This window comes from Priestia sp. ABM2_011, assembly GCF_056158845.1.
This window is the reverse complement of the sequence record NZ_JBSWUB010000001.1, coordinates 2,644,869-2,702,328: the sequence shown is the minus strand read 5'-3', so window position 1 is coordinate 2,702,328 and position 57,460 is coordinate 2,644,869. Positions and strand designations below refer to the sequence as shown.

At 38.0% G+C, this 57,460-nt stretch carries 62 protein-coding genes and 4 pseudogenes (2 of these 66 only partly in view); 7 read left to right on the top strand and 59 right to left on the bottom strand.

The genetic code is table 11. The features are described from left to right. Positions 1 to 573 carry the 5' end (the start) of a non-oxidative hydroxyarylic acid decarboxylases subunit C gene (locus tag ACXAE4_RS14615; protein WP_028413103.1) on the bottom strand. The gene continues 849 nt to the left of window position 1, outside the view, so 573 of the gene's 1,422 nt are visible here — the first part of the coding sequence; it begins with the start codon at positions 571 to 573; its stop codon lies beyond the left edge, outside the window. Positions 574 to 587: 14 nt separating this feature from the next. Then, on the bottom strand, positions 588 to 1,157 hold the full coding sequence (locus ACXAE4_RS14610; RefSeq protein WP_033579184.1) for a non-oxidative hydroxyarylic acid decarboxylases subunit B: 570 nt from the start codon (positions 1,155 to 1,157) through the stop codon (positions 588 to 590). Positions 1,158 to 1,270: 113 nt separating this feature from the next. On the opposite strand from ACXAE4_RS14610, the gene ACXAE4_RS14605 reads away from it, so the two are divergent. Further along, positions 1,271 to 2,140, top strand: coding sequence for a LysR family transcriptional regulator (locus tag ACXAE4_RS14605; protein ID WP_047750832.1), 870 nt, complete (start codon positions 1,271 to 1,273; stop codon positions 2,138 to 2,140). A 68-nt stretch (positions 2,141 to 2,208) separates the two neighbouring features. Here the strand turns inward: ACXAE4_RS14605 and ACXAE4_RS14600 are convergent, their stop codons facing one another. The 4 genes from ACXAE4_RS14600 to ACXAE4_RS14585 form a co-directional block, all read right to left on the bottom strand. Next, positions 2,209 to 3,165 (bottom strand): AEC family transporter, encoded by a 957-nt coding sequence (locus ACXAE4_RS14600; protein ID WP_028408284.1) that lies wholly within the window; start codon positions 3,163 to 3,165, stop codon positions 2,209 to 2,211. 706 nt (positions 3,166 to 3,871) lie between these two features. Further along, positions 3,872 to 4,276 carry a YkvA family protein gene (locus ACXAE4_RS14595; RefSeq protein ID WP_013057340.1) on the bottom strand — a complete coding sequence of 135 codons (405 nt, stop codon included), beginning with the start codon at positions 4,274 to 4,276 and terminating at the stop codon, positions 3,872 to 3,874. A 99-nt stretch (positions 4,277 to 4,375) separates the two neighbouring features. Next, complete coding sequence (locus ACXAE4_RS14590) at positions 4,376 to 4,657, bottom strand: hypothetical protein (protein WP_013083437.1); 282 nt, start codon at positions 4,655 to 4,657, stop codon at positions 4,376 to 4,378. 88 nt (positions 4,658 to 4,745) lie between these two features. After that, the gene (locus ACXAE4_RS14585; RefSeq protein ID WP_224980201.1) at positions 4,746 to 5,387 is read right to left on the bottom strand and encodes a DUF1796 family putative cysteine peptidase; all 642 of its coding nucleotides are present in this window, start codon (positions 5,385 to 5,387) and stop codon (positions 4,746 to 4,748) included. Positions 5,388 to 5,614: 227 nt separating this feature from the next. Here ACXAE4_RS14585 and ACXAE4_RS14580 point away from each other — a divergent pair, with 227 nt between their 5' ends. After that, positions 5,615 to 6,619: an LLM class flavin-dependent oxidoreductase gene (locus tag ACXAE4_RS14580; protein WP_289577834.1), complete on the top strand. Its 1,005-nt coding sequence runs from the start codon at positions 5,615 to 5,617 to the stop codon at positions 6,617 to 6,619. Between the two features lie 27 nt (positions 6,620 to 6,646). On the opposite strand, the gene ACXAE4_RS14575 is transcribed toward ACXAE4_RS14580, so the two are convergent. From ACXAE4_RS14575 to ACXAE4_RS14510, 14 genes are all read right to left on the bottom strand, one after another. Then, positions 6,647 to 7,966: a (Fe-S)-binding protein gene (locus tag ACXAE4_RS14575; protein WP_099331072.1), complete on the bottom strand. Its 1,320-nt coding sequence runs from the start codon at positions 7,964 to 7,966 to the stop codon at positions 6,647 to 6,649. Next, entirely contained in the window at positions 7,963 to 9,375 is a 1,413-nt protein-coding gene (gene glcD / locus ACXAE4_RS14570; RefSeq protein WP_154988634.1) for a glycolate oxidase subunit GlcD, read from the bottom strand. The genes ACXAE4_RS14575 and glcD overlap by 4 nt, the downstream gene beginning before the upstream one ends. A 131-nt stretch (positions 9,376 to 9,506) precedes the next feature. Continuing rightward, positions 9,507 to 10,619, bottom strand: coding sequence for a CdaR family transcriptional regulator (locus ACXAE4_RS14565; RefSeq protein ID WP_154988632.1), 1,113 nt, complete (start codon positions 10,617 to 10,619; stop codon positions 9,507 to 9,509). A gap of 71 nt (positions 10,620 to 10,690) precedes the next feature. Further along, on the bottom strand, positions 10,691 to 11,263 hold the full coding sequence (locus ACXAE4_RS14560) for a DJ-1/PfpI family protein (RefSeq protein WP_154988630.1): 573 nt from the start codon (positions 11,261 to 11,263) through the stop codon (positions 10,691 to 10,693). A 119-nt stretch (positions 11,264 to 11,382) separates the two neighbouring features. Further along, positions 11,383 to 11,715, bottom strand: coding sequence for an IDEAL domain-containing protein (locus ACXAE4_RS14555; RefSeq protein WP_205689613.1), 333 nt, complete (start codon positions 11,713 to 11,715; stop codon positions 11,383 to 11,385). A 220-nt stretch (positions 11,716 to 11,935) separates the two neighbouring features. Further along, a complete protein-coding gene (locus tag ACXAE4_RS14550; protein WP_013083445.1) occupies positions 11,936 to 13,369 on the bottom strand; it encodes a GntP family permease in 1,434 nt (477 codons plus the stop codon). A 34-nt stretch (positions 13,370 to 13,403) separates the two neighbouring features. Next, positions 13,404 to 14,594, bottom strand: coding sequence for an iron-containing alcohol dehydrogenase (locus ACXAE4_RS14545; RefSeq protein WP_154988628.1), 1,191 nt, complete (start codon positions 14,592 to 14,594; stop codon positions 13,404 to 13,406). 245 nt (positions 14,595 to 14,839) lie between these two features. Continuing rightward, positions 14,840 to 15,988, bottom strand: a complete 1,149-nt coding sequence (locus tag ACXAE4_RS14540; RefSeq protein WP_475236272.1) for an ABC transporter permease — start codon at positions 15,986 to 15,988, stop codon at positions 14,840 to 14,842. 1 nt (position 15,989) lies between these two features. Beyond that, a complete protein-coding gene (locus tag ACXAE4_RS14535; protein ID WP_098999406.1) occupies positions 15,990 to 17,096 on the bottom strand; it encodes an ABC transporter permease in 1,107 nt (368 codons plus the stop codon). Positions 17,097 to 17,115: 19 nt separating this feature from the next. After that, a complete protein-coding gene (locus tag ACXAE4_RS14530) occupies positions 17,116 to 18,054 on the bottom strand; it encodes an ABC transporter ATP-binding protein (RefSeq protein WP_154989594.1) in 939 nt (312 codons plus the stop codon). 101 nt (positions 18,055 to 18,155) lie between these two features. Continuing rightward, positions 18,156 to 19,277 (bottom strand): sensor histidine kinase, encoded by a 1,122-nt coding sequence (locus tag ACXAE4_RS14525; RefSeq protein ID WP_154988624.1) that lies wholly within the window; start codon positions 19,275 to 19,277, stop codon positions 18,156 to 18,158. Positions 19,278 to 19,281: 4 nt separating this feature from the next. Further along, the gene (locus ACXAE4_RS14520) at positions 19,282 to 19,920 is read right to left on the bottom strand and encodes a response regulator (protein WP_028408271.1); all 639 of its coding nucleotides are present in this window, start codon (positions 19,918 to 19,920) and stop codon (positions 19,282 to 19,284) included. A 167-nt stretch (positions 19,921 to 20,087) separates the two neighbouring features. Beyond that, positions 20,088 to 21,323, bottom strand: a complete 1,236-nt coding sequence (locus ACXAE4_RS14515; protein WP_033579195.1) for a Zn-dependent hydrolase — start codon at positions 21,321 to 21,323, stop codon at positions 20,088 to 20,090. Positions 21,324 to 21,622: 299 nt separating this feature from the next. Further along, on the bottom strand, positions 21,623 to 21,745 hold the full coding sequence (locus tag ACXAE4_RS14510; RefSeq protein ID WP_013057357.1) for a hypothetical protein: 123 nt from the start codon (positions 21,743 to 21,745) through the stop codon (positions 21,623 to 21,625). A 292-nt stretch (positions 21,746 to 22,037) separates the two neighbouring features. Between ACXAE4_RS14510 and ACXAE4_RS14505 the strand changes: the two genes are divergently transcribed. Beyond that, a complete protein-coding gene (locus tag ACXAE4_RS14505; protein WP_014459798.1) occupies positions 22,038 to 22,574 on the top strand; it encodes an IseA DL-endopeptidase inhibitor family protein in 537 nt (178 codons plus the stop codon). A gap of 154 nt (positions 22,575 to 22,728) precedes the next feature. Beyond that, positions 22,729 to 24,315: an MptA/MptB family glycosyltransferase gene (locus tag ACXAE4_RS14500; protein WP_154988622.1), complete on the top strand. Its 1,587-nt coding sequence runs from the start codon at positions 22,729 to 22,731 to the stop codon at positions 24,313 to 24,315. Between the two features lie 39 nt (positions 24,316 to 24,354). Here ACXAE4_RS14500 and ACXAE4_RS14495 read toward each other — a convergent pair whose 3' ends face one another. Further along, positions 24,355 to 24,774 carry a GNAT family N-acetyltransferase gene (locus ACXAE4_RS14495; protein ID WP_205826977.1) on the bottom strand — a complete coding sequence of 140 codons (420 nt, stop codon included), beginning with the start codon at positions 24,772 to 24,774 and terminating at the stop codon, positions 24,355 to 24,357. A gap of 125 nt (positions 24,775 to 24,899) precedes the next feature. Next, a complete protein-coding gene (locus ACXAE4_RS14490; protein ID WP_034269118.1) occupies positions 24,900 to 25,097 on the bottom strand; it encodes a hypothetical protein in 198 nt (65 codons plus the stop codon). Positions 25,098 to 25,144: 47 nt separating this feature from the next. Between ACXAE4_RS14490 and ACXAE4_RS14485 the strand changes: the two genes are divergently transcribed. After that, positions 25,145 to 26,107, top strand: a complete 963-nt coding sequence (locus ACXAE4_RS14485) for an aminoglycoside phosphotransferase family protein (RefSeq protein WP_261765720.1) — start codon at positions 25,145 to 25,147, stop codon at positions 26,105 to 26,107. Positions 26,108 to 26,124: 17 nt separating this feature from the next. On the opposite strand, the gene ACXAE4_RS14480 is transcribed toward ACXAE4_RS14485, so the two are convergent. The 4 genes from ACXAE4_RS14480 to ACXAE4_RS14465 form a co-directional block, all read right to left on the bottom strand. Next, on the bottom strand, positions 26,125 to 27,120 hold the full coding sequence (locus tag ACXAE4_RS14480) for an LLM class flavin-dependent oxidoreductase (protein WP_289577837.1): 996 nt from the start codon (positions 27,118 to 27,120) through the stop codon (positions 26,125 to 26,127). Between the two features lie 14 nt (positions 27,121 to 27,134). Further along, positions 27,135 to 27,419 carry a DUF3219 family protein gene (locus ACXAE4_RS14475; RefSeq protein ID WP_014459792.1) on the bottom strand — a complete coding sequence of 95 codons (285 nt, stop codon included), beginning with the start codon at positions 27,417 to 27,419 and terminating at the stop codon, positions 27,135 to 27,137. A 134-nt stretch (positions 27,420 to 27,553) separates the two neighbouring features. Then, the gene (uptA, locus tag ACXAE4_RS14470; RefSeq protein WP_014459791.1) at positions 27,554 to 28,147 is read right to left on the bottom strand and encodes an undecaprenyl phosphate transporter UptA; all 594 of its coding nucleotides are present in this window, start codon (positions 28,145 to 28,147) and stop codon (positions 27,554 to 27,556) included. A 109-nt stretch (positions 28,148 to 28,256) separates the two neighbouring features. Then, positions 28,257 to 28,961: an endonuclease V gene (locus tag ACXAE4_RS14465; protein WP_154988618.1), complete on the bottom strand. Its 705-nt coding sequence runs from the start codon at positions 28,959 to 28,961 to the stop codon at positions 28,257 to 28,259. Positions 28,962 to 29,229: 268 nt separating this feature from the next. Here ACXAE4_RS14465 and ACXAE4_RS14460 point away from each other — a divergent pair, with 268 nt between their 5' ends. Next, a complete protein-coding gene (locus ACXAE4_RS14460) occupies positions 29,230 to 30,105 on the top strand; it encodes a glycerophosphodiester phosphodiesterase (RefSeq protein WP_154988616.1) in 876 nt (291 codons plus the stop codon). 34 nt (positions 30,106 to 30,139) lie between these two features. Here the strand turns inward: ACXAE4_RS14460 and ACXAE4_RS14455 are convergent, their stop codons facing one another. From ACXAE4_RS14455 to ACXAE4_RS14315, 29 genes and pseudogenes are all read right to left on the bottom strand, one after another. Beyond that, positions 30,140 to 30,652, bottom strand: a complete 513-nt coding sequence (locus ACXAE4_RS14455) for a hypothetical protein (RefSeq protein ID WP_154988614.1) — start codon at positions 30,650 to 30,652, stop codon at positions 30,140 to 30,142. A gap of 27 nt (positions 30,653 to 30,679) precedes the next feature. Continuing rightward, positions 30,680 to 31,174 carry a hypothetical protein gene (locus ACXAE4_RS14450; protein ID WP_029322197.1) on the bottom strand — a complete coding sequence of 165 codons (495 nt, stop codon included), beginning with the start codon at positions 31,172 to 31,174 and terminating at the stop codon, positions 30,680 to 30,682. A gap of 53 nt (positions 31,175 to 31,227) precedes the next feature. Beyond that, positions 31,228 to 31,758 carry an ankyrin repeat domain-containing protein gene (locus ACXAE4_RS14445; protein ID WP_154988612.1) on the bottom strand — a complete coding sequence of 177 codons (531 nt, stop codon included), beginning with the start codon at positions 31,756 to 31,758 and terminating at the stop codon, positions 31,228 to 31,230. A 66-nt stretch (positions 31,759 to 31,824) separates the two neighbouring features. Beyond that, positions 31,825 to 32,337 carry an Imm6 family immunity protein gene (locus tag ACXAE4_RS14440; RefSeq protein ID WP_098113065.1) on the bottom strand — a complete coding sequence of 171 codons (513 nt, stop codon included), beginning with the start codon at positions 32,335 to 32,337 and terminating at the stop codon, positions 31,825 to 31,827. Positions 32,338 to 32,413: 76 nt separating this feature from the next. Continuing rightward, on the bottom strand, positions 32,414 to 32,872 hold the full coding sequence (locus ACXAE4_RS14435) for an antitoxin YezG family protein (RefSeq protein ID WP_154988610.1): 459 nt from the start codon (positions 32,870 to 32,872) through the stop codon (positions 32,414 to 32,416). Next, positions 32,863 to 33,375: an ankyrin repeat domain-containing protein gene (locus ACXAE4_RS14430; RefSeq protein WP_098999415.1), complete on the bottom strand. Its 513-nt coding sequence runs from the start codon at positions 33,373 to 33,375 to the stop codon at positions 32,863 to 32,865. The genes ACXAE4_RS14435 and ACXAE4_RS14430 overlap by 10 nt, the downstream gene beginning before the upstream one ends. A 106-nt stretch (positions 33,376 to 33,481) precedes the next feature. Beyond that, a pseudogene (locus tag ACXAE4_RS14425) lies at positions 33,482 to 33,970 on the bottom strand (immunity protein YezG family protein). Between the two features lie 515 nt (positions 33,971 to 34,485). Beyond that, a complete protein-coding gene (locus ACXAE4_RS14420) occupies positions 34,486 to 34,941 on the bottom strand; it encodes an immunity protein YezG family protein (RefSeq protein WP_028408256.1) in 456 nt (151 codons plus the stop codon). 399 nt (positions 34,942 to 35,340) lie between these two features. After that, entirely contained in the window at positions 35,341 to 35,805 is a 465-nt protein-coding gene (locus tag ACXAE4_RS14415) for an SMI1/KNR4 family protein (RefSeq protein WP_475236264.1), read from the bottom strand. 183 nt (positions 35,806 to 35,988) lie between these two features. Then, the gene (locus ACXAE4_RS14410; protein WP_099000628.1) at positions 35,989 to 36,657 is read right to left on the bottom strand and encodes a pentapeptide repeat-containing protein; all 669 of its coding nucleotides are present in this window, start codon (positions 36,655 to 36,657) and stop codon (positions 35,989 to 35,991) included. Positions 36,658 to 36,676: 19 nt separating this feature from the next. Next, positions 36,677 to 37,456 (bottom strand): annotated as a pseudogene (locus tag ACXAE4_RS14405) (hypothetical protein). A 368-nt stretch (positions 37,457 to 37,824) separates the two neighbouring features. After that, a complete protein-coding gene (locus ACXAE4_RS14400; RefSeq protein WP_099000626.1) occupies positions 37,825 to 38,379 on the bottom strand; it encodes a T6SS immunity protein Tdi1 domain-containing protein in 555 nt (184 codons plus the stop codon). Positions 38,380 to 38,392: 13 nt separating this feature from the next. Beyond that, positions 38,393 to 38,467: pseudogene (locus tag ACXAE4_RS14395) on the bottom strand (polymorphic toxin type 15 domain-containing protein); the annotation flags it as partial. A 604-nt stretch (positions 38,468 to 39,071) separates the two neighbouring features. Then, positions 39,072 to 39,551 carry a DUF6985 domain-containing protein gene (locus tag ACXAE4_RS14390; protein ID WP_155010097.1) on the bottom strand — a complete coding sequence of 160 codons (480 nt, stop codon included), beginning with the start codon at positions 39,549 to 39,551 and terminating at the stop codon, positions 39,072 to 39,074. A gap of 15 nt (positions 39,552 to 39,566) precedes the next feature. Beyond that, complete coding sequence (locus ACXAE4_RS14385) at positions 39,567 to 40,538, bottom strand: HNH endonuclease (protein ID WP_375164317.1); 972 nt, start codon at positions 40,536 to 40,538, stop codon at positions 39,567 to 39,569. Further along, positions 40,513 to 40,701: a hypothetical protein gene (locus tag ACXAE4_RS14380; protein ID WP_375164318.1), complete on the bottom strand. Its 189-nt coding sequence runs from the start codon at positions 40,699 to 40,701 to the stop codon at positions 40,513 to 40,515. The genes ACXAE4_RS14385 and ACXAE4_RS14380 overlap by 26 nt, the downstream gene beginning before the upstream one ends. Before the next feature lie 680 nt (positions 40,702 to 41,381). After that, positions 41,382 to 41,837, bottom strand: coding sequence for a DUF4274 domain-containing protein (locus ACXAE4_RS14375; RefSeq protein ID WP_099000624.1), 456 nt, complete (start codon positions 41,835 to 41,837; stop codon positions 41,382 to 41,384). 24 nt (positions 41,838 to 41,861) lie between these two features. Next, positions 41,862 to 42,677: an AHH domain-containing protein gene (locus tag ACXAE4_RS14370; protein ID WP_310876467.1), complete on the bottom strand. Its 816-nt coding sequence runs from the start codon at positions 42,675 to 42,677 to the stop codon at positions 41,862 to 41,864. A gap of 303 nt (positions 42,678 to 42,980) precedes the next feature. Beyond that, positions 42,981 to 43,466: an antitoxin YezG family protein gene (locus ACXAE4_RS14365; protein ID WP_141558918.1), complete on the bottom strand. Its 486-nt coding sequence runs from the start codon at positions 43,464 to 43,466 to the stop codon at positions 42,981 to 42,983. Positions 43,467 to 43,981: 515 nt separating this feature from the next. After that, a pseudogene (locus ACXAE4_RS14360) lies at positions 43,982 to 44,292 on the bottom strand (DUF600 domain-containing protein); the annotation flags it as partial. Between the two features lie 240 nt (positions 44,293 to 44,532). Then, a complete protein-coding gene (locus tag ACXAE4_RS14355; RefSeq protein WP_098999559.1) occupies positions 44,533 to 45,048 on the bottom strand; it encodes an Imm6 family immunity protein in 516 nt (171 codons plus the stop codon). Positions 45,049 to 45,059: 11 nt separating this feature from the next. After that, the gene (locus ACXAE4_RS14350; RefSeq protein WP_224980216.1) at positions 45,060 to 47,264 is read right to left on the bottom strand and encodes a ribonuclease YeeF family protein; all 2,205 of its coding nucleotides are present in this window, start codon (positions 47,262 to 47,264) and stop codon (positions 45,060 to 45,062) included. Positions 47,265 to 47,282: 18 nt separating this feature from the next. Beyond that, entirely contained in the window at positions 47,283 to 47,540 is a 258-nt protein-coding gene (locus tag ACXAE4_RS14345) for a YwqI/YxiC family protein (protein WP_013083474.1), read from the bottom strand. Further along, positions 47,537 to 47,968 (bottom strand): YwqH-like family protein, encoded by a 432-nt coding sequence (locus tag ACXAE4_RS14340; RefSeq protein WP_013057382.1) that lies wholly within the window; start codon positions 47,966 to 47,968, stop codon positions 47,537 to 47,539. The genes ACXAE4_RS14345 and ACXAE4_RS14340 overlap by 4 nt, the downstream gene beginning before the upstream one ends. A 336-nt stretch (positions 47,969 to 48,304) precedes the next feature. Beyond that, positions 48,305 to 49,699 carry an MATE family efflux transporter gene (locus ACXAE4_RS14335; RefSeq protein ID WP_475236258.1) on the bottom strand — a complete coding sequence of 465 codons (1,395 nt, stop codon included), beginning with the start codon at positions 49,697 to 49,699 and terminating at the stop codon, positions 48,305 to 48,307. 154 nt (positions 49,700 to 49,853) lie between these two features. Continuing rightward, positions 49,854 to 50,486 (bottom strand): HlyD family secretion protein, encoded by a 633-nt coding sequence (locus ACXAE4_RS14330; protein ID WP_025751627.1) that lies wholly within the window; start codon positions 50,484 to 50,486, stop codon positions 49,854 to 49,856. Positions 50,487 to 50,515: 29 nt separating this feature from the next. Further along, the gene (locus ACXAE4_RS14325) at positions 50,516 to 52,171 is read right to left on the bottom strand and encodes an MFS transporter (protein WP_028413057.1); all 1,656 of its coding nucleotides are present in this window, start codon (positions 52,169 to 52,171) and stop codon (positions 50,516 to 50,518) included. A 193-nt stretch (positions 52,172 to 52,364) separates the two neighbouring features. Continuing rightward, positions 52,365 to 52,802 carry a MarR family winged helix-turn-helix transcriptional regulator gene (locus tag ACXAE4_RS14320; RefSeq protein WP_014459764.1) on the bottom strand — a complete coding sequence of 146 codons (438 nt, stop codon included), beginning with the start codon at positions 52,800 to 52,802 and terminating at the stop codon, positions 52,365 to 52,367. A gap of 117 nt (positions 52,803 to 52,919) precedes the next feature. After that, positions 52,920 to 53,681: an exodeoxyribonuclease III gene (locus tag ACXAE4_RS14315; protein ID WP_028413056.1), complete on the bottom strand. Its 762-nt coding sequence runs from the start codon at positions 53,679 to 53,681 to the stop codon at positions 52,920 to 52,922. A gap of 169 nt (positions 53,682 to 53,850) precedes the next feature. On the opposite strand from ACXAE4_RS14315, the gene ACXAE4_RS14310 reads away from it, so the two are divergent. After that, complete coding sequence (locus ACXAE4_RS14310) at positions 53,851 to 54,009, top strand: hypothetical protein (protein WP_165635279.1); 159 nt, start codon at positions 53,851 to 53,853, stop codon at positions 54,007 to 54,009. Positions 54,010 to 54,137: 128 nt separating this feature from the next. On the opposite strand, the gene ACXAE4_RS14305 is transcribed toward ACXAE4_RS14310, so the two are convergent. The 4 genes from ACXAE4_RS14305 to ACXAE4_RS14290 form a co-directional block, all read right to left on the bottom strand. After that, positions 54,138 to 54,611: a heme-degrading domain-containing protein gene (locus ACXAE4_RS14305; protein ID WP_289577841.1), complete on the bottom strand. Its 474-nt coding sequence runs from the start codon at positions 54,609 to 54,611 to the stop codon at positions 54,138 to 54,140. Positions 54,612 to 54,624: 13 nt separating this feature from the next. Further along, entirely contained in the window at positions 54,625 to 55,659 is a 1,035-nt protein-coding gene (locus ACXAE4_RS14300) for an oxidoreductase (RefSeq protein WP_028413054.1), read from the bottom strand. Beyond that, positions 55,656 to 56,426, bottom strand: coding sequence for a DeoR/GlpR family DNA-binding transcription regulator (locus tag ACXAE4_RS14295; RefSeq protein WP_028413053.1), 771 nt, complete (start codon positions 56,424 to 56,426; stop codon positions 55,656 to 55,658). Before ACXAE4_RS14295 ends, ACXAE4_RS14300 begins: the two co-directional genes overlap by 4 nt. Before the next feature lie 274 nt (positions 56,427 to 56,700). Then, a protein-coding gene (locus ACXAE4_RS14290) for a toxic anion resistance protein (RefSeq protein ID WP_028413052.1) crosses the window boundary here: on the bottom strand, positions 56,701 to 57,460 show its 3' portion. The gene runs 332 nt beyond the window's last position; the window shows 760 of its 1,092 coding nt (coding positions 333-1,092); its start codon lies beyond the right edge, outside the window; it ends in the stop codon at positions 56,701 to 56,703.

Genomic DNA, 57,460 nt, shown 5'->3' with positions numbered 1-57,460 from the left:
GGCTTGTTTTAAGTGAATGGCAATATCATGCTGTGGCACGGGCTGAATGCCTAGACGGTCTTTCCCTTTGACCTGCATACGATATATACCTACGTTTTGTTTGCCGAAATGCGCCTTATCATGCTGATCACGAGAAATAACGCACGCTTTATCTAGATAGTAGCCTCCGTCTCCTTGATTCAAGCGAAACAATGGCAAAAGGTCGAATAAGTTAATATCATCTTTAATTTCACACTCATGAAATGGCGCTGTTTCTTCTCTTTTCACTTTAACAGGAAATTTTTCATATCTCCGAGCAAACTCAAAGAACTGTTCTTTTACAGGAGTTGATTTAGGCAGTCCCATCATTAACGCGTGATTTGACCAGGAACCCATTACGTTTAGGGCTACCTTTGCGTTGTTATATCCATAAATATTTGTAAATAATAATCCCGGCGTTTGATCTCCTAAATTACTGATGGCTTGACCTGCTGAACCTAAATCCGGATCTGGCTGCACTTCATCTGTAATCGTCAGCAGCTGCCCTTCTTTATGTAGCGTATCAAGGAAATCTCTAAAGTCTTTATAAGCCATGTTTATTTTCCTCCTTATGATAAATGTTTAATTCCATTCCATCTTTTTGCCTCAGGAAGCTCAATTCCTAATTGATCTAACGTTCGAACAGCAATATGCGTGACAATATCATCAATTGTCTCAGGTTTGTTATAAAAAGCTGGCATAGGAGGCACGAGGATAGCTCCCATTTTTGAGAGATCCAGCATGTTTTCTAAATGAATCGTATTCAAAGGCGTTTCTCGAGGAAGTAGCACCAGTGGCTTTCTTTCTTTTAACATCACATCTGCCGTTCTTGCTATTAAGTTATCTGCTAGTCCCATTCGAATAGATGCTAATGTTTTCATGCTGCAAGGACTTACAATCATTCCGTCTATACGAAATGAACCGCTCGAAATTTTTGCTGCTTGGTCTTGATATGAATAACAATAATCTGCTAGCGCTTCTACTTGCCTAACGCTATACGGTGTTTCCAGCTTAATTGTGGCATGAGCCCAAGACGACATGACTAAATGCGTTTCAACAGAAGCCTTCTTCAAAAGCTCTAAAATTCGAATACCTAGAATAGCTCCTGTGGCTCCTGTTATTCCTACAGCTATTTTCATTTCTTTTCCTCCTCTCTGCTTTGGTTACACATTTAACTTTACACTTATTTTCCATACAATTAAAATATTGATAAAGTATATAATAATACCTTTAAAGTATGGAGTTGAATATAGTGGAATTAAGACAGCTGCATTATTTTATTGTCATAGCTGAAGAATTAAATGTAACTAAAGCAGCCAAGCGTCTGCACATGGCTCAGCCTCCTTTAAGCAGACAGCTAAAGCAGCTCGAAAATGAGCTGGGCCTTTTGCTTTTTGAACGAAACAATAACAAGCGCTTATTGTTAACGGCAGAAGGAGAGCTTTTTTTAAAACGAGCGAAAGAAATTGTGCAAAGGGTCGAAAAATCAGTATTGGAAGTACAGGAATGTAAAAACGTAACAAATGAAAAGCTTGAAGTCGGATGTACAATCTACTGTGCATCAACGGTTCTCGATAAGCTAGCTCTTATTCAAAAACAGTATCCAAACAGTACTTTTAATATCTATGAAAACGAACCAGCTCATTTAAACGAGTTGTTGACGGATGGAAAGATTGATGTAGCAGTCACCACTACAGACTTACCTTATCAACAGGTAAAAACAAAAACACTTGCACCAGATGTCTTTGTTGTAGCAGTTCCCAAAGAAAGTAGTTATGCAACAGAAAAGATTTCAGTCGCTGAAATCGCTTCTCTCCCTCTTATTCTTCTTCGTTCAAATCGGGAAATAAGCATATACAATCGCATTATAAAGGAATTTAAAAAGATGGATATAACACCTAACATTTTATGCGAATGCCATGACTCAGCGATGCTTCTTAATTTAGTATGTCGTGGCCTTGGTGCTGCTATTGTTCCTTATTCGATGCTATCTTCTTTTTCACTAGAACATATTAAAATTTTAAGCATAGAAGATAATCCATTTGTAATTGAGCCTTTAGTTACGTGGCGTACCGATAGTTATCTCCCCAAAATCGCTCAAGAATTTTTAAAGCTTTTTTAAGTATAGATGCACAAAAAAGACTTTGCTAAAATAGCAAAGCCTTTTTTATTTTATATTGATATATGTGACTACATTAACCAAGAAATTAATAGCGGTAATGTAACAAGTGACATAATGGCACTAAGTACGAATGCTGAAGCTGTTTCACCAGCTAGGCTATCAAAGCGCACTGAAATCATCGCTGCTACAGCTGAACCTGGGAACGCTACTAATAACACTAATTTTACGATGTCAGCTGATGATAGACCCATTGCTGTTGCAATTCCTAACATTACAAGCGGCTGAATAGCCACTTTTAAAATCGCAATACCAAATGCCGCTGGGCTAAATTGAATTTTACGGATACCAATTGTTACCCCAACTGCGAATAGTGCCGCACCAGATGTAATTGAACCAATTTGATCTAAACTGCTTGATAGTAAATCTGGAGATTGGAACCCACATAATACTAATACTACTGCGATTAACGGAACACAAGCTAACGGTTCAGAAAGACCGTGTAAGATTGATTTAATCGTTACTTTAAATAAGCTTTCTTCAGAATCCCCTTCACTTCTTTCGCGCTGTCCAACCGTACCAATAATAGTTGCTAAAGGATCAAGCATCGCATTTACTACGATACCCGTAATAGCGATTGGAATTGCTACTACATCCGCGCCAAACAAGCTACCTAAAACGGGAATACCCATAAACGCAAACGTTGGCTGCGTAGAGTTTAAAGAGAACATAGACGCGCCTGTTAGTGAGTATTTGAATACATATTTTGCAACGAGTAAGAAAAGAACATAAAATCCAATAATACCAAGAACTAATGCTAATAAAAACGGCCATTTTTCAATAAGCGTTTGTTTTGATGTTGTTGTAATACCAACGAATAAATGTGCAGGTAACGCAAATTTTGTTACAAGCGTATTTAACCCTTTAGATGTTGTTGCATCAAACTTTTTAAAATACCCTGCTAAATAACCTAGCAAAATAACGAAAAAGATTGGGGTTAAAATAATAAAGATTTGACTAATTTCCATTTTTGAACACTCCATTGTTTAGATTAGAATCAATCATATAAATTTGCTTTCTTAGAAAGATAATTATCTTCTAAGGCTTGTCTATGGATATTGTTTACGTCAGGCCATTCATCTCCCTTTTTGCTAAACATCTCTACAAATATGAAGTAACGTATAATGGTTCATGAAAACGCATGGACTTTGTTTTTCTACAATCATTTATTTACTTCGAAGCTGTTCATTTAGTTAAATCAAATCACACAAAACTTGTCATACAATACAGTAACTCTACAACCTTAGCAAAAACTTGTCATACAATCATGTTGTTGGCTTACTTAGGCTGAAAAAAAACACCTTCAAATGAAAGATGCTTAATCTTGTGACGAAAGAAAGCTACTTCTGATTGATGAGGAAGAATCTCTAAGAGTTTGAAACTCTCAGTTAAAAAGTTCCATAATTTCACAAAGTTTTTACAAACAATCTTACTTATTTGTATATTGCTTTCTGTGACGAATTTATGAACATGTTTTAACTTAACATTTGTAGGGGAATTATTCAATTACATTGCTTAAACTTTTAGTGAAAAAAATATTTTAATCCTGGTTTTTTTACATAAAACGGATTAATATAGCTAAAAAGACCTATATATTATCGATTAAAAAGAAGATGATTCATCTATCACCTTCTTTTGCTTACTTTATTTAATAATTACATGTAGATCATAATGTTACTTTATTTTAGCATCAATAATGGAAAAATTGTGTTCTTCTGAAAACCACGTTTTAATTTTTTCTTTTGCTTTCAGTTTAACACCTTCATCAATGTACATGGCAACTTGAATCAATGCGAGCCCCAGAGCTCCTAAATCATCTGTAAATCCAACTCCTGCTGCAAAGTCCGGAATTAAATCTAAAGGAAGAATAAAATAACCTAACGCTCCTATAATGACTGCTTTTGCTTTTGGAGGAATATCAGGTTTTTGCAGCGTGTAGTATAAAAGCAGTACGGCATAAACAACGTTTGCTCCCGCTTTTTTACCAAACTTTTTAAGCTTGTCCCAAAATTTTTCTTCCGAATAATATTTGGCTGTTTCCTCTGTACGAACGGGTACAATTTCTTGTTTCTCTTCCATATCGATCACCCTCTCATCACCATATGTACTTATTATAAACGATAATCTCTACTGAATTCCATTGAGAGCTTAAACTCCATAAACCTGCACAAAGCAGGCTTATGAATTTTTTAATGAGTAATGCTTCATAACGATAGTAACTAAGTCATTCAGCGCCGTTTCACTTTTAGAATGATTTTCAAACTGCTGAATGAGATCCATATGTTCAAGCAGCACTTCGTAATTACCCGTCATCTTTCTCAGGACTTCATATGCGGAACTATTCAAATCCACTTGTATTTTCAAATCCTCCAGCTGTACTAGATACTCATTCCAACGCTGATCTTGTTCTAGCAGCAGCCATACAATTTCTTTTATCGCCTTCCGCACATTGGACTCCATCTTTTCATCTCCTTTGATACACAGATATAACAAAGTCTATGAAAAAAACGAGCTTTTTCATTCCCGTATTACACAAAAAGTGTTTCTTTTATTTTATAACAAGCCCGCTTAAGAGCTCTTCCCATACTTTATCATCGCGCAGCACGTCCATTGAAAAAATAGGTGCATGTAAAACACATGTATAAGGCAAGTCCCAGTTAGCTTCGGATAAAAGCTCTTTTTCACTGTTTGTCAGCAGCAGTACATAGAAATCGTTTTTGACCATTCTCTTTAAAACATGCTCTAATTCTTTCGCTTCTTCATACGTTCCGCCCATACGAATAAACAATATACAAGAACTGGTCTCCATTGACGTTAAAAATCGCTCTGTTCTCCGTTCATATTTTTCTTTGACTTCATTATATGAAAGCCAGTTAGTTTCTGTATTAATAGACGACGGAAAATCATGAGCAGAATCAATTTGATACACCTTATCACGCAGTCTAAGCGTGGAACCATCTCCGAAAGAACTGATATAGGTTAAGTGTTCATATACAAATAAGTCTTTACAACGATTTTTCAACAGCTGGTTAACATGAGAAAGAGAAATACTAATACACCAATCAATCACGCCGGCTTGTTTTCGCAAAGAATATTTTTTCATGTATATCCCTGGAAAACAGTTATAGCCTAAACTGTATATCATATCGTACTGCTTGCTTTTTAGTTCATTTAAAGTAACCATGTTCATCCTCCCTTCTCCTATAAAATATGACAGCTTTTTATAGAAAGAGGCGGCTTCTGCCTTATACCGTACAAGCTTTTTGCGTTTTAGGAGCTTGTGTAATAAAAGAGTAAGGAATTTTAAAAAACAACCGAAGCAAAATATTTTGGAACTCGAAAGATTATTGTTAAAATACTTGTATTCCATTGAAATAACAAGGCCTATGAAGTCTTTAAAGAAAGAAGATGAAATTGATGAGTAAAGCATTAAAAGATATTCCGATTTCCGTGTTAGATCTTTCTCCTGTAGTTGAAGGAGGAACTGTATCTGACTCACTTAGAAATACATTAGATTTAGCTCAGCACGCTGAAAAATGGGGGTATAACCGCTATTGGCTAGCTGAACATCATAATATGACAGGTATCGCAAGCTCCGCTACATCTGTTGTAATTGGTCATGTGGCTGCTGGCACGTTACGCATTCGCGTAGGCTCTGGAGGCATTATGCTTCCTAACCATTCTCCGCTTGTTATTGCTGAGCATTTTGGTACGCTTGAATCACTATTTCCAGGACGTATTGATTTAGGCTTAGGAAGAGCGCCAGGGACAGATCAGCTGACAGCGCAGGCGCTGCGACGCGACCGCAGAAGCGACGGCAGTGACTTCCCAGAACAGCTGGCCGAACTGCAAGAATACTTTAAACCTGCTTCCGAAAGTCAGATGCGTGTTAAAGCTGTTCCCGGTCAAGGTTTAAATATTCCGATTTGGCTCCTTGGCTCAAGCGGTTTTAGCGCACAGCTTTCTGCACAGCTAGGCTTGCCATTTTCATTTGCAAGTCACTTTTCGCCTAATAATACAATGACAGCTCTTAACATGTACCGTCGTTATTTTAAGCCGTCCGACGTGTTAGAGAAACCATATGCAATGTTAGGTGTAAACGTAATCGCTGCTGATACAGATAGAGAAGCTGAACGCTTGGCTACTTCTATGCAACAGCAGTTTCTAAATTTAATTCGAAACACACCGGGTAAACTAAAAGCTCCTGTGGATAATATGGATGAACTATGGACTGACTTTGAAAAAGCTTCTCTTCAACAGCAGCTGGGCTCTTCTATTGTCGGAAGTCCTGAGACGATTAAAGTCAAGCTTGAACAGTTTATTGAAGAAACAGAAGCAGATGAACTGATGATTAACGCTCAAATTTACGATCACAAAGCTCGCCTTCGTTCGTACGAAATTGTTTCTCAGCTGTTCAAATAATAAAAAGGCCGGACACGTCCGGCCTTTTTATTTGCTTTCTACTGCTTCAAGAAGTAAATCTGCAAGATGAACGGCCCTTACACTTTCTTCTACTCCTTCTCTGACTACGCCTAGCTTCATTTGAATGAGACAGCCAGGGTTTGCTGTTACAATCGTATGTGCATGGGCTTCTTTCACTTTTTCCATTTTATAATCTAAAATTTGCATAGACATCTCTTGTTCTGTTAAGTTATAAATACCGGCTGAGCCGCAGCAATGATCCGCATTTTCCATTTCATTAAACACCGTGCCGTTAATCGCTTGGATCAGTTTTCTCGGTGCGCTGGACGTTTTCATCACGTTTCTTAAATGACACGAATCTTGATACGTAATAATTTGACTTGGAAGCGATAACTTTTGTCTTTCTACAAACTGCTGCTGCAATAAAATCTCTGAGAAATCTTTGACTTTTGCAGAAAAGACCGCTGCTCTTTCTTTCCATTCCGGCTCATCTTTTAATAGATGATCGTATTCCACTAACAGCGCACCGCAGCCGCCTGCATTAAGGACAATATCATCCGCTTGAATGGATTCAAACGCCATAATATTTTGTTTTGCTAACTTTTTTGCCTGATCTTTTTCTCCGCCGTGCGCATGCAGGGCGCCACAGCACGTCTGCACTTCTGGTATAACGACCTTACACCCCGCTTTTTGTAAAAGTGCAATCGTCGCGTTGTTTGTTTCCATAAACATCGTATCCATTAAACACCCTGTAAAAAAAGCAACTGTACGCTCTCTTGTTCCTTCTGCTTCAAATAAAAAAGGACGTTTCTTCATTTCTTTTTTTGTTGGCACAGGCGGAAGCGTTTTTTCCATTTGTGCTAAATTACCGGGCAGGACGTTTAATATATTTGTTTTTTGAACAGCTTTTTGCAAGCCGCTTCTTTGATAGAAAGCAAGCAGAGAATGTACATTTTTTAACCGTTCTTTATGCGGAAAAAGCTGTTCAAACACCATATGCCTGAGCGCTTTTACCGGCCATTTATGTCGTTTTTTCTGCTGAATAATATCACGCGCTTCTTCTAATAAGTGTCCGTACTTCACACCCGAAGGACAAACAGGCTCACACGCTCGGCAGCCAAGGCAAAGGTTCAATTGTTTTTCAACGGATTCATCCGGTTCAATAAGCCCATCTACAACTCCTTTCATCAAAGCAATTCTTCCGCGCGGTGACGCTGCTTCATATTGATTGGTTTGGCCATACGTCGGACAGCTTGGCAAACAAAAACCGCATCTCATACAATTCATTAACTCGTCATAATCTAACCGTTCTTTAAACGCTTGCTGAATGTCTTTTGTTGCCGTCATGAACGAACCACCACTCTTTTTCTCGTGTCTTTAGCAAAAATTTTCCCTGGATTCATAATTCCTTGCGGGTCCAAAGCATACTTAATTGCTTTCATCGCAGCTACTCCTTCTCCGCCCATCTTCAATGCTAAATACGGTGCTTTCATTTCTCCGACTCCATGTTCACCTGTAATCGTTCCTCCAAGCTCAATGGCTTTATGAAAAATTGCTTCAAAAGCTTGTTCGACTCGGTGAATCTCCTCTTCGTCACGCGCATCTGTTAAGCAAGTCGGATGCAGATTTCCGTCTCCCGCATGACCAAACGTACAGATTTTAACGTTGTATTTTACAGCAATTTCATTAATCGCTTTGACCATTTCACTAATTTTAGACCGCGGGACGGTTGCGTCTTCTAAAATCGTCGTTGGCTTCATTCGTGCTAAAGCAGAAAGAGCTGATCTTCTTGCTGTACTTAACGCTTCTGCTTCTGCTTGCGAAGCCGCTACTTTCACCGATACAGCCTTTCCTTCACTGCAGATGCGTGAAATCATTTCAATATCGCGCTTCACCACTTCTGGCGGGCCATCTTGTTCAATCAATAAGATAGCGTTTACATCAGTTGGAAGCCCAACTTGGGCAAAATCTTCTACTACTTCACACGTCGGCTGATCTAAAAATTCAAGCGTAGCCGGAATAATCTTATTGGCGATAATTGCTGAAACCGTCTTAGCAGCTGCGTCCATGTCTTCAAACAGCGCAAGCAGAGTTTGTTTTGTTTCAGGTATTGGAATGAGCTTTAAAATGGCTTCTGTCACGACGCCAAGCGTTCCCTCAGACCCGACAAACAAGTTCGTTAAATCGTAGCCAGCTACATCTTTAGCCAGCTTGCCTCCTGTCTTAATACAATCGCCGTTTGCAAGAATTACTTCAAGACCAAGAACGTAATCTTTTGTTACTCCGTATTTTAAGCCTCGTAATCCTCCTGAGCATTCATTGATGTTTCCTCCAATGGTTGATATTTTCATAGAGCTTGGATCAGGAGGATAAAATAAACCTTTTGCCTCTACGGCATTAATTAAGTCTAACGTAATAACACCCGGCTGCACGGTAGCGGTTAAATTTTCTTCATCAATTTCCAAAATTTTATTCATTCGGTTAAAGGTAAGAACAATTCCGCCTTGCGTGGGACACGTTCCTGCGCTTAAATTTGTGCCAGAACCTCTTGGCACAATAGGAACGTGATCTTCATTGCATATCGTTAAAATTCTTTTCACTTGTTCTTTATTTTCAGGCATAATAACCGCATCAGGAAGCGACTGAAAGTTAGGTGTTGCGTCATAGGAATACACGAGTCTTGCTTCACTGCTATCTTGAAAATTGGCTGACCCTACAACTTCAATGAGCTTTGCTTTTGTTCGTTCATTAAGCATAACGTTCCTCCTTGTATGTATCTCTTAATCTTATTATAGTTGCAGAAGCCACGAGGGACTATGGATAAAAAACTAAAAAAAAGCGCTTTAAAAACTCATTTTTTGTATGTTTATCTAATGAATAGCGCACTTTATTCTAGTAGAGACAGCGCAAGGTAAAAAAGCGTGAGACCCTTTACACTTTTAGGATCAATGTCTGTGAGTTCTTTCATTTGCTTCAAGCGGTAATGAAGCGTATTGATATGAATATGTAAATCAAACGCCGTTTTTTTTAACGATTGATCGTTGGCTAAATAGCATTTTAGCGTTTCGAGAAGCTCTTTTTCTCTTTGAATGGAAGAAAGCACTCGACTTAAGAATTCCTTTTTTACAGGTTCAGAAACGTCTTCTAAAATCATGTCCATCAGCAGTTCCTCATAAAAAACAACGGTTTGACGTTTTGAAGCTACTTTAAGCGCTTTTTTTGCTTCTTCATATGAAGCATGCAAATCAAATTGCTCCGCTGACTTCCCTACGCCAATAGTGATCATAACTTGATTATTTGCTTGAATGTACTGCTGACATTTTTTTAATTCTTCTTTAAATCCTTGTCTTGCCTTTTCACCTACCGCTTCTTTCAGTAAAAGCAAGCGATCGTATCCCCAATTTGCGATATAATCTCCTTCACCTTTATGACTTTCAAACCAGTAGCGAATTGTTTCTTGTACCTGCTGCTGCTTCTTTTTCGAAAGAGATGAGTCAATTTGAAACAGCGTGCAGCAATAAGGACTGTCTACTTGTACTCCTAAAATATGACCTCGTTCAATAAATTCTGCATCTACCTGCTGGCTATAAATCCATTCACGAAAAAAAGCTTCTACTCCTTTATTTTCCCATTCCTTTGTTTCTATGTAGTATGCTTCGCGAATAATTAACTCTGTTAATCTTCGAATAATATCTGCAAAAGGCTCAACAGTTTCTGGGGTACCTGTAATGCCAATAACGCCAATAATGTCTCCTTGATAACTGATAGGCAAATTAATTCCTGGCTTAACTCCTTTTAAATCTGCTGCTTCTTTTTTGGAAATATATAGTTTTTGCTTTTTTTGCATCACGTTCCACGCGCCTTCATGAAAAAAACCAACCCGCTTTTCTTCTGTAGACGCAATAATAATTCCGCGTGTATCCGTTACAATTACATGTTCTTTCATCACCAGCTGTACTTCTTTTATAATTTTCTTCGACAGTTCAGACACTAGCTGCACGTTGTTTACACCTCACCTATCATCAATTAAAAGAGCTGAAAGAATGGTTTTCTCTCAGCCCGCTTTTTTTATTATACGTTCACTTTTTCAGCTTTTTTTAGCACGTTAAAAAACTCTTTCATAAATTTAGGTAAATCCGGCCAAGCTTGTCCGGTTACTAAGTTTCTGTCTACGTGGAGCGTCTGTTCAACAAATACAGCACCCGCCGCTTCTACTTCCGGACGGCAAGCAGGATACGCTGTCACTTCTCTGTCTTGGAGATACTCTCTAACCGTCGTTAACACGAGCTGACCATGACAAATAACGCCTAAAGGTTTGTTTTCTTTTAAAAAATGAGCAGCAATTTCCTGAACTTTTGTGTTCATTCGAATATATTCAGGCGCTCGTCCTCCAGGAATAATAAGTCCGTCAAAATCAGCGGGATCCACTTCATCTACAGAAGCATGAGAATCAATTTTATATCCCGTTTTTTCTGTGAATGTTTCCATTTCTGGAAGAAAATCATGAACAACCGTTTGGAGCTTCTTTTTCACGGGAGAGGCAATGGTACACTGAATATCTTCTTCTAAACAGCGATAATACGGATAAAAAACTTCTAAAGCCTCCACGGCATCTCCTGTTAAAATCAAGACACGTTTACTCATCTTTTATCACCTTTTCTTTTAATGTCGTCATTTACTTCTTCTCGCAAGCTGCTTTCCATTCCTGCTTTTCCCCTAGGAATAATAAAAAAAGCAGGGCCTTCATTCCTTTACTAGGAATGTCAGCCTTGCTTTTTATCTTGTACTCTTTTTAATTCAGCTGTTAATTCAATAAACCAAGCTTCGTCTTTTGTTAGCAGCGCAAGATCAATCAATGAAAGAATCTGCTCTTCGTGCGCCGTTTTTTGAAGGGGCAGCTTCTCTATTTTTTCATCCATCATGCCAATGGTTGTGCCGACCATTTTTTCATCATCACTTTTCACTACATTGATTAGTGCGGCTTTTTTAGATGGATTAATCGTTTTTATATATCCGTATATAAGTTCACCGTCGCGAGACTTTCCTTTGACCCAGTCGCCTACTTTTAAATTTCCTTCAAATAGCTTCACAGTCATTCTCCTTTCTTCATAAACATGCTAAGAATTAATGTAACGGCATATAGTATTCTAGAAAGTAGTGTAATCATAATACTTACAGTTTAGAAAGTCAAAGAATCTGTTTTAGAGCCAAAATCTTGATATACAACTAAATCACGGCAACAATAAAAAAGTCCGAACGATTCATCGTTCGGATCTTTCTTCAACGAAACTACTTTTGTCTCAACCTCTTTATTTGTTATACGAGTCCAGTTAAGCTGTAGATTCCAATGATTAAGAAACATGCAAGCGTTTTTATAACAGTGATGGCAAAAATATCTCGGTAAGACTGCTTGTGGGTTAATCCGGTAATAGCAAGCAGGGTAATAACGGCTCCGTTATGAGGAAGCGTATCCATACCGCCTGATGCCATCGCTACAACTCTGTGCATAACTTCAGGAGGAATATTGTATTGATTAATAGCTTCTACATACTTATCTCCCATCGCACTAAGCGCAATTCCCATACCTCCAGAAGCGGATCCTGTAATACCGGCTAAAATGTTTGTCGTAACGGCTCCATTGACAAGCGGATTTGTAAAGGTATGTGAAATACCATCGCGAACGGTTGCAAAGCCAGGAAGAGATGAAATAACCCCTCCAAAGCCATACTCAGCTCCCGTGTTCATCGCAGCGAGAAGCGCTCCGCCAATACTTGCGTTAAGACCCGCTTGGAAACCGGTGGTCACTCTCTTCCAGTCATACGCAATCGTCGTAATAATTCCAATAACAAGTGCTAACTCCACTGACCAAATACCAACAACTGCGGTTAAATCTACTTTTCCGAACGCTTCAAGGCCAATTTTGGCAAAATCAAAACCGTCTGGGTACCACTTTGGAATAGAAACAGTAAAAAATTTGTTTGCAACCCCTACAAGCACGAGCGGAACAAACGCTAAAATCTGTCTTGCTACGCTAGGTTCATATTTAGGTTCTGTAGAAGGTACAGACTCTTTTTCTAGCTCTGCAGCAGCTGCTAGTTCATTATTAAATCCGTAGTAGCCTTCTCCAGCTTTTCTTGCTTTTTTACTTCGGCTTTCTAAATACCAAAGACCTAAGCTAAAAACAATAACTGATCCGATAATCCCCAGTGTCGGAGCAGCATAGATGTCTGTTTTAAAAAAAGTCGTTGGAATAACATTTTGAATTTGCGGTGTACCCGGAAGTGCATCCATGGTAAACGAAATAGCTCCTAATGCAATCGTTCCCGGTACTAATCGTTTTGGAATATTCGCTTCGCGGAATAAGTTAGCCGCAAACGGATAAACTGCAAACGCAACAACGAATAAACTTACGCCGCTGTAGGTTAAGATTGCTCCCATTAAAACAATCGCCAAGATCGCACGTTTAGCCCCCACGACTTTAACAATTGTTTTCGCAATCGATTCAGCGACTCCAGACATTTCAACCATCTTCCCGAAGACTGCTCCTAATAGAAAGACAGGGAAGTAGTTTTTAATAAATCCAACCATTTTCTCCATAAAAACGTTTGAGAAAAATGGGAGTGCATAGCTTGGTTCCGTTAAAATAACGGCTAGCAGCGCACAAAGTGGAGCAAACAAAATAACTGAAAATCCGCGGTAAGCAACCAGCATCAAAAGCCCCAGAGACAGCAAAATAATCAGCAAATCCATAACGTTTCCCCTTTCATCCCTTATTCAATTTGTCTTATTTTTTATAAAGTGCAGACTCAAACTCATATTCATAGCACGTGTAATACAGCTGGATAATTTCTTCTGCCGTCGGTACAACCGGATGGTTAGCAGGACTTCCGCTTTGAATCGCATCCGCTGCCATTTTTTCAACCGCCGCATAAAATAGCTGACGATCAATGCCCCACGATTGAAGATTAGGAATCTCTAAGTCGATACAAAGCTGCTTGATGGCTTCAATTAACACATCTGCTCCTTCTTTTTTTGTATATGATACGTTCGGAAAAAGAGCTTGTCCTATTTCACCTAAACGATCGATTGAAGCCTCTTTTGTATAGTCCAAAACCGCAGGCAGGAGCATCGCGTTAGAAATACCGTGCGGCACATGGAATAACGCGCCAATAGGTCGTGACATACCGTGCACTAGAGCAACGGATGAATTTGAAAACGCCATCCCCGCAAGCATAGAAGCATAGGCCATTTCGTTTCTTGCTTGAACATTTTCTCTATTTCTGTACACAAGACGAATATTTTTCATAATTAACTCAATTGCTTGAAGCGCAAGTGAATCCGTAAAAGGATGTGCTTTTTTAGACAAATACGCTTCGACCGCATGACTGAGTGCATCAATTCCTGTAGCTGCCGTTACGTGTTTTGGACATGATAGAGTTAATAACGGATCAACAATGGCTGTATCAGGCAATAATTGAGGCCTTGCGAGCATCATTTTTACATCGTACGCCGTGTCTGTAATAACCGTCGCTTTCGTCACTTCTGAGCCCGTTCCGGCAGTCGTAGGCACGGCAACCAAAGGAAGAGGACTACCTTGAAAATCTTGTTGATTTTGAAAATACGTTCGTAGATGCCCTTCATTTGTCATCATAATGGCAACCGCTTTTCCAGTATCGATACAGCTGCCTCCCCCTAAGGCAATAACCACATCGCACTGCTCCGTTTTACATATGGCAAGCGCTTCATCTAGATGGATATCTGTCGGCTCTGAATTTACGCCTGTATACACGGCACAGTCCATGCCAGCCTCTGCTAAGTAACGACGACAAGTTTCTACATTGCCTGCTTTCGCCATAACGTCATCACTTATAAGCAATGCCTTTGTCCCAAGCAGTGCAGCCTGCTCTCCAATTTTAGAAAATGATCCTTCTCCATATAAAACCGTGCGTGGTACAAGTAGTTCATAAATTCCCACTGTTTTTCCCCCTTTGTTATCTCGCTGACAATCTCTCCTTCCGTCTTTTCATGCTGACTTATGTAAGCGATTTCATTTATTTGTGCAAAAAACCAACATGAACTTCGTTTTTCTCCCCTATTTATTCTCTTTTTGTATACCCCTTTCCTCTTTCATTCTAAAATTTCATCTTATATTTTTCAATCTTTTTTTGAAACTTTTTAAAAATTACAAAAAAAGCCAGAGGTATTCTCTGACTTTACCATTTAAATAAACTTTTGAACAGTATTATTTCGATTTAATTTATAAATCGATAGCAGGAAAAAAACGAGTGCAAAAGCTAGTAAAATGCTGATATTTAACCATAGACTGCTTAAAGCGGCTCCTTGTTGAACACTTTTTAACGTGCTTAATACCCACGTTTGAGGAAGAAAATCAGCTATTTTCTGCATCACATCCGGCATAAATTCAGGAGGGAAAAAGCACCCTGACAGTAAACAAGTTGGCGTGATGATAAGCGTCTGAAGACCATTCGCTGCTTTTGAACTTTCTGTAAAAGCGATAATTACAAGCGACAAGCCGATGGCTACTAGCCCAAACAAAACTAAAATAAAAAATAGCTGCCACACAGGAATGTTCATATCTACGTGAAAAAGAGTCGTAATACAAACAAGTGTAATCATTACTTGCACAGTTAATAAAATCATATTTGTCATAACATTAGATATCACGTATTGCCTTGCACTGACTGGCGAAGCTAGTAGTCTAAAATACGTGCGCTGCTCTTTTTCTTTTGTGATAAGAGCCGATAGATTTACGGCAGAAAAAAGCATAAACATAATTAAATACCCAATTGTCTGCTTGACAATGTTTTGATCGGTTCCTTTGTCTTCAAGTGCATGCGTGGAGACGTGGAATGGCGCTTTTTGATAACTCTCATACATTTGTTTAAACGCAGCGTCATTGCCGCCTGCTGCTTGATTAAGCGCAGAAACATTATCAATATATTGATACAAATAAGACTTAATAAAGCCCGTTACTTCTGCTCCTTTTATCGAAGTAATCGTAATATGATCTGGTTTGTTCGCTTTGACGCTTTCAGAAAACCCTTTTTCAAAAGTAATAATAGCATCAACTTTCTTTGACGTAATCTCATGATCCACTTCTTTGTCAGTGAGCATTTTAACATTTGTTTTATGCAGCCCTTTTAAAAACTGAACGGTGTCTTTTGAAATATCCGTTGAGTCGTGATTGACAACTCCGATATTCACCGAAGTCCCTGCTGTATTTCCATAAATAAGAATGGACATCAAAATACCTGCAATAGGCAAACCAATAACAAGTACAAGCGTCCTTTTGTTTCTAAGCAGCATATTTCTCAGCATATTTGTGACAAGCCACATGATATTTTTCATGTTATAACCCCTCTCTTTTTCTCAAAAGCACAATGGCTGTGCCCAAGAATAAAATAGAGAAGCCTACATTCAACCCGATAACTGAAAGAGAAGCGCCGATATCATTTGTATAAATCAATTTAATAAGTCCATTATTCATCCAGGTTAAAGGTGATACATTGACGAAGCCTTCTCCAGATCCATTTTGAAAATAGGTTCCTCCCACAATACACGACACTTGAATCACAACCATAATAATTGCTCTTGACGCCGCTTCCGTCTTCGTAAGGTAGCTAACTCCTAATCCAAAGCTAATGGCAAAAAGAATCTGAGATACTAACATTACGAGTACTAAGAGTAAATGATCTCCCCAATTCGCATCAAAAAAATATTTAGTTGACATAATGACCACTAATACACAAATAGCGTGAACCAAAACAGTGCCTAAAATTTTCCCGACAAAAATTTCAGCGGTTTTAATCGGTGCGGCTACTAATCGATTGGCCGTATTTCGCATACGCTCTCCTCTAATTAAATAACTCGCTGAGATAGATCCGTACAAAACAATCATGGTTGTCATTGAAATAGCGTAGTAGTCTATTGAATTTGGCTGTTTTTGAGAATGAAGGGATGTTTCTTGAATATAGTCATGCTTAGACGCACGCAGCAGGTTCTCGACTTGCTGAGGATTTACTTTGGCCACTTCCATAGCCACGTTATACTTATCAACAAATGTACTTAACATACCTTGCACCACGTTAAATTCAATGCTGTTTTCTTCATTTCCGTAGAGATTAATGCCTCCGTCTTTCACTTCTACATAAGCTGTATAATGCTGCTCTTTTACTTCTTTTTTTCCATCTTGATCTTTTTTCAACGCTTTAAAGTGAATGCCCGATTTTTCTGCATGTGCAGCAAACTGCTTAAATGCGGCAGATTGTTCATTACTCGTATCGATTTTATAGAGAACATAGCTATCGTCTATCGTCATGTCGTTATTAAAGGCTTGGGACAAAGCTGTTCCTAAAATAAGGACAAGAGCTAGCGGAAAAAGAATCATAAAGATAAATGCACGCTTATCTCGCAGATCACTTTTCATTTCTTTCAAAGCAATTGCAATAATATTCATTCGTTATTCCTCCTTTCTTTTATAAATCTCTTAGACTGCGTCCTGTGAGCGTCAGAAAGACCGTCTCTAAATTTGGTGCTTGTTCTTTAACTGCTTTAATTTCGATATGATGCGTCATTAAATAATGAATGACCTTGTTTAAGTTATTCACTTCGGCGCTTGAATTAATTTTAATGATTCCATCTTCATACGTAACGGCTGTTACGCCTGGAATTTCCTTTAGACCGCTGCAATCTATATCGTCTGCTTCTTTTACTTCAATCCAAATATCTTTTGTATCGGTGATAATCGCTTTCAGCTGCTCTTTTGTTCCTTCAGCAATAATTTTGCCGTGATCAATAATTGCAATTTTTGTACATACCTCTTCTACTTCTTCCATATAGTGACTCGTATAAATGATTGTGCTTCCCATTTCATTTAGCTTTTTTACAGATGTTAAAATATAATTTCGCGACTGAGGATCAATGCCAACCGTCGGTTCATCCATAATGATCAGCTTAGGGCGATGAGCAATTGCGCATGCGATATTTAACCTTCTTTTCATTCCTCCTGAAAAGCTTTTCGGATACGCCTTTTGTTTATCTAAAAGCCCTACAAACGCTAAAGCTTCTTCGACTCGTTCGCTAAGAAGTGATCCTCTTAATCCGTAGAGTCCTGCAAAAAACTTCACATTTTCATAGGCTGTCAAATCTTCATAAATCGCTAAGTCCTGCGGAACAATTCCGATGTTCATCTTTGCGAAATTTCGGTGTTTCTTCATATTTTTCCCAAGTACTTCAATATCGCCGCTGTTGCTTTGAAGAAGACTAGCTACCATATGAATCGTTGTGCTTTTTCCTGCTCCGTTTGTTCCTAAAAACCCAAATATATCTCCTTCTTCTACTTGTAAAGATAAATTATCTACCGCAATAAAATCTCCAAATTTCTTTGTTAATTTTTGAATGGATAATACGTTCATCATTTCACCTCTAGTGTGTTGGTATATCCTTATTTTATGAAAAAAAGGCAAACTTACGTCAGTGCATAAGTTCACCTTTTTCACATGAGAAATCTCATTATTTACGTATGAAGTTTCTCACCTATCGGCAGCAGTGTGGTAACAGAAAATCCGTTTGCTCCGTCAACAATCACCGTTCCGTTAATGGAAGCAGCGCGCTCTTCCATTCCTGCTATGCCAAGTCCTTTTTGAAACAAGTGAGCGCCTTTTCCATTGTCTTTCACTTCTACTTTAACCATTTTATTTAGTACGTGAAGCTCAATAGAAATCATCGTTGCTTCTGCATATTTTAAAGCGTTTGTAATAGCTTCTGTTATATTTTCATGAATAATTTTCCACTGAAGAGGCGTGATAAGATCTAAATTCCCTTTGTATACAAGAGGCATTGCGATACTATGCTTAGCCTCAAATTCACCAATAAATAATTTAAGACGGCTGATTCCTATTTGCTCAGCGGGAGGCTTTATACTTTTTAATGTTAACCTAATTTCTTCAATGCCTTCTTTCGAAATCGTAATCGCATTTTGAAGAAGAGACAGCGCTTTTTCCTCGTCTTGCTTCATTACGTGCTTTGCTGCCTCCATTTGAATAAGTGCTCCTGTCATTGAATGACCAATCTTATCATGAATTTCCTGCGATAGTCGATTTCGCTCTTCTAATTTTGAAGCATATTGAGACTGTCTCACATACTCTTTATTTTCATTCACGTGCTTTTGCAGCTTTTGCATACTTACTCTCATTTCATCAAGCTTTTGTTCATAATTGTTTGTCCGCTTTTGATAGATAGCTGCTCCTGTATAAATAAAGAAAGTAAACGCAGCAACTAACACATACAGAGCGCTACTATCAGAGGGAACAAGCATCACTGGAAGCAAAACAACAAGGAGCAGCATCCATTTTTTTATGACTAATTCTCCAATAAGCTCACAAAGGTTTAGCGGCAAAAGAAGAAAAAACAAAGGATGAAGTTCATACGCACAATATAGAATAAGGACAATTGAAAAAGCAATAAGCATGCGCTTGAACGCGCTCTTTTTCACAATAGACGCGGCGATATTAACACAGCTGTAAAGAAGCAGTGCTAACACAATAGCTGAAATCGAGTGTACATAATTAAACTGAATGTACGTAATAGCCAAAAACAGCATGAGGATGAGCTTGGTCATCATTAATCCGACTTCCATAGTCCTACTTTCCTTTACCGGTTAAATAGTAAATAGCAATTTGAGTACGGTGCTCAAGTCCCGTTTTACTTAAAATCGAACTAATATAGTTTGCTACGGTACCTTCTGAAATAAAAAGCGTTTTAGAAATTTCTTTATTTGAAAGCCCCTTGGCAATCAGCGTCATAATGCTCGTTTCACGCTCGGTAAACTGTGTCATATCCGCTTTGGACTCGCGCTCAGTTGCAGCGTTTAAACTTGATTTAATTTTATCAAGCACAACATCTTGCAGCACCGTATGTCCGTTGAACACACTTTTGATTGCGTCTCGAATGCGCTCTGGCTCTGTATTTTTTAACAAGTAGCCTTTAGCTCCGTTTTTTACAGCATCAATAATATATTCATCGTCATCAAACGTAGTTAAAATAAGCGGCTTTGCTTTCGTTGACTCTGAAATAAGCTTTGTAGCCTCTACACCGTCCATAACAGGCATTCTTACATCTAACAATGCAATATCGACGGAGTGATTCTTGCAATATTGAACGGCTTCTTGACCATCTTTTAAAGTAGCGACAACGTCGAATTCCTCGTATGTATTTAATATAATTTTCATTCCTTCTCGAATAAACGAATTATCATCTGCAATAATAATAGTAATTTTCATTTCTGCAAGTGAGAAGATCTCACTTTTTTTCACATCCTTTTTTCACATCCATCTGGATGCTTCTCATTTATTGTAGCCATAATAAACCAAAAGTTCAATGCGATAGTTCGCAGTCTTTCTAAGCACTAAAAAAGAGCAAACCTCCGCAGGTTTACTCTTTCGTCCTGTTACTTCTGAGCTAACTTAATCACCGTCTCTAAAAGTACGTTTACACCTTTTTCGCATTCTTCCCAAGGAGTGAACTCTTCTTCACAATGACTTTTTCCGTTTACGCTCGGAATAAAAATCATAGCCGTCGGAATATAGCTAGCTAAAAACTGTGCGTCATGTCCAGCTCCGCTGACCATTCGCTTGTAGGAATACCCTAGCGAACGAACCGACTCTTCCACTTCATCACAAACCGTTTTATCAAACCACACGGTATCGCGTCCCCAAAGCTTGGTCACCCGCACTTCGCACCCTTCTAACAGCTCCGCTTGATCAGGCAGTGATTGAATAATTTTTTCCACGGATGCAATGACATCTTCATCCGTATGTCTCGCTTCAAGCGAAAAAATCACTTTATTTGGAATAACGGTATGAATATTAGGCAGTACGTTCATACGCCCCATTGTATAGACTAAATTTGAATCCAATCTGCCGAGCTCATGACGAGCTTCAGCAATCAGGTTATTAGTTGCAAATAGCGCATCTTTCCGCATATCCATCGGCGTCGTACCGGCGTGATCTGACTCCCCCGTAACTTCAATTTCATAGCATACCATTCCGAGCACGCACTCGACTACACCAATTGATTTGGCTTCTCTTTCTAAAATAGGCCCTTGCTCAATATGTAATTCTACAAATGCCGATGCTTCAGTAAGACGGTTACTTCTATCGCCTTCATATCCGCATGATTGAAGGGCTTGCTTAAACGTCACGCCGTCAACATCTGTCTTCTTCATCATAACGTCTTTTTGAAACTTGCCCGATAAAATACCTGAAGCCATCATAGAAGGCTCAAAACGCGCTCCTTCTTCATTCGTAAAGTTAACAATCATAATCGGCACCTTCGGCTTAATATTATGTTCAACCAGCGTCCTTACTAACTCTAACCCTGCAACTACACCGAGGATTCCATCAAACCTTCCGCCTTTTTTTACGCTGTCCATGTGTGAGCCAATCACAACAGGCGGCTTATCTTCTAGCCCTTCAAGCGTGGCGTAAATACATCCAAGGTCATCGATTTTAATATCCATTCCAAGATCCCGGCAGCATGAGCAAAAATAATCTCGTGCTAGGCGATCTTCTTCTGACAGCGCTAGGCGGGTTACACCGTTATTAGGTGTTCGTCCATAATCGGCAAATCGTTCAAGCGTATTTTTTAACCTTTCTCCATTCACTGCTACTTTTTGTCGTTGCAACTCAACCACTCTCCTCATTATTTGGTTATAAAGTGCGTCTAAGATGCTGTGTTAATGAATATCATTCATTATGACATAAAATAGGCGATATCACTTGAAGTCTGTTAGAACCCCTTCCATTGTTTTTGTAATGAAAGTGCGCAGCTTGCCTTATGTATCTATTAGCTTCAAAACGTAAATTTCCTGCTTTTTTCTATGAATAATGCACGCGTTATTTATGCATTTTTATTATAAAAATAGCGATAGGTTTTTTTCAAAAAAAAGAGAATTAGTTATTATACTAACTCTCCTCTACACACTTACTTTTTATTTGCTTTCTTCGCAATCGCAATCATTGTAGCCAAAACACCAACTGTAATAATCACAATAGCAATTACGGCAGTGGTAATAATAATTCCTGATGTCACTTCTGAAACACCCATTAGTTTACGTTCTCCTTTTGTGCCTGACCTATTTATCTAAATCAGCATATTGATCGATTTATTCCTATTATATACGAACTTGTAAAGCGACGAAATATGTGACACATAATTGACATACTGTTTATATGTTTTCTTTTAATTCTACGTTTTATTTAAGAAAATACGGGAATAATTCAAACATATATAAGAAATACTCTTTATTTCTTTAAAGAAGTATTGTAATATAAATGTAACAATTGTAATATTGACAGCATGAATGTTACATATATTTCAATGAATGAGTAGGAGGGAAATGGAAATGAAAAAATTCGGAATAATCTTAGCATCACTTGCTCTTTTCTTTTCACTAAGCACAGGAGTTACAGCTCAAGCAGCATCACAAAATCTATCAACGACTAATGCGGTAAAAATTGCAGCAAACGCAAGCAACCATTTCTGGAATGCACTTCATGGATCTAAAGGTAATTTATGTACTCAAAAAACATTTAATTATAAAGGCACTCAGTACTCATATCTTTGTCAAGATTTTAATACAAAAAGCAAACTAGTAAGCTACTTATCTGAAACGTTTACAAACAGTGCTATTCAAAAAGGATTAACAAATTATCGCTACATCACATATAACGGAAAGCTTGCTCGTCCTGTCGGTGACGGATTCAGCATGCTAGAGTGGAACAAAGCAAAAGCAAAACTAACTTATCAGCGCGCCGATGTTCGCTCTTATCAATTTACGGTTCCAACAGTTGACGGAGGAAGTGTAAAACGCACCGTTACATTTTATAAATCTGGTTCACAGTGGAAAGTAAATAAGTTTGATGCTGTACTATAAGCAATATAAAAAACAAGGTCTTCTAAGGCCTTGTTTTTTTATGCTCTCTCTTCCGCTCTTTATTAAAGAAGTTTCACTTTATTTTCACCAACTCCCCTTATAGTATGGAGACACACTACTACTTATTCGATACATTGTCATCGGAGGATTTTATATGAACATACTACAAAAAAGAACGGCTTTTATCGTAACGGCAGCTTTTCTTTTAGCATTTGTTTTCAGTATCGTTTCACTATCACACTATAAAGGAGAAGAACATTTATTTTCAATTCAAGAAAGTCATCAGTTAAAAAAGATTACGAATGGTATATCTGCTCTTGATAATAACTCAAGAGATCATCGTCTTCCTTCAGGAAACGGTCCTGCTTCACCCAGCAATTCCGGAGAACACGTAACGCCTTTTCATAATCTATCTATGGATAACGGTGCCGGAAGTCAAGGAGCTAATAAAGACTATGAAACGCCGCTAGCTCTTTATACGGTGGGCTTTTTTATAGCAGCAGCTTTCGTTTACGGATTAGTAAAGAAAAAGAAATGGCATCATTCGATAGGGCATTCTCGCGTTATTTTATGGTCATTACTTGGCACTGGTTTATTTATTCGGATTGCGCTGATTCCGTGGGTAGGCTCTCATATGGATGCGTCGCTTTTCAAAAACTGGGCATCGGTTGCGGCTAATCATTTTTCAAATTTCTACGCTAAAAGCGGAAGCGATTATCCGCCGTTTTATATTTATATCTTGTTTATCGTTGGGAAAGTTGGCAGTTTACCGGATTTTCAGCAGTATTTTTCGCTGTTGATTAAAATTCCGCCTATTTTAGCAGATGTTGTCACATCTTATTTACTCTATCGTTTAGCTCGTAAATACTTGGCACCTTCTTTTGCATACCTGTTAGCAATTGGGTATTTATTTAATCCGGCCATTTTAGTTAATTCAACGTTTTGGGGACAAGTCGATTCATTTTTCACTTTGCTTATTGTCCTAGCGATTGTAATGATTACGGAAAAAAGAATTTACGCGTCGGCCGTTATTTTTACAGCAGCGGTCTTAATGAAGCCGCAGGCGATTATTATCCTGCCTATTTTATTTTTCGAACTCATTCGCCTGAAGCAACTGAAGCATTTCTTCGGTATTGCTTTCACTGCTGCTTTCACTGCTACAGTGATTTTATTGCCTTTTTCAGTCGGAAAAAGTCCTACGTGGATTATTGATTTATTCTCATCCACCATTGGAGAGTACCCGTATGCCTCTGTTAACGCCTATAACTTCTTTAGTTTAATAGGCGCAAACTATAAAGACAGCTCTGCAACGCTGCTACTTTTCAGCTATCATACGTGGGGACTTATTTTTATCGTCGCGACAACTATTTTTTCTTGGCTTATTTATATAAAAGGACGGAGCTTTAAATACGCCGCTCTTGCAGCGCTTATTCAAATTTCAGGGGTGTTTACGTTTTCTTCAAGCATGCATGAACGCTACTTATTTCCAGCAGCAGCGCTTGCTTTGCTCGCTTATATTTATTTGAAAGACAAAAACTTGCTTTACTTATCCCTTGGATTTAGCATCAGTATTTTTATGAACACTTTTTTTGTTTTATACGGTGACAGCAATATGCAAAACAGTACGTCCTATCCGTTTTCTATGTTTGCTACGTCGATGCTGAACGTTTTGCTTGTTGTTTATTTAGTAAAAGTTGCTTGGAATTTAGTCCAAAAAAGTACGGTTTTAAAAACGGCATAATACAAAAAGCTCAGTGAGTATGATTGATCACTGAGCTTTTTACATAACAAGCGACATGCCTGGCGCGTCTTCTTCTCTTTCTTGAAATCCTAATTTTTTATAAAAATGATGCTTTCCTTTTGCTGCAAACAGCTGAATCGATTCAATTCCGCTTTCTTGGCATTTCGTCAACAGCTCTTGAATAATTTGCTTTCCAAGTCCTTTGTTTTGGTACGAGGGATCAACCATCACGTCGCAAATAAGCGCTTGGTAAATTCCGTCTGAAATCATACGACCGAATGCAATCAATTGTTCATTATCATAAATACCGACTCTAAACCAGCTGTTGGCTGCCGCTTCAAACAGCTGTTCTTTTGTATAATTGCCTTTTTTACTTTTATGTAATCCGCTCGCTTCATGCAAAGCAGCAAACTGCTCAAATAACGGAACCTCTTTTTTTATTACGTAAGACACGTTCATTCTCCTCTCAATACCGTTGCTTTCTATATTATATTTATACATCAAAAAGAATAATAATTCAACATTTTTATCTAGTTATCCTGTTACCCTTTCTCCAAATAAAAAAACTGCCAAACGGCAGTTTTTTAGGCCTGTGCTGATTTTTTTCGTTTTTTAAGATCAATTCCTGCAATAATAAGCAAAATGATTCCAAGAGCGATCATGATTTTACTCACTGTTTCTACCCATTCCGGTGCGCCTTCAGCAAGTAAAAGTGAAAATCCAATGATATAAACCGGAAACCCAACGAGAGCCCAAGGGGATTTCACCTTCTTTGTCTTCATATATAGGATCTCCTCCTTCTTTACAGATTCTATGTAGGCTGTATATGATGAGTTTATCAGAAAAAATTGGAAACGACAAAGGAGATAAACGCATGCATACGCTGCCTCAAACATTTTGTGATACAATTACTCACCTTCACTCTCATAAAGGCCAAAAGTGGCTAACTGACTTTCCTCAGCTGATTCGCTACTGCGAACAGCGATGGCATATCACCATTCACAGTCACTTCCCTCTTTCTTACCACTTTGTTGCTCCTGCGCGCAAAGCAGATGGAAGCGAACTAGTTGTAAAACTTTTTGTAGAGCCTTCAGAGCTGCTTCATGAGCAAGAAGCACTGACAGCACTAGCTGGTGAGAACACGGTAAAAATAGTGGACAGCGATGCTGAAAAAGGCATTTTACTGCTTGAAAAGTTATATCCCGGACGCTTACTTTCTTCTTTTTCAACTAAAGACGAAGCTGCGTTAATCGCTGCTGGGCTCATGAAATCTCTGTGGCGCATGCCTCAATCAGACTCCACTATCGAAGAAACAGCCGTTAAAAGAGAGAAGCAGCTTCGAGAGTATACACAAATGTATCCAAGCGGCATTGATTTTCTTTCTTCCGAAACGCTTCAACACGCGCTAGCCGTTTTCTCTGAATTAAACCGGACTTCTCAGCAGCTTTTTTTGCTTCACGGAGACTTGCATCATGATAACATCTTACAGTCTGGTGAAGCGTGGAAAATAATTGATCCAAAAGGGTTGATTCGAGAAAAAGAGTACGAAATTATCCCTTTTCTTTTAAATCATCTGCCTAAGACAAACGTAGCAGAGACAATTGACCATCGAATCAATATATTTGTAAAAGAACTGAACGTAAATAAAAAACGCATTTTACTGTGGGGATACGCTCATTCTGTATTAGCCACGTGCTGGTTAATAGAAGACCGCCAAGACGCCGCTTCTTTTTTACGTGCTATAGAAGCATTTCAGCACTTATTTGAGTACTATTACGGGCATAAAAAATAAGAGCCGACATTTGGCTCTTATTTTTTGCATTTCTCTGCGACAAGCTCATATGATTTTAATCGGTCAGCCGGATCATGCGTAATGGTGACAAGCATGAGTTCATCCGCTCCGTAGCGTGCTTGAACTTCTTGAAGACGGACGTGTACTTCTTCCGGGTTTCCGATAATCATAGCTTCTTTCATCTTCTTCATTTTTTTCTCTTCTTCTTCTGTCAGCGGATAGCTGGCCGCTTCTTTAATAGAAGGCACACCTTTTGCTTCCATTTTATCCTGTTGAATTTTCCATACGAGTGAGCTCGTTGCGATGCGATGCGCTTGCTCGGTTGTTTCAGCGCAAATGACCGATACAGTGACAATCGCATAGGGCTGATTCCCGCTCTGTCTTGGCTGAAAAGCCTGCTTGTACTGATCAATAATAGCTGAACCGTCTTGTTCACTCATAAACTGTCCAAACGTATAGGCCATTCCGTTTCTAGCAGCGAGCTCGGCACTTTTTTTACTTGTGCCAAGCAGCCACGGTTCTGGAGAGACAGGCGGAAGCGGCGAAGCTGAAAGCTTGGCGTACTCATGTTCAGCTGGAAATTTATCGTCTAAAAACTGCAGAAGCTCTTCAACAAGTTCAGGCATTTTAAATACTTGCTGTAAAAAATTATCCGACAGCGCATTTGTTGCTTCAGCCGATCCACCCGGTGCGCGCCCAATTCCCAGATCAATGCGCCCTGGAAACAGCGTTGCGAGCATGTTATACGTTTCCGCTACTTTATACGGCTTGTAGTGAGGCAGCAGCACCGCTCCCGATCCAATTCGAATTCTATTAGTTTGTGCGCCGATATAGCCAAGCATCACTTCAGGAGCCGAACAGGCAAGTCCAGACAAATCATGGTGCTCTGCAATCCAGTAGCGCTCATAGCCAAGCTTGTCACCAGCCTTGGCCAGCTGCATGGATGCTTCTAACGCTTCCGCTGGAGTCTGATGGGATGAAACGGGCGATTGGTCAAGTATACTTACTTTCATCACGCATCTGCTCCTTATTCGTTCACTTCAATTAAACTTAATGAAAAATCCCCTACCTGGCCTTTTTCATATAAATTTGTAAAAGACGTAGAGTACTGATGAATCGTTCCTTGGAAATCGAGATCTTCTTCCGGGACATTTACATGAAAAGTACCTTTATATAAAAGTGTAGTAATATCATGATATTCCTCACTTGTTACCTTAAAATCAACTGAAACTTTTGTTTTGCCTTTTACAATTTCTTGTTCATAGCTGTAAATTTGAATAGGCGTATCATTTAATACAATTTCTTGTACCACGTTAAATCGTCTCCTTTTTTAGTGCGTATGAAAAATAATAGCACTTGAAGAAGTCATGAGCAAATAAAAGAGCTTCTGGTTGCGCATGCAAAAAAAGCATGGCTTTTCGCCATGCTTGTAGTCCAAAAACGATCTTATACGCGCTTTGTACGCGTGCGTTTGAATACGAAATAAAGAACAATAATCACAAATGCCGCAACTACAAACGGAAGCGTATATTTGCTTGCTACGTCTTCAATGTTCGCCCAGTTCTCGCCTAGCTTTCCGCCTAAGTAAATAAATAAAATCGACCAAGGAATCATCGCTAACACGGTTAAAGACGTAAACTTCCAAAACGGCATTTTAGCAATACCTGCAGGGATCGAAATCGCGTGTCGAACAACCGGGACAAAACGAGCGGAGAAAACCACGCCCGCGCCGTATTTATTAAACCAGTTTTCCGCAAGGTCGATATGCTTATCATGAATAAATAAGTACTTGCCGTATTTTTGAAGAAACGGACGTCCTCCGTAGGCTCCAATCCAATATAAAAACCACTGTGCAATCGTTCCGCCAATAATTCCGGCAATGACTGCTCCTGGAAAACTAATCATGCCTTGAGAAATCATATACCCCCCGTAGGCTAGTACAATTTCACTTGGAATGATTTCAATCATTAAGCCGAGCGCAATACCTAAATAGCCAAGGCTCGTTAAAAAATCCAAAATACTCGTAATAAATGAACTCACCTTTAATCACCTTACTCATTCTTTAATAATTTTACACTACTACTATATTCCAACCATCAGTATAAAAGGAAACTATGAACTCATTATGAACAGCTTACTTCCCTGTTGACTACCGGTACCTTTTCCGCAGCTCATGCGTATGCAGATCTGCTAGGCGGACTGGAATCGGAAGCTTACTTTCTTTTGAAATAAAATGCATCATAAGCTGATACGACATGTCCAAATCAATATAGTTTCCGCACGACAGAAAAATAGGCTTTACCCCTTTGGCTGTCCTTACTACTCTACCATAAACTTCGCCATCAATCACAATATCTTCATAAGCGCCCTCTGTATCTTCAGGCATAACGTAATCATGTCCCTTGATCTTTAAATAGCTTTTCCCAATTCCAACGGTAGGTTTATTGAGAAAAAACGAAGCATGTGTGGCTACTCCCATGTGCTCATAGTGCAAATATCCGTTGCCATCAAATAAAAACACGTCGGGCTCTACCTGAAGTTTTTTAGCCGCTTCAAGAATTAAAGGAAGCTCTCGAAAAGCTAGAAACCCAGGAAGATAAGGAACCGTTACTTCTCCTACACTGTGCACTTTTTCCACAACGTTTTTCGTCTGATAATCAACCACTACAATGCTGCACGCTCCGTGAGATATGCCGTTTTCTTCCCAGTACGCAACATCAACACCAGCACAGTTATGTATATGCGTCATTTTGACGCGTGATGTTAAATCAATTTGTGCTTTTAGCTTTTGCTGAAGCGTCCGGCACTCCTCTTTCGTTTGCATCGTAAACGCATGTATGTACTGAATATCCATGTTCCATTCCTTTCATTGACTGACTCACCTATTATACAACTATTTTCTAAGAAATTCCTATTCTTTTTTTCACACCTTCTATTATAGCGCTGTTTCCTTAACGTTTGATTAAAATCGCTATTCGTTTACGCATTTTTTGTAAACATCATCATGAAAAAATCCCTATTTTTCTTTACGAAATGTCAACGTTTTCTACACACTTCCTCTATATCAGCATCACATTTTTTCGTTACGCTATTTCTATACCAACGCATAGGAGAGAAATGTGATGAAAAAATATTTAGCTGGTTTAAGCGCCGTCGCCTTGTTATGCTGTTCAATCGCCTCTTCTGCTTTTGCACGCACGGAAGAAAAACTCACAAATATCGCGCACCGAGGAGCCTCTGCCTACGCACCTGAAAATACAATGGCTGCTTTTCACCAAGCGTTAGAAATGAATGCGGATTACATTGAACTTGACGTGCAGCAAAGCAAAGACGGTGTACTCGTTATTATGCATGACCGTACCGTAGACCGAACGACAAACGGAAGCGGACACATTCGAGAGTTAACGTACGTGGAGCTTCAGCGCTTGGACGCAGGAAGCTGGAAAGGGGATTCTTTTACGAATGAAAAAATTCCAACTCTTTCGCAAGTATTAGATGAATTTCAAGGAAAAATCGGTATATTAATAGAGTTAAAAGCGCCGGAACTTTATCCTGGAATTGAAAAAAAAGTAGCTTTTGAAATCAACAAGCGACAGCTCGATCACGTTATCATTCAGTCTTTTAACGTTTCATCCATGAAAAAAATGCATGAGCTTCTCCCAAACGTTCCTATAGGCATACTAACTTCTTCACAGCGAGATACAAACCCAAACTCAATTCAGCAATTCGCCGCTTTTGCCACTTACTTTAACCCGTCCTATGACATCCTAACGCCTGCTCTTATCCACCAAGTCCATTCTGCCGGAATGAAAATATCGCCGTGGTCTGGAACCAAGCGGCTTCCCGCTTCATTTTTGTGGAAAACAAAAAGTGACGGAGTGATTACAAATTATCCCGATGAAGTGAATTGGGTGCAAACATCAAGTACTATCGGACAACAGCTCGAAAAAGGAAGCGCACGTCGAGTGATTACACTTGCCGTCACAATGTGGCCATAGTCCCTGTAGTCTTTTACTAGTAACCTCGTCTTCCTTACTGCCTTTTTAACGCTTCAATACGTTTAATTTCACTGAAATACTGAAAGTTCCCTTTAAAACATCTCTCAATCGTTTCAAAAAACTGCTCCGCTCCTCCTAACACCACCATAAAAAAGTCTTGTTTTGGAAGCACTGCTTTTACGGGAGGAGATGTATGCAAGGTATACAGTACAAACTGTTCAGAAGCCGATTTTAAGGTTAATACTAACGGTTGATCTGGAAAATTCATCTCTCCATACCCGGTCTCTTTTAAACTCTCCATTGCATTCAACAAATAAAGCCACATCCCATCTATAACATCCCATGCAGATACATCAAGAAGCGACTCACCGTAGTATTCAAGCTTAATAGCTCCTTCAAGGCAAGTAAAATCAAGCTGATTACCGTAACGAATGAGTTCTTCTTCGTTCGATATATCGATAAAATAGTGCGATTCCTTTTCATATAGAGATGATAAATCGGTAATTAAAATACCTGGACGCTTAATGAATGTTTGAACACGAAACAACATTATCCCTCCATGCCCTGTTTGCTTTCACAGCTCAAATAAATTTTCTCCGTCCTTATTTACCCAATACTTTTCTATTTTTGGAATCAAACCTGTAAAGTCTTTATACGTTCCTTTCCAATCGCTTGGAACATATTCTTCAAATGAAGCCGGCTCAGGAAACAGTGAGTAAAACGTCTTTTGATCAAAATCCACCAAAAACGAAGGGCTAAAATCTAATACGTCTTCTTCATCTACGCTTTCTATTTTATCTTCAAACAGCTTTAAAAGAGTAGTTGTATCTGCTTGATACGACTCTATACGTTTTAAAAAAAGCTCAGCATTTTCATTGCTGAGAACTTCGATCCCTTTTCGTTCAGGTTCGATGTATTCATTAACCGCTGAATCACCTTCATTTTCAAAAGCTTGTGCAAACTTTACATAATCCAAATACCATAGCTCTCGATCGGTCACATACCATTGAAACTGCTTTTTATGTACTACTCCGACAATTACGTTTTCAGCATATATGGGTTCTAGCATGAGATGGACCTCCTTGCTTTTATTAGCTTTGTAAACTGTTGTATACGATTTAATTAGTCTTTAATCACTCTCTTTTGTACTTTTCCATTCAGCTTTCGTTTTAAATATTTAGCCATTTCTATTTGTCCAAATTCCTTAGCATATCGGTACGCATCCATATCCTCGATATTCTCTCCGGTATATTGAACGGAAATATCTATACCTTGATCAACTAGATGTTCAACTACTTCTTTATGACCACCGTAAATTGCTGCGAATAATGGATTTCTTTTTGCTGAGCTTACATCTAATTCTGCTCCAGATTGGATTAAGTACTGTACTATTTCTACATGCCCCTCACCTGCTGCCACTCTTAAGGGAGAAGCATCAAATATATCCCCTTTTATATTTACATCGATTCCTTTATGCACTAGATACTCTACTATTTCCATCTGTCCTTTTTTTGCTGCTATATGCAACCAGCTACCAAATGGAGTCATGGTGTGTAGAATTGCTTTATTACTACCTATTAATTCTTTGACTGAGTTAATGTCACCACGTTTAATTGCATTTCTTATTGCTTTATTGACACTGTTTTTCTCCAAAGCATATCCCCCTTAATTTAGCTGTTTCTACCGTTTTTACTTTTAAATAGTTGTGGTCAGTGAACTTCACTGTCGTACTTGTAGTTCTTTTAAGACTTTTGTTCGCAGATCATTCACTGTTTTCCTATTCTTATCATCATTTAATAAAGAAGTTAATCTTTCTATGTAACTATCCGCATTCTCTATACATCTTTCAAAACCATTTATAAAATGCTCTACTAATGTATCATTAACTAAAGCAATGGGTTCGGGATAATATTCGACGCCTTCTCTTTCAAATGCTTTTCTACTAGTATAGGCAACTGCATCAATAATACAGTCCCAGGCTATAACATCTGTTTTATTATCTGACGTCTCTTGAATTATTGTGATACCATTTTCCTCGTGATCTAATAATTCATAAAGAGTATCTCCACTATTTTCTTTGTCTTTTAACCATTCCCAGCATTTACATATAACTTTCCGGGCTGAAATTTGATCTTCCGTACGAGAAAGTACCGGTACTACTTTTTCTGAAAGTGCCAGAAAAAATATCACTTTATCATGTTCTGTTAAACTATTGAAATTAGCATTAGTCATTCTTAAACTCCATTTCCACTTCTCTCACTATGATGAACTTAACTCCTCCGTCTATATATCTTTTGCTCTTCTATGATTAGGAAAGAAATTTTTTTATGATCTTTTTATCATATTCATCTTCTGAAATAATCCCTAAGTACTTATACTCCCAAATCACCTGTTGTTCATACGGGTCAACAGTAAGAATATCTTCATACCCGTAGTCTATCTCAAATTTCCCATCATGACCTAAATGCAAAGTTAAACTTGTCCATATCTCCTGTTTGTTTTCTATAAATACATCTAACAACTCACGAAAGCACTCTAACTGTTTATCTAATAACACTAAGTAGCTCTGTTCTGACACCTCAAATAGTTCAGGTATATCATGACTATATATAGGTTCATCGCTTCCTTTTGGATAATAAAAGAAATACGTTGTTTGAGAACCTTCTCCTACTTCTGCATACAAATAGATTTCTCGCCAGTCTTCTTGTATCATTTCCTTTAAATTATCGGCCACCTTTTGATAAATATTATTAAGCTTTAATTCCATTTACTGTCCACCTTCTGCTTTAAATATTCAGCAATTTCTATTTGTCCTCGTTCAATCGCAAATTCACAGGCATCCATATTTTTCATCGTATCCCCTGTATATGTTACAGTAATATCAATACCACTCTGAACAAGGTATTTTACAATATCAAGATGACCACCATAAATCGCTGAAAATAAAGGATTTCTACTCGAATCGCTTACATCTAATATTGCACCTCTATCGTATAAGTACTGAACTATGCTAAATTCACCTACACTCGCTGCATGTGCAATTGGCGCTGACTTTGGTACACCTTCATTTGTGTTAATATCCATCCCGTATTCAACTAGGAACTTTATCATATCAAGGCTACCAGCTCTAGCAGCCACGTGTAGCCATGTTTCAAAAGGAGTTATAAATTCAAGCAACCTTTTATCTGCAATCAGAATCTCTTTTGCTTGTTCTGTATCACCGTTCTTAATGAAATCATAGGTTTTAACTGCTTTTTCCTTATTATCCATAGAAACCTCCTAAGATATTTTTGTTCATACGGCTTCTTCACCAGTTTATAGTATCAGAGAGATTTCTTTAGCCTTATGAAACCCCTTCCAGAATTCTTCTAATGATTTAAATAGGATTATGTGGATATTCTTTTAAATAGTGCTCTATTAAATCTTTAGTTTTTTCATCTATTGGTACTTCATTTAAATATTTGCACTTCCAAAGTTTGAGCTGCGCTAAAAAACCATAATCTGTTTGAAACCAATTTGTATAATCAAAAGATACTGAGAATTCTCCTTCTCGATCAAGGCTCATTGTAAAGGAATACCACAAATCCTGATTATGTTCTTCAAACACTTCTCTCACTTTACTACTAAGGTCCAAAAGTTTATCTTCTTTTTCTTAGAATTCTAATTCAGAAACAACAAATCTTTCTGTAATATCTAAGCTATAATGATACGTTTTTTTATTCGAAGGCTGATTATAAAAGAAATACGTTCCTCCTCCATCTTCTGATACCTGTGCATAAAAATAAAATCTTTCCCATTCTTCGGGAATCATATTATTAACCGTTTCTGCTATTTCTTGATACAATTCCTGTAACTGGCTTTCCAATTGCATAAGTTTTATCCTCCTTTCTGGTTTTTAAGTGTTACTATCCCTAGTTCTTCACCTTCAATTTGATACTCTATTCTAAATTTGATAGGGCGTATTGAATGCCATTTTTAACAGGAAAATATTTTTACCGATATTTTTTTAGAAAAGCTTCCTTCAAAGCATTTGCCCAACCTTTATCTTTCTCCATAATAAACCAAATTCCATTAGAACGATTGTTATCTATTTTACCTGCACTAATGTTGTTCCTCAACATGTCGCGTCTGGTTATGTATTCTTTCAAGCCATTTATGGTAACAATATCGTAGATTCCTTTTTCGGTTTCCATAGATTGAGTTAATTTGTTTCACAATTTCATACTCATATAAAAAATGCAAGCACCATCCGTATTTTTACAGAGATACTTGCACTTTTATAGTCGTTATATACCAAAAAACTTCAAAAGAATATCAAATATGATGATCTATTGATTCAAACCAAAGTGAATTCTACTAAGCTCACATATCAATACGAAATTAAAGCTTATTATTTTTCACTTCTTCAAACCACTCATCAGCAACATAATCGGCTGTTTTACTATCATCATTAGTATATACTAAGTCATACTTGTATTCAGCTTTAAAATTGCCACTTTTAACATCATAGATTAACTTCATCTCCGTTGGCATATCTCTTTCATATTCTTTGCATAATTCTTCAATCTTTTCGATATCTTCACATATTATTCGCAACACCATAAGGATTCTTTTTTGAGACACATCATATCTTTCGTCTCCATTCTCCAATGCATCATTCACTTTATGACATTCTACATACTTATTATTGATACAATAAAAGAAACTGCCTGAAACAATTCCTCCTTCACGTGAAGCATAAACATATACTTTATCAGCTCTATCTTCAACGTACTCCATACATATAGATATCATATCAGCTTGTAATTCACTGAACTTATCTTCATATTCTTTCATTTTGCTGTTTTCACTCCTTAGATTAACTCTCAAGAATTCCAGTTAACCTTACCTAAAAAATCTTTTCGTTCCTTTAGTCATCATAGAGTGACCCACCTTATTTGTTTAGATACTTGCAATGACTAGCGATTGCGATAAGCTATTTTGGCGCTATTCTATTTTATAAGCCGTAACTTTTATAAAATAGAAAATAAATACTGAAATGCGCAAATGCGTTTAATAAAAGCACCGATTGCCTAGAAAATGCAATCGGTTCTCCCACTTACTCTTGCAAATTTTTTATTCACAAATTAATCTCATTAATTCAGGAATAAAAGAATTTATACCTATTTACGAACTTAGGCTTTATAAGTTTCCCAATAAAATTAACAAACAAATAAGTTTAGCAGCCCTCTAGGGTTATTTGTCTTTGAGGCTTTTTATAAAAGCTTCAAAGCTATAAGAAATAAGGCTAAAGTGCGTGTTAGAAGGTTCATATTCTTCTTCGTAGATGTCTTCCACGTCTAAGCTCCAATAATAAACCGCTCCAGAATTTTCTCCTGATAATGACAAGCAAATTTTGTTATCAATTGGATCTTCGCCAATAATTAGAAAATTATCAGGTATTACATGGTTACTATGAAAAGCCAAAAATACATTCTGTACATTTTTATGCACTTCTTTAGTGAATGGAAGTATGGATGTTAAAGATGACGTGATTTTTTTGTCTAAGGTTTGAAACCTTCGTATAGTAGGGTTGCCGCCATTGGTTTTAAGTAAAAACTCTTTATAGTCATCGGGCAATTCAATATTCCACTCTTCTTCAAATGATTGAATCTCTTGCAAATTTGCAGGCATACTATTATTTTCAATCTCTATATTCATAAATAAATATTAACCTCCCTCTATAAATTATCTCAGTCCATAACTTTGCAACCCATATCATCCCTAGAGATTCTTTCTTTTAGTTTCAAGTTTTATAGTGAGAGTGTGACACCCTTTACATGCTGTGACAAATCATACATTAAAACGTAGGTGCCAATTTTACATACAATTTAAAATCAACTTCTATATCATTTTCAACACTTGTTCTTTCACATTTTCGTCAAACTTAGCTCCTTCTACATTTGCTCCTGTCCAAACTACATTGTCGAGTTTAGCACCGGTAAAATCCGCTTCTGTGAAATTAGCATTTCTAGCATCTACCGCTGATAAATTTACATTTTCCAAATGCGCTTTTTCAAATTTACTATTTGTCAGATTGGCACCGCTGAAATCCGTTCCCGTACAGTCGGCCTGTTCCGCATCAATTCCTGACAAATTTGCATGGCGAAATGTAGCATGATTTAAAATTGTTCCAACTAATTCTCCATGTGAAAAATCAGCCTCATCAAAACGAGTTTCAAAGCAACTACTTATATTTATCTTTGCATATTTCATATTTGCTTTAGAAAAATCCGCTTCGCCAAACCTACAATCTGCCATGTTAATTTCCTCTAAATTACAACTTCTGAAATCAGCTAACTCAAAATCGCAGTCATGAAAAGCTGCTCTCATTAGTGAAGAGGCTCTCAACACAACACGTTTTGCCATAATACGCCTTGCCATTACTTCTGACAGGTCTGAAAAACTAAGGTCTAAATCACTCATATCTACCTGATCTATAACCTCATCATTATATTGAGATCTATTTACTATTTCCATAACCCTTATTCGATCATTACTTTTCTCATCCATGATTACAAATTCCTTTCCTTTAATTTTCTAGATACTTCTTCCAAGCAACATTGGGCGAATACGTGACAACCATTCGACTTTCATGAAAACTTGGCACAGCTATTACTTGAGCTGGTTCTAAGTATTTCATTACATGTAACCAACGATCTAGCCATGTATCACTATCAGCTTCTAATGGATTTTGTAAAAGATCCATACAAACCCCGCCCCATTCTAATTCTGATACGACAGCGGGAGTATTTAGTAAGAATTATTTACCAAACATTTCCAAAACCTGACCACTAAAATATGTTCTAGCTCCTACCCCCAAAGGACCGTTAGGAAGAAATCTAACCGGTATAGGTAGAGATGAGATATTCATCCACTTTTGTAAACGTTCACGTTCAGTATTCCAAGGATTAGGTACTGGCCAACAAATTTGAGCTACTCCAAAACAAGGTTTTGTAACTTCTGCGATTTGATCAGATAGCACAAAAAAATCTGACCAAAATTTTTGAGGAATAGATTTTTGAAATTCAAATTTCAGAAATGAACCATAGTTCAAGTTAACTTCAAAGCGTCCTCTATAGTGCACAGATTTATCACGATACAGGTGAACTTCAGATACTTTACGTCCCGAAATTACTTCTTCTAGAATTTCCTCACGATTATATTCCACCCGTACCGTTTCAGCGTTCCCCCAATGAGTAGGAGCAAATTTTTCATTTGACTCAAACACATCCAAAAGACGACCTAATAGCTCCTCTTCGTTAAAAGCTACTGTGGGGTACATTGAAATTGAAAAATAATTAGGTTTCATTTATATCCTCCTTCCATACTAGATGTCATATCAGCCTGCAATTCCTGAATAAATCTTCAAATTCTTTCATACTACTTTTACTTCTTTAACACTAATAAAATGCTGTAAGGCCATGCTTGCCATCAATAATGTTTTTAACTATAAATTTCTTTGTTTGCATATTACTCTCAGTATAAATGTTTTTAACATCAACACCTGTTTTTTTGAAATGTTTTTTTCAAAATTCAACCTCATTTCTCTTTAACTTTCTGATGTTTTTCACATTCACATCGGATAATTTAAAAACAAAAAATTGTTCACAAAAAAACACTTGTTGCCTAAAAGGCAGTCAAGTGCTTATAGTTCATTTTGTAATATAGCTTTGAACATTACTGAACTGGTCCCATGAATTCAGTAATAATAAGAATATGTTCCTTCAATTTGACTTTTTTTAGATTCTCTACTTTTTCTGCTCCACCAAGCCCTAATAATGGAGTATAACCAAAACACTCATCATAAGCTGGCAACTCATAGTGGTCTACTGCTTCAGTATAAGGTGACCATTCTAATGATCTCTGTCTAAATGGTTCTTCCTCTAAAAATCTAATAAATAAAGAATATTTTGAAGCTAGCACTTTCGTTTTAGCCTTACGATAGTTAACCATCACTACATAAGACTCATTATTTTCATCCATCTCAAATAATATAATATCACCCATGGATGTAGCAAAAATTGGAATGGTCCCTTCATTTCTTAAATATGTGTCAGTTATCAACTCCCTAAAATCATCAGGGTTAATTACTTTTAAATAACCATTCAGAAGAGTTCCATATCCATATGTTTTCCACGCTTCAATCAATTCTTTTGGAAGATACTCTTTATATTTATTGATTGTTTCTTCTTCTACTGTTCCAATTTGCCGAAAATCATTGTATATATTCAATTCCTACTCCTCCCTAGTGTATAAGCTTTACATTTAAATACGTGTTTTTGAGTTGTTCAGGCGTCATATCTTTAGCCATCTCTTCTATCACTTCAATCTCTAACAATATGTATCAAGTTCAAGCCTTGTTCCTTACAGTATACTTTGATTTCGTCTTTTTGATATTTCAACTTACCTGTCCTTAAGTTGAGAATTCTGTATACCCAACAACGTTTAATTTTTCAGCCCCCATTACGAAATTAAAATTTATGTAACGCTTTTTTAACGAATAGCGAGTATTATACGGCCGTATCTAATAAAAATACAACTCATAATTTATTAAGCCAAAGCAGAGTTCGAACATCCTTTTACTTTATCCATTGTTTATCGCCTAATTATTATATTATTTTCACAAACCAAGTATTAAAACATAATGCCTTGATGGTACAACCATCATAAGCTATTGATTTTCATTAGCATTTTTTATGTAGTCCAAAGCATAAATTTCTCACAAAAAGCACTTGTTGCCTAAAGTAGACAATCAAGTGCTTTAAATTCTACTGTAACCCTTTTAAAAAGTTCATAATATCATCTTTTTTTAGCGAAGTATTACTATCCTTTAAATAATTAATGAACTCTTTAACCACTACCTTATTTATTAGTTTTATCTCATAAAAACCGTTGGGTCCATTCGGCACTGGGTAGTCCCCAAATTATAAAACAATATCTTGAAAACCAACCTCGACTATTTCTTCATCCTCAAATTTTACCGCAAGACCATGCTCAGGTTCCCACGTGCATTCAAGTAACAAACCAACTTGTCTTACATCTTCATCAAAGACCATAGGAAATATCAGTTGCTTAGGTTCAACAATAGTAGCTATCTCGTCCTTTGTGGATATGACAGGAGCCATCTTATCAGCGAATTTCTCACCGAGTCGCTGTCTGTAATCTTCGTAAACTTCTAAATAATAGTTCAATATAGCATCCTCAGCCAAGTTCAAAAGACGTTCTTTGTCATTAAAAAATTTATGATAAGCATTGACCTGTGCATCTTCAAATTCTGCACCATCTTCTGCTTCAATATTTAATATTACAGTCTTTTCATGTCCAAACAAAGTAATGTTATTATTCCTCTTCCAACCATAGTTGTAGGCTAATTCTCCAAACGTTTCATGTTTAATTGTCTCCATTGATTCCACCCTCTATTATAGTTTTTTTTCGGCTTTACCTGCCTCGGAAACTCCACCTAAATGACCAAACTTACTATTTATTACAGAAGGCACTAGGTCCATAGTCTTCAAATCATTATCCTCGTGCCAAGTATATTTATTTTGCTTACGCCATTTCCTTACTTCCTTAGGGGTTACCCCACATTTTTCAGCTAACCGTTCATCAGCTTTTTTAAAATTAATATCTCTATCAATAGACATACCTTCTATCTCAACTCTTCCTTTCGAGACAGGAGAAAAATCAGGGACAGCATCTGAGTAATCAATGCCTTTCTTATCAACTTGACTTAGGATTTCATTGACTTTCTCATTCTCATGAATAAATGTAGATTCACCACGTTCTCCAGTCCATTTTCCATTATTTACTGGTGTTTGTGCAAGTCTTTCTTCATAAGTGCTGTTAAAGGTTCTAGTTGCACTCTTCTTCGAAACTTCACTCGTACCCTTAGTAACTTCTTGAACCTTCTCAACTTCTTTAACAACCGGTTTCTCCACTCTCTCCACATTCGGGTTAGCCACAAATCGTCCGGTTTCTGGATCTTGGTATCGCTTGGCAGTTGGGTTATAGAGAGCTTGCGCCATCTGCATCGTCTGCTGCTTCACATTCTGCAAGGTCTCCCTCACCGTCTGCTGGGCAAGTGCTGGACCTGCCGGCACAAGATCTGGCATGAGTCTTGGCATACTGCTGTCTAAGGTGTTGTTATACGTTTTATGTAGCGACTGTGTCCAGGAGGCCGGTGCGTTTTTGACGCTTTGGTAGGCTTGCTTTGTGACGTTGGCAACGGCGCTTGTGCGAAGCGTGTTGCGCATGTTGTTGAGCTTTTCGGTTCCTTTGGTCGCAAGGCTTTGTCCCATTTTCCCCGCTACCTTCGTAGAAAGCGCTCCAGCTCCAGCAATTCCTAATGCTTGCAGAAGACTTGCTTTACGCTGCTTTACGCTGCTCTTCACTGATTTTATTCCCGAACATGTCGCGTCCGGTCATGTATTCTACTAAGCCGTTTGCAGCCACAAGACCGTAGAGGCCTTTTTCCGTTTGCTCCAGGACTTTGAAGGATTTGGCGGATTTGTAGGAGTCTAAGAAGTGATCCGCTGCTTCATTACAAGTAAACACACTGATTTTTCACAAAAAAGTGTGTTTACTTGTGACCTGAATAATTATTTAGTGACTTCAAAAAAGAATACACCACTTAATTTTTTATATCGTTTTTTTCTCTAGTAGTGTCACACATTGTACAAAACCAATTATAATCTATAAATTTAACACTTAGCACACTTATAAAATTATACGCGTACCAGCATATTTTTGGGTTAAAACGTAAAAAAGCACTCGTTGCCATAAGTGACAATCAAGTGCTTTAAGTTCATCTTTTTTTAAGTAGCATAAATTTGTAAGTTTTGTAGTGACGGTATAACCCATTTTATATGTCGTGACAACAACTACGTTAAAACTTACGAGTTTGTACGAGTTCGTTAGGTTGATATGCATTCTATGGTTTTATATTTATCACCTAGTAAAATGTCATCTCGCCTAAGCTCGTACTTCATTTTTCTATCCTATCATTGCACACAGTACTCCATGATGGTACAACCATCATGAAGTATATATTTTCAAATACCCTTTTGTTTTTTCTATCTACTTCCTACTTATTTTTTATTCATACATACTTGTGGGTATTTAAATTTAGCACCACAAACTTTATGATATCCGTACACAAAATATAATATAGTAAGCTTTATAAAATTACTATAACCAAACTCATTTATTCACTGTAATGAGTTTTTAATGTTTATTTATATTTTAGGAATATCAATTGTATTTCCTGGTGACTCACTAATGAGAATATCTGAAATATTTGGGTTACTTTTTTTCAACTTGAATATTTGAATTTTTGTCAATTCAGGGTTAAATGATATATTTTGTGTTTTAAACTCTAAATTCATAATTTTATTCTGAAGTTTTAATATAAAAACCTTCCATTCTTGCAATGGAGAATCCGAAACTTCCTCCGGACTTCCTAATAGTCGATATCCATCCGCATAATGAAACATTAGTAATCCCGTTCCTAAGTCACAATTTTCATTTTCAAGAATTGCATTTGGTATATCAAATCCACTATTCCAATTATAATTTGCTGCAAAACAATGAAGGATTATTGGATTATCTATATTCTTTATTCGGTTAATTGTATCCTCTTTATTTGTATTATAAAGTAATTCTTCAAGCAAACTAATATCTTTATTTTCCATTACACCTTACCACCTTATTAATATTTACTTATTTTGTATTTCCAATTGTTTTAGCTTTCTTTCCCAAAGTTCTACTGTTGCACCTTGGCTTGGATACAATGGTAAACCATTTCCCTGTAGTTTTCTTAAATTTTTTTGTAAATCATATACCTGATTTTGTAAACTATTAATACTTTGGCTAATATCCATTTTATTTAATGCTCTTGCAACTACTTCATTGTAGACAGAATGATATCCTCTGTGTCTAGCCATTGTACTTATATTATCATCTGGTACTCTTAGGAAAATACCGTTTGATGAGTCATCGAAATTCATACCTATCTTTTTAATTACAGGATTATCTGCCATTTCAGAAGGAATAATATGCTGTGCTTGATATCCACTCCATTTAGTTGAACGTTTAAGTCCCATTTCTGTCATCATATTTTTTCCTAATTTAGTAGAATTCCCTCCTGTTACAATACCCGGAGTACCAGAAATAATCCTACTACCTTCACCTGTACCCTTAGTACCCGTTTGAATTTGACGTTCACTCACACGCTCTACTTTTACAGGCTTTTCAATCATCTGCAGCGTCTGTTTCTTCACATTCTGCAAGGTCTCCCTCACCGTCTGCTGGGCAAGTGCTGGACCTGCCGGCACAAGTTCTGGACCCAGTCTTGGCATACTACTGTCTAGGATGTTGTTATACGTTTTATGTAGCGACTGTGTCCAAGAGGCCGGTGCATTTTTGACGCTTTGGTAGGCTTGCTTTGTGACGTTGGCAACGGCGCTTGTGCGAAGCGTGTTGCGCATGTTGTTGAGCTTTTCGGTTCCTTTGGTCGCAAGGCTTTGTCCCATTTTCCCCGCTACCTTCGTAGAAAGCGCTCCAGCTCCAGCAATTCCTAATGCTTGCAGAAGACTTGCTTTACGCTGCTCTTCACTGATTTATTCCCGAACATGTCGCGTTCGGTCATGTATTCTCCTAGCCCGTTTGCAGCTCTTCCTTATTCCTTATCAAGGCGGTTGCTATAGTGAGTTGAGATTTGAAGAGTTTTACATCAGTGAGAAAGGCTTAAATTAAAAGTCTTAGTTTTTCTATAATATAAAAACACACTGATTTTCATAAAATACAGTGTGTTTACTTATAACTTTAATAATTATTTAAATGGGATTACTGGGATACTCTTTTAAATATTGATCTATTAAATTCTTAGTTTTTTCATCTGTTGGTACTTCATCTAAATATTTGTACTTCCAAATCTTTTTCTGTGCTACAAATCCGTAATCTGTATTCAACCAATCTGTATAATCAAATGATACAGAGAACTTCCCTGTTTGCTCTAACATTAGCGTAAAAGAATACCATAGTTCCTGGTTATTTTCTTTAAAGATTTCCCTGAGCTGTTCACTAAGATCAAAAAGCTTATCTTCTTCATTATTAAATTCTAGTTCCGATATGTTAAATTGTTTTGGTATATCTAGACTATACGTGTAGCTATTATCTCTAATTGATTTATAAAAAAAGTAAACTCGCCCCTCTGATTCATCAATCTGTGCATAAAAATAAAATTCCCCCCATTCTTCTGGAATCATATTATTAACCGTTTCTGCTATTTCTTGATACAATTCCTGTAACTGGCTTTCCATTTGCATAAAATTTATCCTCCCGCCTGATTTTTAATTGTTACTCTTTCTAATTCTTCACCTTCAATTTGATACTATATTCTAAATTTAATAGGGCGTATTGAATGCCATTTTTAACAGAAAAATATTTTTACCAATACTTTTTTAGAAAAGCTTTCTTCAAAGCATTTGCCCAACCTTTATCTTTCTCCATAATAAAACAAATTCCATTAGAACGATTGTTATCTATTTTACCTGCACTAATGTTGTTCCTCAACATGTCGCGTCTGGTTATGTATTCTTTCAAGCCATTTATGGTAACAATATCGTAGATTCCTTTTTCGGTTTCCATAGATTGAATTAATTTGTTTCACAATTTCATACTCATATAAAAAATGCAAGCACCATCCGTATTTTCACAGAGATACTTGCACTTTTATAGTCGTTATATACCAAAAAACTTCAAAAGAATATCAAATATGATGATCTATTGATTCAAACCAAGCTGAATTCTACTAAGCTCACATATCAATACGAAATTAAAACTTATTATCTTTCACGTTTTCAAACCATTCAACAGCAATATGACTTGTTGTTTTAATATCATCATGCGTATATAAGTCATACTTGTATTCAGCTTTAAAATTGCTGATCCTTACATCATAGATTAATTTCATCTTAGTAAGCATATCTCTTTGATGCTCTTGATACAATACTTTAATTTTCCCAATATCCTCATTTAAAATATCTAATACCATAAAAATTCGTGGTGCGGATGTATCGTAGCTCTCATCCCCCTCTTCCCAAGCATCATTCAATTTATGGGGTTCTAAGAGTATTTACCATTATAGGAGTACCACCATTATGAAGTTAAATCGATACTCCTTGATGGTACTACCTTAATGGGTTATGAACTTCAATAAATCATCATTTAAGTACACAAAGTATGACTATCTCAAAAAAACAAAAACACTTGTTACCTAAAAGGCTGATTCTCTCTTATCATTTAAGGTAAAATCAGTCTTTAAAAGTATAACAAGTGTGCTTAGATTACTAAATAATTATGAATTTTTTGGGGTTGTTTAGTTATTTATTTCTCAATAGATTCATTAATAAAAATCTTTACTGAAGTTAAATCCACCTTTTTATCAGTATCTTTCGGATAATTTTCTTCCAGAAAGTGTAATAATCCATCTGACAAGCTATTATTCTCATAAACCTTCTCAAAGTTTGTTATGAAACTTTCGACAGTCTCGTAATCAACACTTTCAATAGTCTGTGGGAGATATTTACCTTGTTCATATTGATACGCCTCCCAAATTGTATATGCCAAAGCATTTCCTATACATATCCATACTTTTTCATTATCTTCATCATTATCGAGTTGCATATAAGTCATGATATCTGTTTCATCCATGTTTTCTAAATATAAATAAAGGTTAGATGCGTCAATATTCTTAAATTTTAACCATTCCCAAGCTTTTTCTAATGACTCAACAGCTACTTCAAATCCTTCAGATTTAGAAATCTTGTCAATAATCAAGTCCGATAGCGACAATAGATAAACTACTTTGGCATCCTCACTCAAATTATTAAATCGATTCATTTAACCCACTCCTAATCAATATATACACCATTTTTCACTCTAAAATTTAACCTTCCAGTGACTTTAGTACCTTCTACCGCCTGTGAGGTTACCTCAACAATTAAGTTAGGATATTTTAAACTTAATTGTTTTATTATACCTGGATCTTTTTTAGGATTTCCTAACCCACTAAGACAAGTTGGACATACCCCAGAGGGGTTAGATTGATGTAGCTTAAAAATCCCAACTACATCCTGAGGTTGTATACCTGCTTTCTCGACTGCCTCAACAAATTGATTCGCTACTCCCTCTTCAGCATGTCTTGTAGCAGATGGTATTTTCCCCGAAGATTTTATTGGTCTGTTTGGATTTGATACATCAAGGTCTGGAAGCCCAGCTTCTTTCCTAACTTTCGGTGACCCTCCTTCAAAAATCAACCCTTCAAGTTCCTTTACATCAGTTTTACCTACCGCTATTGTATCAGTTTCTGGAACATTCCACTTTTTTCTTAAAGCGTCCAAATCTGTCTTACCAAAGTGGATATTACCATTACCAGTACCCTCAGTATCCTTTTGAATTGAACGTTCACTCACATGCTCTACTTTTACAGGCTCATCAACCTTTTTGACCGTCTCTACCTTAACCGAATCACCCAGCTTCTCCACATCACGCTTGGACATAAACCTTCCATCAGCTCTGCGATAGCGATTATGAACAGGATCGTAGGTTACCTTACCAATCATCTGCATCGTCTGCTGCTTCACATTCTGCAAGGTCTCTCTCACCGTCTGCTGGGCAAGTGCTGGACCTGCAGGTGCTAGCTCCGGCCCCAGTCTTGGCATACTGCTGTCTAGGATGTTGTTATACGTTTTATGTAGCGACTGTGTCCAAGAGGCCGGTGCATTTTTGACGCTTTGGTAGGCTTGCTTTGTGACGTTGGCAACAGCGCTTGTGCGAAGCGTGTTGCGCATGTTGTTGAGCTTTTCGGTTCCTTTGGTCGCAAGGCTTTGTCCCATTTTCCCCGCTACCTTCGTAGAAAGCGCTCCAGCTCCAGCAATTCCTAATGCTTGCAGAAGACTTGCTTTACGCTGCTCTTCACTGATTTTATTCCCGAACATGTCGCGTCCGGTCATGTATTCTCCTAGTCCGTTTGCAGCCACAAGACCGTAGAGGCCTTTTTCGGTTTGCTCCAGGACTTTGAAGGATTTGGCGGATTTGTAGGCGTCTAGGGCGTGATCCGCTGCGCTTAGGCCTTTAGCCGTTTTGTAGATGGCTTTTCCACCTTTTGCGGCTCTTCCTACCCAGCCGACAACCGGAATGAAGCCGGCTGCTGCCATGGCTCCTGCTGCGACGCGCTGTGAGGTAGAAAGTTTTTCACCCGTAACAGGGTCCACGCCTTCTGCTGCTCGTTTATAATCATAATATCCGCTGACCTCTCCTGTAAAGGTAGAAACCGCGTCCCACGTTTTTTCGTACCACGGCTTGTTTGCTTCTTCTTCTTGCTTTTTTTCCAGCTCGTATACTTCTTCTTGCTGCTTGTTGTAGTCAACATATGAAGTTGCATAGTCGTTTAGCTTTGTTTGAACTTTATACAGTTCGCTGTCGTGATAGGCTTTTTCGTCAAAGGCAAGCTGATAGACACTTCCTCCTTGACTCGTAGCAAGCTCTAAGCCGCTTACTAGCGTATCCACTACCGCATAGAAGTCATCCATTTCGCTGTATTCTTTTGACCATTCAGCGTCAAGCTGGTTCACTGCTTCAATTGTATCGGTGCGTTTTTTCTCTGCTTCTTCTATTTTATCGTTAAACTCACTCGTTGAAAACGCTGAAATAGAGACGATATCATCGATGCCGTTTAAAATACTCTGCAGATCGTCGTGCTGCTGCGCAACCATTTCTTTAGCATTGCTATTGGCGTTTTTTAGCTCTGTTTCTAAAAATGATTCAGTTACAATCGTGCTTCCTGATAGCTTTGCTTTTTCAGCTTTAACGTGAAGCGTTGAAAAATAGCTTTGCTGCATTTTAATTAAGTTTTCCCACTGTCCGGCCGTATCGGCGTGCTGCTTATAAAAAGATTTTATATTGTCAGCGCCTTTTCCTTCTAAGCTGCCATCTAAGTCCGCTACGCCCTGCAGCGCTTTTTTCAGTTCACCCAGCTGGCTTAGTAACTCATCGTAGGCTTTTTCCCTGTCTTTTGCTACATCAAACAGCGCTTTTGCATCGTATACCTTTCCCACAGTCATCCCCCTTTGCTGCTACGAATGGATAATAGATTCGTCTTGTTCTTTTAGTAAGTCTACATTAGATTTTGTATCTTTTACGTTTTTGTTTAGTGCTTTTATATAAGTAGAAATAAGCGTTTGAATTTCTTCTTCGCGCGCTTCCCATTTCTCTGTAGTATCAAGGCTGTTTTTTCCAAGGTCAGGCATTTTGCTAATGGATAAATTTCCAATCGCTGTGCTGACTGCTTCAAGCTTTTTGATAACGTCAGCGTGATCAAGCTTAATTGTCATGAAAACAGCCCCCTTCTAATTTCACTAATCTTGTTTTCTACTGCGTCATAGGCTTCTTCACCTTTAGCTAATAAAGAATCCGCTTCTCCAATAACGGCGTTCAAGCCACTCAAAGCTCCTTTTTCAGCTTCTAGCGCCCATATCTTTGTTTCAATTTCACGAATGTATCCATCGTAATCACCGTCTAAAATGCCTTTTATGTTGTCGTAGGCTGCCGTACGTTTTTCGTCAAAATCATCCGATAACGTACCCGTCCATTTGTCTCCCAGCTCAGGCTTTTTGATGTGTTCAATTTCTTTTAATGAAACAGCTTGTTCATGCTCAATTTTACTTTTAGCCGTTCTTAGCTTAGAAATTTTCCCTTCTACATCTGAGACTCTTCCAGATACTTCACCCAGCAGTCCGTCTAATACGCTTCCTAACCCCATATCGTTCCTCCTGTTCCGCACATTTCGAGTTTAATCCAATAATTATAAGTATAAAATTTGTCTCATTATAGCTAAATAGGAAAAAACTCTCTTTTTTATGCTTCTAGTTTCATGAATTGAGATAAAAATGGAAAATCAGAGAAAAAAGACTCATGTCTAAATACGTCATCCAACCATATACCGTTATCTAAAACAAAGAATAAGTAGAATAAAACCATTTCTTTGTACCCATACCCGTTTTTTCCCACAAATTAAAGCTTTTTGCGTAAAAAGACCAACTTTACTTCGTTTTTTTACACAGCAAAAAACCTCTGCACATTCTGCAGAGGTTTTGTTTTATACTTGAACCGGCGTTGGTTCTTCAGCTGTTTGTTCGTGCTGTATAAGTCCGTAGTTTTCCCATGCTCGGCTTTTCCAGCGAAAAAACATAATAACTGCGCGCGTCCATTCATCGGCTGCGATGGCAAGCCAAATGCCAGCGAGCCCCATGTCTAAATGGAAAACGAAGAAATAACCGAGCGGCAAGCTCATCATGACCATCGACATCGCACCAATTAACACCGGATATTTGGCATCTCCCGCTGCCCGCAGCGAGTTAATCAGCACAATGTTCATCGTTCTTCCCGTTTCAAGCACAATGCTCAGAAGCAGCACCGTCGCCCCAAGCTCAATGATATGCGGATTGTCTGTAAACACGCTGATCAGCTGTGTTCTGAATGTCATCACAAGAACAACCATCATCATCGTTACGGCACTGGCCCATTTGACGCTTTTCCATACGCGATGGTACGCTTCATCTTTTTCGTTTCCGCCTACTAAACGGCCGACAATAATCGCTGTACCCATTCCAATTGCAATGGCAAATAAGTAAATGAACATTGAAATATTCATTGCGTACTGTCTCGCAGCAAGTGATTCTGCTCCTAGGTAGGTTGCATAGTATAAAAAGACAATTTGACAGCCTTGATACATCACTTGTTCAAAAGCCGAGGGAATACCGATTTTTAAAATTTTACCGATATATTCTTTTGAAAGAGTAATGTAGTATTGAAATTTCACTCTATATTCCATCACTTGATACAGCAGCCAAAAGAACACAATAAGGGCAACAAATCGGCTGAACGCAGATGAAATCGCTGCTCCTTGCACGCCCATTTCCGGAAAGCCGAACTTCCCGAAGATTAAAGCATAGTTTCCTGCAATATGAAAAATGTTCATTCCAAGTGAAACAAACATTGCCTGCTTCGTAAAGCCATGTACGCGAATAATTGCTGCAAGAGAGTTAATAATCGCTTGAAGAAAAATAGCTCCTCCAACGATGGATAAATAGCTTTGTGCATACATCAGCAAGTCACCTTGTAAGTTCATCGCTTCCATCATATGTCTTGAAAACAAAAGAAAACCCGCGCTAATGACTAGCCCGACTCCTAAATTTAACGTAACGGCCAAAGCAGAAATCTTTGACGCTTCCATATACCGTTTTGATCCTAAATACTGAGAGACAACAATTGCCGCTCCGTTACCAATGACCTCTAACACCAAAATCGCAATGTGAAGGTATTGATTGGCTGCTCCGACTCCTGATACGGCATCATCCGACAGCGCACTTAGCATAAAGGTATCAGCAATCCCCATTAACATAAAAAGAAACACTTCTAAAAAGATCGGCCACGTTAAGAAAAACAAATTCAGCTTTTCTTTTGGCCCTTTTTTTGTTTCGACCGCGGTCATCCCATCACCTTCTTTACCGATATCCAATTTCAAACAAGAAGTATCTTACCACACATTTCCTTTGTATACATCCCCTTTTTAGCACATTTTTTATTTTATTTGTTTAGGCATAAAAAAAGCCGCTTCCTTAGAGGAAGCAGCTTTTTTTCCGTTATTAAATTGAAATTTTCACTTCTGCGTTCATACCTGGAAGAACTTTATCTGATGCGTCATCAATTGAAATTTTCACCGGTACTTTTTGCGTTACTTTTGTGTAGTTTCCTGTATTTTGAGCAGGAAGCATAGAAGACACTGAGTTTGTTGCGCGACCGATTGCTTCAACATGGCCTTTAAAGACTTTACCTGAATCTCCGTCCACTGTAATGTCGACGCTGTCTCCTTCTTCTAAATCACCTAGGTCTGTTTCTTTAATGTTTGCATTGATATAGATTTTAGATAAATCAGCTGTTTGTGCTAACACATCGCCAGCTTTTACTAATTGATTTTGAGATGCGTTGTTTTTAATAATTGTTCCGTCAATCATAGACGTTACGTCTGTTGATTTTTCGCCTTCTTTTAAGCTTCCAACAGAATCACCTTGAGAAACGCTATCTCCTTCTTTTACATTCCATTCGCTTAACTGACCGTTAGCTGAAGCGATGACTTGTGAAAGCGGTGCTTCTACCTGCGCTTCATCTGTTTTAACGTAATTTGCTTTTTCGTAGAAATAATATCCACCAAAGCCTACTAGTAATAAAATCACAATGATTCCAACAATGTTAGTAACCAATAAACGACTTTTACTCATCGGAATTCCTTCTTTCTATAGTTAGTATATTATACAGAGGTTTCTTCTGTTTGAGGTGCCGGCAGCATTTTTCTTTCTTCTTGCGGCTCAGCTTCTTCTTGAACCTCTTCTTTTTGAACAAGAATTCTATTTTCACCGCTCCACGCTTTACTTAGTGAAGCAATGAGCATAATTACGCCTAAAATACCAAGCATGAAAAATAAGTTGTGATACGCATGTAAAATCGACGCTTTTTTAGCGCCTGCTACAACAGCCGTCACGGCCGATGTTTTTGCGTCTGCTTGACTCATTCCCATACCCATATAGCGTTTGATCATTTCAGATAGCTGCATCTTCACCTGAGGATCTACTGAGCTAATTTGACCTCGGAAATCTTCATAATAAATCGCGTTTTGTCGAACAACAAACCACCCAATCACAGGTGCTACAATCGCTCCTAATAAATTTCGAATGGAGTGCAGTGAAATGGAACGCATCGAAGCTTGATGTAAATCTCCGGCTAGTGCCGCTCCTAATGCACCGGATACCAGTGCCATACTAACACCCATACCAAAGAGCATAATGTGAACATATAAACTTACTAGTGATGTATCAGCTGATACATTCACCCAGCTAAATCCTACAATGACAATAAGAAGTGATCCAATCGCTCCAAGATAACCTGGACCAAATTTGTCATATAAGAATGTCGTTGCAAATGCTGAAATCAGTACCCCAACAAAAAAGTATAAATAAAAATAAGAAAGCGTGGTGTACGATGCATTTTGCACATTTTGCATGACGCCATTAATACCTGCAATTGCTAAGATGTATGCCATATGACCGCCAATGGCCATAATTGTACCCGCAACTGGTTTTACGGCTAGCAGCGATTTTAATGGTACTAACGGATTTTCAGCCGCTAAATCAACTAAGACAAAAATGACAACTAACCCTGCTGCAGCTAGTAAGAACGGCCACACTTGGATAGAAGCAAATCCTTCGTATCTTAGTTCATACAGTGGATAAACTAATAAAATCATAATAAGGCTAAGAATAAAGATACTTTTCTTATCCACTGGACGGTCTTCTTGCTGAGTTGGATCATGAGCAGGTAATACCTTATATCCGATAAACAGAGAGACAAGAGAAGCAAGTATTCCTAAAACAAACACCCAGCGCCAATTATCCATGCTAAGAGATACAGCGCCTAAAAAGGCTCCAATCGCCGTTGAACCGAACAGTCCGCCGATCGCTAATACTAAAAAGAAGTTTCGGATTTTATTCGGAAACGAAATCAGCGCAGCTGGAATAATGGTTAAAAACAGCATTCCTGAGCTTAAGCCTTGAATCAGACGACCAAGGGATAAAAACGCCACATTTTCAGAAAAAACGTTGATAATCGAACCTGCTAAAAAGACTAAAACGAACGTTAAGTATGCTTTACGTACGCCATATTTTTTCGCAAGCATCGGACCAATTGGTACCCCAAGTCCAAATGCCAAGTTAGAAATAATAGATGGCAATAGTAAGCTTTGTGTACTCGCATCAAATCGATTTTGAATCAATACTTGATTGACCGTGTAAGATAAATTCAAAAAATACTGAGGGCCAATTGAAAATAGCGTTAAAATCGCCATAATTAAGTATTTAGGTACGCTTAAACCTTGTTTGTCGGAGGCTACTGCTGGATTATTCTGACTCATATTTATTCCTCCTTTTATTAAATTCTTTTCATATGACTAACAATTCCTTACATATTTTATTGTACAAGTTGTATCATGCAAGTTATAGCAGCACTACATATTATACATCTTTTAATGAAGAAATCAACTTCTTTGTTTCAACTTAAAAAGACTATTTTTCAATAGCCTTTTTGTTCATCTATATGTATTCGCTTTAACATCCATTACTGCGCCATCTTTTAAAATCAAGATTCAAGCGTGATAAACTTTTTTCCAGTGCCAAAACCTCTTCTTCCGACCAATTTTCTAACACTTCAGCATAGGCTTGTTTACGCTTGCTTTGTACATGCTGCAAAATATCTTTCCCTGCATCCGTCATTTCAATTAAACTAATCCGCCCATTTTCTGGACTCGGAAAGCGACGAACAAACTGTTTAGTCTCAAGCGCAGATACTTGCCGGCTAGCTGTAGATAAGCTCAGCTTTAAATTTTCAGCTAATGCATTAATCCCGAGCGGACTGCGCTGATCTAGCTCGCTTAACAGTAAATACTCAGAACGGTCCAAGCTTCCAAGCTTAGGACTGTGCGTCGTTGTTAGACGAACAAGCAGCGCAATTTCGTGTTCAATGGTTTGCAGCGAGTCTCGCTTCACCTCTGTCTCCCCCTTTATCTCATGAAACATTCTGTACTTTTTAATATGTTTACTATACCGCAACCGTTCGCGTGAACCAACCTTTTTTCCGTTTTTCTTCTATTATATAGAAAGATATCATAGATGAGGTACATTTAATTCCAACATCACAGGACAGTGGTCGCTTCCCATTACATGCGGATGAATAGTAGCTTCTTGAATAACATCTTTGATTCTCTCCGAGACGATAAAATAATCAATGCGCCATCCGATATTTCGTTCTCTCACTTTGTTCATATACGACCACCACGTGTATGCTCCTTCTTGATTCGGATACAAATAGCGAAATGTATCAAGAAATCCGCTAGCAAGAAGCGTCGTCATTTTTCCTCGCTCTTCTATTGTAAAACCAGAATTCCCTCGGTTTGGCTTCGGATTACGCAAGTCAATTTCTGCGTGTGCTACGTTTAAGTCTCCGCACAAAATCACCGCTTTACGGCTATTCAATTTGTTTAAGTACACGAGCAAATCGTCTTCCCATTGAAGCCTTTCTTCAAGCCTTGCTAAATCTCTTTTAGAATTTGGCGTATACACATTTACTACATAGCATTGTTCAAATTCAAGCGTAATGATACGTCCTTCGTCTTCCGATTCTTTATCCACACCGTATGAAACCGATAAAGGCTTCTGCTTTGTAAAAACAGCCGTTCCAGAATAGCCTTTTTTCACGGCGTAATTCCAATACTGATAATACCCTTCTAGCTGCAAATCAATTTGGCCTTCCTGCAGCTTCGTCTCTTGAATACAAAATACATCTGCATCCACTTCTTGAAAATAATCTAAAAAACCTTTTCGCACACACGCGCGAATGCCATTTACGTTCCAGGAAATCAACTTCATAAACTGTCCACGTTCTCCTCACTTGATTTATGTATCAGTGTTTAGTGTAGACAATTTTTTGCACGAGTTCAAATAATTTAAAGAGTACCCTTCTCTTTAAGGTATTCCTGATATTTCTTCTTATTTTATTTTCTGTACCTCAAACACTAGATACAAGAGGTGAAACATAATGTCAACAAACTACACGTATGAAAATAACGAACAAGTTTCTACTGTTTCTAAAAAAGAAGAGCATCCTACTAAAGAATGCGAAACACAGAATCAAACGGCGCTTACCAAAGAAGATTTTTCTTTAAATGATTCTGCCATTAAGCACTTCAGCAGATAATGGCTCCGCAAAAATAGAGGTTGAGACATAGTTAAGTAGGCGAAACCTTCGTTTACCAAACCAATAAAAAGATCCGAACGATTTATCGTTCGGATTTCCTTAAACTATTCCTACCCTAAGTTCTTTCTTTACGAACTAAAGCTGCGAATCGTATCTGCCACAAGTGTATGATCTTCTTCTTGCGACATGCCTGATACGGTAATGGTTCCAATTACGCCGACGTTTTTAACCGAAATTGGAAATGACCCTCCTACTGCTTCGAATTCCTGAGGATTCGCTGCGTAAAACTGCGCGTAAGAACGATCTTTTAACTCGCAGTACAGCTTCATATAGTACGAGCTGTGATGGTGACGAAGAACGGTGTTTGATTTTCGTTTAATCCATTCTTCATGATCGGGAATAGCCCCTTCCATCGCATGATGAAAAAGTGTTTGACCATTTCGTTTAATACTTACAGTTACTGCCTTACCCTTGCTTTTCGCTTCATTAATAATGGCCGTGCCGATCTGTAAAGCCTGGTCATTTGTAAATTGATGAAAGATCAGTTCTTTTTCCTGTTGAACTACTTTTTCAAGCAGCGTCTCTGCCGAATGATTACTCACTGTTTCTCGCTCCTTAGTTAAAATAAACCGCTCGTTTTTCTTTGCTGCTTTCAAATGCCGCTTCAATGACTTTAACTACGTCACGAGCTTCTTCTGCTGAAACCGGAAGTTTTTCTCCTCTAAGCAGGCTGTCGGCAATTTTTTTGTAGTACGTCACGTAAGAACCGTGCAGCGTTTCAATTTCTGTTGTTTCGCCTTCGCCCGTTGTCAGCTTACCGTAGTGTTCAGGGCTGTCGGCTCCCCACGTATCATCCACAGGCTTCTTGCCGGCTCTTAGCATATCTTCTTGGCCGTCAATTCCGTATTTGATATAGCTTGCTTTTGTTCCATGAACTTGAAAGCGAGGCCCGTTGCTTGGCACAATGGCGCTTGAATGTAAAATAACACGAAGAGAACCGTATCCAAGCACTAAGTGGAAGTAATCATCCGTGCGTGCATGATCTCGCTGCCCAAACACATCAGCTTGAACAAAGTCAGGCATTCCAAAAAGATGTAAAGCTTGGTCAATTAAATGAGATCCTAAATCGTAAAGCGCTCCTGACCCAGGTCCTTCATTTTCTCTCCAGCGGTCTCGAACAGCTGGACGATAGCGATCAAAATGAGCTTCATACATTTTTACGTCGCCTAATTTCCCTTCTTCAATCAGCTGTTTCACTGTCAAATAATCATTGTCCCATCTACGGTTATGATAGACGCTTAGTTGAACACCTTGTTCTTTTGCTAATTGAATTAATTCATTTGCTTCTTTTTCTGATACCACCATCGGCTTTTCAACAATTACGTGCTTACCTGCGCGTAGTGCGTCTTTCACCATTTCATAGTGCATGCCGCTAGGCGTTGTAATAATCACTAAATCAATGCTGTCATCTTCTAGAAGTTCAGACAGAGTGCTCACTACTTCAACATCTTCTAAGTCGCTCTTTACTTTTTCAGGATTTGAACTCATTACCTTTGAAATATGAAATTCGTCTAACACGCTTAAAAGCGGCGTGTGAAAGACCGTTGCTGAAAATCCGTATCCTACTAATCCTACTTTTATTTTTTTCATCGTTTTTCCTCTCCTTTATCAAAATCTGTGACGATAAGCCGCACTTGATTTTGTTCTATTTTTTCTTTTACATCCGCTTCTGGGTCTTTATTTGTAATTAAGATATCAATGTCGCTCATATCACATACTCGATGTAAAAATTCACGTTCAAACTTCGTATGATCCGCAAGCATAATCACTTGTCTTGCACATTGAATCATCTGTCTTTTTAAAAACGCTTCTTCTTCACTTGGAGACGTGATACCATCTGCACCAACGCCGCACGTACCTAAAAACAGCTGATCTACTTTGTATTCCTGCAACGTAGAAATCGTTCTTGGCCCGGTGACGTTACGGTTTTTCCCGTTAAACTTGCCCGGCAGCAAAAACGTATCACACGGGGTATATTGATCGAGCAAATCCACATTATCGATGGAATTCGTAATAACGGTTACATGCTTTACATCCATGTACTTCGCCATCAGTGCGATGGTCGAGGACGTATCTAAAAGTACGTCATACCCCTCCGACATTAACGCAGCTGCTTCTTTAGCAATTTGTTCTTTCGCTTTGGTAGGCGTCCGTTCACTGTAATCAATGATATGACTTGACGATAGCGTTGCTCCGCCTTTAACTCTCATAACCTCGCCGTTTTCTTCAAGCTTGACTAAATCACGCCTCGCCGTATCTTTTGAAACGGTGAACATATCGCAAATTTCGTCTAATGTAATCGTGCGGTGTGTGTGAAGGTATTCAATAATCGCACTCATGCGCTGTTCTTGATACACCCGAATACCCTCCTTTTTTACTTTGATATGAGCTAATTGTAGCGCAAAGAAAAGTTAAAAACCAGCAAAAAACTTAAAATAATTAAGTTTTTTGCATTTTTAACTTAAATTATAAACGTACACGAACGCCTTTTGGAAATAACTATCTTATTTTGGATAATACTTCTTTTATATCTGATACCCTTTCACGCTTTTCACTAATCGCTTGTAGATCAGACTTCTAGCAAACGTATATGCAAAAAAAGCGGGAATCGTAAAGATTCCCGCTTTTTCGTTACATCTTATGTTCAAGCGCCTTAAAGTTTTCTTGAAATTGCTCCAAGCGAACAAGTCCTTCTTCACGAAGGCGTTTATTTTCTTCTTCAATTGCTTTTGTTTCCTGCATTCCTTTCATAATAATATTCCACGTTTGTTCCATCGTTTCTACTTTTACGCTAGGGGCACCGGACATTTTGGCGATTTTAACACTTTGCTGTGAAATATTTTCTGCATTTCGAATGAGCAGTTCATTTGTGCGTTTGTCTAATTCGTTCATAGACTCCGCTACTAAATTTTGACGCTTTGCTGCGATTGCGTTAATGAGTCCATTTTTAAAAATAGGAATCGTTGTAATAAACGCCGAATTGATTTTCCCGATCAGCTTTGTATTTCCTCGCTGCAGCATACGGATTTGAGGAGCGGATTGATAAGATACTTGTTTTGCCATTTCTAAATCATATAATCGCTGCTCCATCAGCTCAACTGCATTTTTTAAGGTTTGAAGCTCCATTGCCGCCAGCTGATTTCCACTCGACGCTCTTTCTTCAAGCACCTTTAGCTCTTGTTTTAACTCTTCTACTTTCACTTCGCCCGCTACAATGTATTTTTCAAGCTCCATATAATACTGATAGTTTTGCTCGTAAAGCTGTTCAAGCGTTGTGGTTGAATGCTTCATTTCGGTTTCATATTTTGTGATTTCAACATATACTTTATCAATTTCAGAGCCCATCGTCTCATATTTTTGAAAGAGCTTGTCCACTATTTTTTGACCGCGT

Excerpts from the sequence above, each read along its gene's own strand:
- ACXAE4_RS14610 (WP_033579184.1), bottom strand. The coding sequence starts at position 1,157 with ATGAAAATAGCTGTAGGAATAACAGGAGCCACAGGAGCTATTCTAGGT.
- ACXAE4_RS14600 (WP_028408284.1), bottom strand. The coding sequence starts at position 3,165 with ATGGAAATTAGTCAAATCTTTATTATTTTAACCCCAATCTTTTTCGTT.
- ACXAE4_RS14595 (WP_013057340.1), bottom strand. The coding sequence starts at position 4,276 with ATGGAAGAGAAACAAGAAATTGTACCCGTTCGTACAGAGGAAACAGCC.
- ACXAE4_RS14590 (WP_013083437.1), bottom strand. The coding sequence starts at position 4,657 with ATGGAGTCCAATGTGCGGAAGGCGATAAAAGAAATTGTATGGCTGCTG.
- ACXAE4_RS14585 (WP_224980201.1), bottom strand. The coding sequence starts at position 5,387 with ATGAACATGGTTACTTTAAATGAACTAAAAAGCAAGCAGTACGATATG.
- ACXAE4_RS14580 (WP_289577834.1), top strand. The coding sequence starts at position 5,615 with ATGAGTAAAGCATTAAAAGATATTCCGATTTCCGTGTTAGATCTTTCT.
- ACXAE4_RS14575 (WP_099331072.1), bottom strand. The coding sequence starts at position 7,966 with ATGACGGCAACAAAAGACATTCAGCAAGCGTTTAAAGAACGGTTAGAT.
- glcD (WP_154988634.1), bottom strand. The coding sequence starts at position 9,375 with ATGCTTAATGAACGAACAAAAGCAAAGCTCATTGAAGTTGTAGGGTCA.
- ACXAE4_RS14560 (WP_154988630.1), bottom strand. The coding sequence starts at position 11,263 with ATGAGTAAACGTGTCTTGATTTTAACAGGAGATGCCGTGGAGGCTTTA.
- ACXAE4_RS14555 (WP_205689613.1), bottom strand. The coding sequence starts at position 11,715 with ATGACTGTGAAGCTATTTGAAGGAAATTTAAAAGTAGGCGACTGGGTC.
- ACXAE4_RS14550 (WP_013083445.1), bottom strand. The coding sequence starts at position 13,369 with ATGGATTTGCTGATTATTTTGCTGTCTCTGGGGCTTTTGATGCTGGTT.
- ACXAE4_RS14540 (WP_475236272.1), bottom strand. The coding sequence starts at position 15,988 with ATGAAAAATATCATGTGGCTTGTCACAAATATGCTGAGAAATATGCTG.
- ACXAE4_RS14535 (WP_098999406.1), bottom strand. The coding sequence starts at position 17,096 with ATGAATATTATTGCAATTGCTTTGAAAGAAATGAAAAGTGATCTGCGA.
- ACXAE4_RS14530 (WP_154989594.1), bottom strand. The coding sequence starts at position 18,054 with ATGAACGTATTATCCATTCAAAAATTAACAAAGAAATTTGGAGATTTT.
- ACXAE4_RS14525 (WP_154988624.1), bottom strand. The coding sequence starts at position 19,277 with ATGGAAGTCGGATTAATGATGACCAAGCTCATCCTCATGCTGTTTTTG.
- ACXAE4_RS14520 (WP_028408271.1), bottom strand. The coding sequence starts at position 19,920 with ATGAAAATTACTATTATTATTGCAGATGATAATTCGTTTATTCGAGAA.
- ACXAE4_RS14510 (WP_013057357.1), bottom strand. The coding sequence starts at position 21,745 with ATGGGTGTTTCAGAAGTGACATCAGGAATTATTATTACCACTGCCGTA.
- ACXAE4_RS14505 (WP_014459798.1), top strand. The coding sequence starts at position 22,038 with ATGGAAATGAAAAAATTCGGAATAATCTTAGCATCACTTGCTCTTTTC.
- ACXAE4_RS14500 (WP_154988622.1), top strand. The coding sequence starts at position 22,729 with ATGAACATACTACAAAAAAGAACGGCTTTTATCGTAACGGCAGCTTTT.
- ACXAE4_RS14495 (WP_205826977.1), bottom strand. The coding sequence starts at position 24,774 with ATGAACGTGTCTTACGTAATAAAAAAAGAGGTTCCGTTATTTGAGCAG.
- ACXAE4_RS14490 (WP_034269118.1), bottom strand. The coding sequence starts at position 25,097 with ATGAAGACAAAGAAGGTGAAATCCCCTTGGGCTCTCGTTGGGTTTCCG.
- ACXAE4_RS14485 (WP_261765720.1), top strand. The coding sequence starts at position 25,145 with ATGAGTTTATCAGAAAAAATTGGAAACGACAAAGGAGATAAACGCATG.
- ACXAE4_RS14480 (WP_289577837.1), bottom strand. The coding sequence starts at position 27,120 with ATGAAAGTAAGTATACTTGACCAATCGCCCGTTTCATCCCATCAGACT.
- ACXAE4_RS14465 (WP_154988618.1), bottom strand. The coding sequence starts at position 28,961 with ATGGATATTCAGTACATACATGCGTTTACGATGCAAACGAAAGAGGAG.
- ACXAE4_RS14460 (WP_154988616.1), top strand. The coding sequence starts at position 29,230 with ATGAAAAAATATTTAGCTGGTTTAAGCGCCGTCGCCTTGTTATGCTGT.
- ACXAE4_RS14450 (WP_029322197.1), bottom strand. The coding sequence starts at position 31,174 with ATGCTAGAACCCATATATGCTGAAAACGTAATTGTCGGAGTAGTACAT.
- ACXAE4_RS14440 (WP_098113065.1), bottom strand. The coding sequence starts at position 32,337 with ATGACTAATGCTAATTTCAATAGTTTAACAGAACATGATAAAGTGATA.
- ACXAE4_RS14435 (WP_154988610.1), bottom strand. The coding sequence starts at position 32,872 with ATGGAATTAAAGCTTAATAATATTTATCAAAAGGTGGCCGATAATTTA.
- ACXAE4_RS14430 (WP_098999415.1), bottom strand. The coding sequence starts at position 33,375 with ATGGATAATAAGGAAAAAGCAGTTAAAACCTATGATTTCATTAAGAAC.
- ACXAE4_RS14420 (WP_028408256.1), bottom strand. The coding sequence starts at position 34,941 with ATGAAAGAATATGAAGATAAGTTCAGTGAATTACAAGCTGATATGATA.
- ACXAE4_RS14415 (WP_475236264.1), bottom strand. The coding sequence starts at position 35,805 with ATGAATATAGAGATTGAAAATAATAGTATGCCTGCAAATTTGCAAGAG.
- ACXAE4_RS14410 (WP_099000628.1), bottom strand. The coding sequence starts at position 36,657 with ATGGATGAGAAAAGTAATGATCGAATAAGGGTTATGGAAATAGTAAAT.
- ACXAE4_RS14390 (WP_155010097.1), bottom strand. The coding sequence starts at position 39,551 with ATGGAGACAATTAAACATGAAACGTTTGGAGAATTAGCCTACAACTAT.
- ACXAE4_RS14375 (WP_099000624.1), bottom strand. The coding sequence starts at position 41,837 with ATGGAAAATAAAGATATTAGTTTGCTTGAAGAATTACTTTATAATACA.
- ACXAE4_RS14370 (WP_310876467.1), bottom strand. The coding sequence starts at position 42,677 with ATGGGACAAAGCCTTGCGACCAAAGGAACCGAAAAGCTCAACAACATG.
- ACXAE4_RS14365 (WP_141558918.1), bottom strand. The coding sequence starts at position 43,466 with ATGGAAAGCCAGTTACAGGAATTGTATCAAGAAATAGCAGAAACGGTT.
- ACXAE4_RS14355 (WP_098999559.1), bottom strand. The coding sequence starts at position 45,048 with ATGAATCGATTTAATAATTTGAGTGAGGATGCCAAAGTAGTTTATCTA.
- ACXAE4_RS14345 (WP_013083474.1), bottom strand. The coding sequence starts at position 47,540 with ATGACAATTAAGCTTGATCACGCTGACGTTATCAAAAAGCTTGAAGCA.
- ACXAE4_RS14340 (WP_013057382.1), bottom strand. The coding sequence starts at position 47,968 with ATGGGGTTAGGAAGCGTATTAGACGGACTGCTGGGTGAAGTATCTGGA.
- ACXAE4_RS14335 (WP_475236258.1), bottom strand. The coding sequence starts at position 49,699 with ATGACCGCGGTCGAAACAAAAAAAGGGCCAAAAGAAAAGCTGAATTTG.
- ACXAE4_RS14330 (WP_025751627.1), bottom strand. The coding sequence starts at position 50,486 with ATGAGTAAAAGTCGTTTATTGGTTACTAACATTGTTGGAATCATTGTG.
- ACXAE4_RS14325 (WP_028413057.1), bottom strand. The coding sequence starts at position 52,171 with ATGAGTCAGAATAATCCAGCAGTAGCCTCCGACAAACAAGGTTTAAGC.
- ACXAE4_RS14315 (WP_028413056.1), bottom strand. The coding sequence starts at position 53,681 with ATGAAGTTGATTTCCTGGAACGTAAATGGCATTCGCGCGTGTGTGCGA.
- ACXAE4_RS14310 (WP_165635279.1), top strand. The coding sequence starts at position 53,851 with ATGTCAACAAACTACACGTATGAAAATAACGAACAAGTTTCTACTGTT.
- ACXAE4_RS14300 (WP_028413054.1), bottom strand. The coding sequence starts at position 55,659 with ATGAAAAAAATAAAAGTAGGATTAGTAGGATACGGATTTTCAGCAACG.